Here is a 57,671-nt window from a genome sequence, read left to right on the forward strand (position 1 = left end):
TCCTGCGGCTTTTCATAACGGTTAAGGGAGAAGAAAGCTAAAGCATTGTTTCCATTGCAACTTTTGCAGCTTTTTTGCCACTCAGATATGCACCGTGAACGGTACCATGATACTTAAAATCAGTATGTTCTCCGGCAAATGTCAGGCAGTGACCGATAGGTTCGGATAAAATATTGAAATCATACGGATCACTACCAACTTTTGCGTAAGAAAAAGAGCCCTTCGTGTAAGGGTCTTGCGACCATCGGGTTGCAATGTAGTGACGAGGATCAGGTGTATCCGAGCCAAACATTGTGCGCACGGCTTTCATAGCATCTTCAAGCATATAGTCGTGATCCATGGTCTCGATCATGCGGGAGTAATTGCCAAAGCTCAGCGCGGTGAGTACGTTTGCGTTGATAAAGGGCTTATGATTGAGGAAATAATTCCAGCGGCCCTGAGTTTGCGTCATTAAGCCAAAATACTGTGTTTTTTCAGGCCAGTGGAGTTCATCGAACTTCATCGCTATTTTTGTGACATCGCCCATACCAACGCGTTCAATTGCGTTCCTATGTATTTTGGGCAAAGGGGGGATGAACTCGATGTCCTTTGCCTTGAGCACGCCGAGTGGTACTGTGACAATCACAAAATCACTTTCAAAGATCTCTTTGTCGGTCTGTACGAACACGCCAACTCGGTCATGATAAGCGATGCGTTGGACCGGTTTGCGGTTGAGGATTGGGATACCGTGGGTGAGAGGTTCCAGAAGCCGATCGTACCCGTCTACCAAAACCACGTCTTCACCTTCGAACATGTCATTTTGGCTGAAATACATGGCGGAAAGTTCGCTCACCGGACTGCCTGTATCAAATTCAGTATAAGCGGATGTCATCCACCTGAATATTGGGTTTCGAGTCATTCTGGGCGCCATATGCTCCAGAACCTCCGAAAGAGCCATATCTTTGTTCATGCCAGAGCCGATCAGGCCCAGCATCTGTTCATGTTCTTGACCCATTTTAGAGATTTTCTGATTGGAAACTTGTTTGCCCATATGGTTGTAAACGGTGAAATTGGAATCTTTCGTGACGAAGGTTTTTTGGCCAGACTGTTCAGCCAGTTTCATGATGGGGTTGTTTTTAGGGCCATGTATCCAGCCCGCACCTTCTTCAATTGGGACACCCAGTGCGCGGTTGGTGCGAATGCGCCCGCCAATCTTGTTGCTTGCCTCTAGCACCAGCACACTATAGCCCGTGTCCATCAAATCGCGGGCGGCGGCGAGGCCTGCAATACCAGCTCCGATAATGATCACACGTTTGCCTCTGGCCGACACATTGGGCTGGGTCTGGTTCAGATCAAACAGACCGGCAAAGACGACGGAAGAGGCTGAAGTTTTAAGGAAATTCCTGCGGTTTAGGCTGCTATTGCGGGGGCGAAAGACCATTGGAAACACTTTGGTTTGAAAGAGGTGCGCCTGCAACCTTGAGGTGTTTTATCGCAACCCACAAGGGAAACTCAGGGACAGCCCTAACAAACCGAGAAAGCGTTTTGAGACATTCAAGCAGCTAAAAACACACTGCGTTCATACGAATACGCGCAGCATGCATAAAATATTGAACACACTGGAGGCCTCTCACCGAATGATCTCTGGCAGGCTGTTTTTCTCGAAAGAGTTAGGCACTGAAGTAGTCCTTCATTTCCAAGCAACCTTCATGCATAATTCCTAAGTGAATCTGTACTGATGAATCGGAGTCATGTTGCCTAAGGCGCGTCTTGTAGACCCTCTTTCCATTCCAGTGCCTGAACAGGTGCTGACTAACCGGTTGCAGATGTTAAAACCCACTCTGCACGTAGCCGCACAGCTCGCTGAAGCACGAACAGAAAGCTTTAGCGATCTATTGCCGTGGTTCCATGAGGTGATGGGAGATAGGGATCAGGAAGCCAGTCAGAGTTGGCAGACTGCTCAACTGGCTGAACAAGTCCGATCATTCGAACTTAGAGAGCGGCTGCCTTTCTACATCTTTGATGAAGGTAAATTCATTGGCTACATAGAGCTCTTGCCAATTTAGCGTCGTGGATAGTTCAGGCTTACCTACTGGATACGTTCTCAATGGGTACGGCGTGGTTACGGTTCTGAAGCTGTGAGCGCGATGATAATGGTCGCCTTCGATGCCTTGTCTGCACGCTTGGTTACCACTGGACACGCTGAGCCGAATGAAGGTAGCGCCCGGCTTGCTCGAAACTTGAGATTCAAGGAGTATGCCCGAACTCCGCTTGCTTGTGAGTTACCTGATGGCTCACTCGTTTCAGGGGTAGCCTACGCGCTTCAACGCGCAGACTACCTTAGAATCCCAGAGGTTCGACGGAGCTGACAAGCCGCTCTGACCGTGGACTACCGCTAGTTATGCCCGGTTAAATCGCAGCATTCCTGCCAGAGTTCTGCATTGTTCCGGACCTTCAAAATCCATGAAAGTGGAATGCCTTTGTTGGTATTCAGGCCGTGCACTGCGCCAAGAACTGCACCGATCAGAATGGAACGGCCAGCGCTGTCTCCACCTGCCAAAATGTTGGCTTCAATCGCTTCACGATAAGAACCTGTGTTCTTGAGGATGTGGAAGCTCAGCGGAACGCCCATGCCAAGGTGACAAGCACGGCCCGTGCTCTCACTGTATGCCACGGGGTCCGCTTCTGATGCGGAAAGAGCAGCCAAAAGCTTTTCTTGAATATCAGGATGGGCAGCATCAACTGCAGCAGACAGGGCGCTTTGCAAGTCTTCACCGTTCACAGCACGGTCCAGAAGATCGGCAAACATAAAGCCGTAAGCGACGGATTCTTCATTGTCATTTGTGGAGCGGATAATCGCTTCCACCTGATCCTGCATCTGCTCGCTCTGCTCATACGCGAACAGCACGGCCGGAATCTTGGAGAGTGCAGGAAGCTGATCATCATCTACGCCAGAAGGGGTGAGCTTCTCATTAGCAATGTTTTCCAGCGTACCCCGTGTTGGGCGGTCAATATAACCGCTATAGGTGCCACCAGCGCCAAAGTGAGCCGTAAAAGCCTGCTGAAACTCTTCCATCTTCAGGTGTTTGTCGTGAGCCAGCAAGTGCTTCAATGCCAGATGAAGGTTTTCACCGTATTGGGTGAACTGGCCGTCCTGCCGATTGGCATGAGCGAAATAAGCTGGCACGCCCTCAAAGTAAGATGGGGTCAGCGGCACGAAAGCAGCAGAGTCATCATGTTCCTGCGTGACATGATGGATGCGATCAACATCATAGAGCCAGTGCAGCCCCAGCGAGGCGGCGTCCGCAACAAATGCACCAAGAAGGCTATGGGCCTTAACAGCTTGCTGACTCATACAATTCTCCATTCCGATAGGATCGGGTTCAATCATCACTAAAATTTTGATGAGATAATAGGGAGAGGCTCGCCCGTCGAAAAGCCCCTTCAACCCATTGTGATTGATGTTGGCAATGCTCTGCTACGCTTTTGCACCAGCTGTTGGCTAGGTGGTGGAGGCCAGAGCGCTTTGGCTGGAGAAGTGGAGGAACGTCATCTCTGTTCCTTGATAGTCACCGGAGCGGGTCGTGTGGCTTGCATGGGTCAGTTCGGAGATTGTTTTTGTCCAGAATGCCAGTGCTCCAGTATTTTTGGGCAGCACGCGCACTTGCCAGTCTCCCGGATGCAGTTTCAGGCAGGCTTTCAGGGCCTCGTGTCCCAATCCTTGTCGTGTGAACTTTCCAAGCACGAAGAACTGGCCCATGTCGATCAGCGTGGTGTCATAGGGATACTGCCGCACCAGCGCAAAACCAGCGATCTCACCAGCCTGCATTATGTAATAGGGATGGTGGTCAGCCTCGCGGAAGTAAGCAAGCACGATGTTCTCATCAAACTCAAACCCACCCGATGCAGAAACCGGCCAGTGCATGTATTTGGACATGTCATAGAGGTAGAGCTGAAACATATTTTTCAGCACAGGCACATCCGCCAATACCATCGGTTTCAACTCAACAGACATAACCACCCTCACATGTCGGAGCTACTCAGCAGAGCAATGCATTAGCACTGAATGAGGACTGGCGTCGAGCGGTCGTGATGTTGGAATGCCCGCCTAAGTGCGGAGTGGTGTGACTTTGCAGACGATGGGGCGGGTGGGTTCGAGGAAGAGGACACCTTCCGGTTCTACTTTGTCGGCGTTGAGGATGTCTATGTCGAACCGGGTAACGAGGTTTGCCAGAATGAGCGTGCCTTGAAGAATGGCGGAGCTTGCGCCGGTGCACATGCGCAGGCCGCGTCCAAAGGGCAGGAAACTCTTCATGATGATGTGCTGGTCTTTGCGCATATAGCGTTCAGGATCAAAACGATCCGGATTGAACCAGTACTGTTGATGTCGGTGCACAATCCATGGGGACACAGTAATCTGCGCACCTTCCTGCAAGTCCAGTTTTCCCAGTTTGATTGGTCTGCTGGCACGACGGGTCAGGTGCGGAATAGGCGGGTAGAGCCGCAGGATCTCGCGGAAGACATTGCGGGTGTATCTGAGGCGTGAAAGCTGCTCGAACTGAATATCGTCCTGCCCACCCACTTTGCTGACCTCTTCACGGATTTTTTGCTTGGCCTCAGGGCATTGGGAGAGAACAAAGAACGCCCACATCAAAGCTGCGGCAGCCAGCTCCTGACTGTTCAGGATTGTGGTGACGTGGTCCACGATTTGCTTGCGAGTGAAGGGGATATTGGTTTCTGGAGAGCGGGCAATGAGAAACTTATGTAAGAAGCTGTGATGGGAAAAGCTGTTGTGCTGGATGTTGCCATCAATGAGCATACTCACCAGATATCGCAGTTGCTGGGCCGCATACATGGCTGTTTGCGGTAGCTTGGGCAGCTGCCAGGCAACACCTTGTTCTGCCGTCTCACGGATCACTTGCGAGATGCGCTTTTCAAAGTCACGGGCATGGGAGTTGATCTCGTTGAACACATCTGTCGGCAGCTCGTTGGAAAACAGCATTCTGTAAGCGATGTCTGCATTCAGGCGTCTGAGCAGCAAAGACAGGTCAATCACCCGGTTTTCATTTTGAATTTCTTCGCAATAATCCTCGAACCGGTTGATTGAGTTCTGGATGTGCTCGAAATTCACCTGCTGGGTGCGCATGGTGCCGATGGGCCGGATCATATCGCGCTGGTCTACACACCGGTTGTTGCTCGTCACAATCGGATGATCGCCCAGCAACGGGCGCAACAGCTCAATCATTCCCTCGGCTTTGACGAAGATCTCGGGTTTCTCTTCAAAAATAACGGAGATGAGGTCCGGGTCGTTGATCAAGTAATTGGGTTGCTCTGCCGTGGAAATGTCAACGATATCTGCTTTGTAAAGTTCTTCGGGGAGGTGCCTCAGGAGGTTTGTCTCAACGCCGTCAAAGTCCCCCGTGCCTTCGGTATATGGGTGAGGTGCCGGAGGGCGATATAAGCTGTTGTTTGTATCCATAGAGCCTGACTCGATTGCATCATGATGGTCACATCGAGGGTCCTCGCGGGAAATGACCCGATCCGCGAGTGTAGGCATTGCCGCTTTAATAATTCGCTGAATTTAATGTCGGATCATACTGAAAATACAATGCAATTACTGGTGGTTTTGGTGAGATGATGAAACCACGGCTCTGCATAACTGCCATGCACTACGGTATCTTGACAGTTTGACTTGATTTCATATAGTTTGACCTCAAACAAAAATAGAGATAAGTGCATGAATGTTTCCCCACGGACCTATGGCTACCTGCTGCGTATCAGCATTTCATTCTTCATGAGCATTATGATGTCATTTGCCATGCTGGTGCTGAACCTCGGGTTTGTCGAAAACTTTATGGTGCTGTGGTTCAAGTCGTTTTCTGTTGCCTTCGCACTTGCTGTTGTTATCAGTTCACTGGTCTTTCCCCTGGTGATCGCCCTGCTGTCGAAGCTTGTGAAAGTATGTGACGAGCCTGCCGACCTGCAGGAAGTGACAGAAGGCTGCTAAGCTCCGTTTTTCGAAAAACAAAGCACCTGACCTAACTGTGATGCAAAAAGGAGTGTCCCTTGCTTTTTGCATTTGCTTTGTGATGCATCACAGTATACGTGCAGTATTGATGTCGATTGGCATCCAAGAATTCTTTTCAGCACATTTCCTCCCACTATATTCGCTTTCTGGTTCGCCTCAGTAAGCGGATTTGTGCTGCTAACAAGGACACAAAATGGCTCAGCTCCTCGGCAAGCGAAACATGGGTATCGCGCTTACAATCCTGTCTACGCTGATCTTCGCGATGCAGGATGCGATCACCAAGCAGCTCGTATCAGACCATCCGGTCTGGTTCATCATGATGGTGCGCTTTTGGGTTTTGCTGGTGATTGCGGTTGGCTGGGCCATGATCAGTGAGCAAGGGCTTTATAATGTGGTGCGCACCAAGCGTCCGGTGCTTCAGATTATTCGTGGCCTTCTGCTGTTTGCCGAAATCTGTCTGATCACCTTCGCCTTCAGCATGCTGGGACTGGCCGATGTAACGGCAATTTTTCAGGCCCATCCATTGATCGTGACGGGACTTGCGGCTCTCTTCCTTGGCGAGACGGTTGGCTGGCGCCGCATTCTGGCAATGTTCTGCGGCATGGCAGGCTTGTTGGTGATGCTGCAGCCGGACGGCAATATCGGCGGTTGGGGCGCTGTGGTGGCGCTGGCGGCCTCGGTCAGCTTTGCGCTGTATCAGTTGTTTACCCGTGTTGCGAGCCAGGATGACAGCGCGCTCACGTCATTCCTTTATGTTGGCATCGTGGGCACTGTTCTCTCCACCATCATCGGCTCTCAACACATGATGGCGTTTGATGAGGTGGAATGGGCGTTGCTGCTCGGCATTTGCGCAACGGGGACCTCCGCACACTTCCTGCTGATGAAAGCCCTTTCGCTGGCACAGGCAAGCGACATTCAGCCGTTCAACTATCTTCAGCTGGTCTGGTCAATCCCGATCGGGTTCCTTGTGTTCTCTGACCTGCCAATCTGGAGCACCATTCTCGGTGCAATCATCGTGGTGGGCGCGGGCCTGTTCTCGCTGTCTCGCCAGCGTATCCGTGCGGCTGAGAAGGAAACGGGAGTTGAACCTGAGACCTCAGAGGAAGTGGCTGCGCGCGCTGACTAACGTGTCGCGTGCCTACCGTGCGGTTTAAAGCCGGTTGCCGCGGGCCAGAAACCTCAGAACATCGCCATTGGTGGGCCAGCTGCGATACCGCGGCGCCCGGTCATCCGGCGCTGGTGGGCAGTCGTTCTTGCCAAGAAAATGGGAGGCGACGAGCTTCCCCGTCTTGCGGAACAGGTCAAGGTTGGTGCGGAAGAGCGTTCTCTTTTCCGGCACCACAGTCGTTTCCGCCAGCACTTTACCCGCATCAATCTTTTGAATGCTCTCATGCAGGCTGAGGGTGAAAGCCTGCTCATTCTCCAAAATTGCATGAAAGACCGGATCTGGCCCTTTGTAGATCGGCAGTTTACCGGGATGGATGTTGTAGGTCTTGCCGGAAAACCGTTCGTAAAATGCCGCGTTCAAAATCTGCCCCAGATGAACCGTGAGGATCAAATCCGGCTTACAACGCTCGATAAAGTCGAGAGTCTGAGGCGCGTTGGCGTCATTCGTTGGTAAAACAGGACATTGCAGGCTATGAGCCCAGGTCCGCATGCTCTTCCATTTGGGAACATGTGGCATCCGGTAGGCCGGCTTTGTCACGGCGCCCAGGTATCCCGCATAAAGCGGACCGGAGCGGAGCATCAGGTCTTTATAAGCCCGCCAGTCATTGCGCTTGCCAGATACGGCGGTGCACTTCAAAAGGCCGCAGATCTTGATTTCCGGATATGCCAGCAAAGAATGTAAAGCAGCATCAGTGTAAACGCTGGCGTTGGAAACAAGACAGATCTGCATGCGTACTCCCCAATTGCATAAAGTGGTCGTCAACTACATAAAGTAATCGTAGGTGACGCCCATTTTCCGTGCTTTTTCCATCCTTGGCGGCTCTACCCGTTTCAGGCGTTGCTCTGCGTAGGAGGTGGAGAGGATCTTTTCTGCTGTCCCCTTTGCTGCAGCTTCCAGGCCAGCCGCATTGTAAAGCGACCCGCGCACCTGAATGGTGGTATTCAACGCATCGATAAACTTGCGGAACACATCTGGCTCCGGCGGTGTTGCTGAGCGCCAGAACGTCTCCCAATCGCCCTGATGCGTCAGGCCGTCCATATCGTAAATTGTTGGCAGAATGCAGCAGGTCGGCACACCATATTCAAGCGCTTCAATGCCGGCAGAGCTATTGATAGTCAGCATACCAAGGGATGGTTCAGCAAGTGCTTTGATCGTCTGCCCATGAATGAGCTGCGTGCGTTCTTCAACACCATGTTTCCGGCTGGCCTCAACAATTGCTCGAGACAGCTCTTTGAAGCGATATTCAAGCGGATGGCTCTTGAGCAGCAGCAATGTCCCCTTAGGCGCATTGCGGGCAAAAGAGGCGATGACCTTCTCAATGGCCTCATAAATGCTGGCAAAGGGAGAGTGATCCCGGATCTGAAAATCTCCATTCAGCTGCAAGGCAAAGAGATAATAAGGTGTGTCGCTTTGCTTCAACTGGTCCCAGATAACATCCGCTTCCTGCTTTCGGCGCTTGGCCTGAAGCCGAGCCTTGAGCCAGCCACCATAAACCTGCACACGAGATTCCGTGCGGTGATTGTGGTAATGCGGAAACTTGCGGGCATGAACTGCGTTGTAGAATGTGAAGCCGAGCTCTTGCAGCACAATCTGCTTATAGCTGCCCGGATAAAGGACGGTGGACGTGTCATCCGCCTGCTGTGTCTCCAGCGCCATCAGGTCCTGCTTGTTCTGCGGGAAATGCGAAAGCGCAGAACAGCCACCATACTCGACCGTCATCCAATCCGGACGCAGATAGCCAAGCTCGGTTGCAATTATTGTCACATCCAAACGCTTTGCAACGCCGATGGCGACTTTATGGTAGTAGCGCCGGTCCCCATGAAGCAGAATATCAGTGACCCCGTGCGCAACAATCAAGGCTTCCAGAAAAAGAGCCCAGTTCTCAGCAGGCTCAGAAAAATGGATAGTTTCAGTCTGCTCCCAGTCATGGACATCACTGCCGCAAAAATGGACCTTAAGCGTCTTCGCGCCCAGCTTCTCCAAATGGTGTGCAGTGCGGGCATAGTATTTGGAAAGTGGACCTTGCAGCAGCAAGATGCAGCGCTTGTTTTCTGAAGTCATTTGTCACTCCAGTAACAATTTTCCGGGATGGGAACGCCAGCAGCTTTGGCTTGCGCCAGACGTGGCGGTGTTTCAACAAACGCGCCATGTCCGTTGACGCCATCATCCATCATGCGTTTCGCAAACTCTTGCGCCGCGATCTTCCGACCTTCGGGATTAAAAAAGCTTCCATGAACTTGAATGGTATGCCCCATAAGCTTTTCCAGGTCGTGATAAAGGTCAGCATCCGGTAGAGCTGGTTCCCTCCAAAAGTCATCCAGAGACCGCTGGTCCGTCAATCCGGCAATATCGTAGACAGCAATACCCATGGCTTTCACCGGTACGCCGCTTTTCAGTGCTTCCATGCCAACCGTGCTGTTCACCAGCACGCACCCACGCGAATGTCTGAGCAACTGATTTAGATTGCCTCCATCAATAATGATTGTGCGCTCCAAACAACCGAATTCCGCAGCAATCTCGCGAATGACTTTCGGCCAGTTCTCAACATTGTTGTCAAACGGATGAAGCTTGAATACCAGTTTGCTCGCAGCTGAGGCGCTTTGCGAAAACGTGCTGTAAAGCTCGCGAATGAAACCGGACAGATGTTTGTAGTGGGAGTGATGCCTGATCTGATAATCGCCCTGCATTTGCATAGGGACGACAAAATACTCGGCCTGCTCTTTTATGAGCGTGTTGATTGCTTCTTCCGCTTCCTGTCCAAGCCGCTTCTGGCGCATCAGGCGCGGAATGTAGCTGAAATAGTCCCTGAACGGATGATAGTAACGATCCCGCTGATAAAACGGGAATAGATACGGGAAGAAGATCGGAATCAGGTTGCAGATGACCTCATTGGTCGCTTCTTGCAAAAACGCATGCGGAAAACGGCTTGCAGCTTTCAGCTCAGGCAAGTCAGCGGCGCTTTTCCTTATCTGTGCCGGATCATTCGGGAAGTGCGAGTACACTCCCATGCCACCGCGCTCCAGTGTGATCCAATCCGGGCGCATATAACCAAACTCATAGGCAAATGTGTTGATGCCCCGTTGCATGGCAACATCATGCGCTACCCGGTGATACGGTCGCCGATCTGCATAATAGAGAATGTCCGTGATACCATTCTCATCAATCAGCTGCTCCAACCTGCTTTGCCAGTCCTTCAACCGCCCCCAATAGGTTTTTGCACCCAACCCAACGCGAAAATACCAGTCACTGAGAGAAAAATTAACGATGGTGTACTTGATCTTGCGAGCTTCAAACTCATCAACAAGCGCCCGACAAAAGGCAGAAGGGTGGGATTGTAAAATAAGAACTGATCGAACTGTCATAACGCCTATTACTCAGCTACTTAAGCTGATTTTCCCGATGCTGAGTAAGTGCTTCATCGACAGAGTCATACATCGTCAGCTCACCTTCATGCAGCAGGCCGGCGGTATCGCAGAGTTTTTTGATCGTACGTTCTGAATGAGAAATCATGATGATATTCGCATGTTTGAGTTTATTTTCGAAAACTTCGTCGCATTTACGTTTGAAACGTCGATCTCCAACCGCTGTGACTTCATCAATAAGATAGCATTCAAAATTGATCGCCATGCTTACTCCGAAAGCCAGGCGCGCCTTCATGCCACTTGAATAGGTTTGAATTGGAAGTGTCATGGAAGGGCCAAGCTCGGAAAAATCTTCAACAAACTCTATCATACGTTCAGTGTCTTCACCGTACATCCGAGCCACGAAGCGCACATTTTCGATACCAGTCATCTTTCCTGCAAAGCCACCACTAAATCCCAGAGGCCATGATATCTTCACATTTCGCTTGATCCGACCGCTATCAGGTAGCTCTGCACCAGCAATCAAGCGCATAAGTGTAGATTTGCCAGCTCCATTGTGTCCTATGATACCAATGTTTTTTCCAGCTGGAAATCTAGTTGTGAGTTCGTTCAAAATCGTCTTAGTTACGCCTTTAAGATGATAAGTTTTATGTACCTCTTGAAATTCTATCATCTAACTGATTTCTTTCTATAGAGGCGTTCACCAAAGAATCCAACAAGCAGAAGAATGGTAGCAACCGTCATCAGGTATGTTTTATCTAGAACAATACTATCATAATTTCCGTAATATCCCTCCCGAAACCACTCAATTCCATGAAGGACAGGGTTCCATGACAACAACCTCACAATATTAGTAGGGAAATCACTAGGTACATAGAATATTCCAGAAAGAAAAAATAATGGTCTGCTTATAATAGCTTCCAGCTGTTTCCAGGTTGGCCATAACCTGAAAACAACTGCATTTGTTGCACCAGCTCCTAAACCAAGCAACGTAAGCATTAAGAAAGCAGTCCCACATTCCTCAACTCTGACCGGTATTGGCGCATCGTTAAACCAAACCAATGTAGTGAAGAAAACAATGATGATCATAAAATATGTCAAAGTAATCAAAATGTATTTGGAAAGTAAGATATCGGTTTCTTTGACCAATGGGTAGCTCAACAGGCCGCGACTAGAATTAATTGCCGTCATCAATGAGCTTGATAGTTTTGAATATGTTTGGAACGGAAAAACGCCCGTTGCAAAGAACAAAGCAAAACTCGTTCCAAATGCAGGAGCTCTACCAACTGTAGAGAAAATAAAAACCAACACGAGCGTACTGAGCGTCGGTGTGACAACTGCCCAGAGATAGCCCAACTGAGTGTCACCAAATGCAGTTCTGGTTTCTCGAAGAACCAGTGCACCAAGAACACGTGCTTGAGTGGTGATAACGCCTTCCATGTGCTCTAACTATTTAAGGTGATCGCGGATGGAATAAGCAATTACAATAGCAAGAGCCCAAATAGCGAGTAACCCAAGAAACAGAATGAGTGAATTGACCAAGCGCCTTGGGTAAATTGCATCTTGTGGTTTTGCTGGGGGATGAAAGACTGCAAGATATCGTTGTTGGCGATCTGCCTCGGCACGTGAGCGTTCCAGACCAGCAAGGGCTGCTGTGTACGCTTGCTGGGCAAATTCTTGTTCTACAACCAGTTCTTCGTAGTTTGCTAATAGTGCGGACAAAGAGGAAAGTCGGTCTGTTCCATGGGTGGCTTGCTGAAGACGTTTTAAGTTCTTTCCGCTTATTTCGTCTCGTTTGTTTAAAATTTGTTTTATTAGAACCTCTTCTTGTTTCCGTAACTGCCGAATTGTTGGAGAACTTTCATCAATAGTCCCAACAAGTGTTGCAAGACGAGATCTTGTATCCAAAAGTTGCTTCTCAAGGCCAGCAATCAATTCAATCTGGACTTCGGCATTTTTAGTTGGATCAATTGAGCTCTCGGTGCTTCGAAAGTCTTTTATACGCCGACGGATGATCTTTAGACGCAATTCTGCACGCAGGACTTCTTCTTCAGCAAACTTTACAGCATCTCGGCGCGCATTTTGAGAAAGTGTGTTCACTAGCTCTGACCCATAAGAGAGAACATGAGTAGCAATGCTCTCGGTCATCTCCGGCGTAAATGCTTGAACCTCCACCTCAATGATGCTCGAGGTATTATCGAAGCTTGTTGTGATCATACTTTGCCAATAGCTGACTAACTCTTCTATCGGTAAGTTTGGGTCGAGGCGATAGATGAAATCTACATTGTTGTTACTGAAGTGCCTAACAATACCAAGATCTTCAGAGAGTTTTTCTACTACTTCTCGACCTTCCAGATAATCCATTAAAATAAAGGAGTCGGTGGTCGTTGTCCCCACGCTTGCTAATCCAGTCAACGCTCCCAAGAAGTCGCCCCCCGCGGAGGTCCCATCCATACCGCGAACTGAAAATCCTATAGAAGATGCGTAGCGCTCAGAGGCTATGAGTAGAAAGTATGTAGCACCTAATATGCTGGGTAAAAGAACCATCAGTGCAAAGGAAAGCGCAAGTGCTCTTCGCCTTAATTGCTGTGGTCTCAAGCCACGGAAAGTGAGAAGTGTTTCAGCTTCTTTTTTCTTCGTCTTACTTGCTGTATCAATGGGCAATGCGACGATAGAGGCTGCTTTTTTTTGTGATTGCCTAGATTTTGTCGATCGCTCAACAGGTTTCGCTCCTGTTGTGTTTTGAGGTTGCGTTACCTTATCTGGAGCGAAAGCCTCTGCAGGACGAATTTTAGCAACTTTTGCGGTTGTCCCTTTTTCCATATTAGGTCTTCACCTTTTTAAATGTGCACATGTTCGTCGACGGGATGCATATTCAAACTCTCGGATTAATCACATCAAAACATAACATGACAATTTAGTTTGAGAAATATGCTTTGCTGTTGCTATCGGTGCGTGATGCAGTCTGTGTCTTATTGGTCTCAGGTTCAGAATGTACGAGCGGCTTTTCCAATCGCCAATGTTCCACTTAAAATCTTGATGAATTTGCTTAATTCTGCACCATAAGCGCTTGAGACGTAGACGACATCTTTATCTCGCAATGAGAAAAGTTGACCTTTGAAATAGGATCTCGCATCTCTCATGTTTAAGCGATAAATCACAGGAACCTTACCCGAGCTTGTTCCAGCATACTCGGACTTGAGCTGGGAGATAACTCGAGGATCTTCATAACGGAAGACAAAGAGGCCCTGAGAATTTGCTGCGTTCTGATCTAGTCCCCCGATACGACCCAATGCTTCAACGAGTGAAACATTCGACGCCTGAATAGGATATTCTCCAACTTTTGGCACAGCACCGAAGGCTGTGAAGGTTTGAGGGTCATGTGTTACGAAAATTCTATCTCCCGGACGGACATAAACATTTTCGTCGTTTTTTTGGAACACCGTACTGAGCAGCTGCTTTGCTTGGCGCCCATTGCGCGAAAGCGATACGTAACTTTCAGTGGCAGGTGAGGCGTTACCACCAGCATTTGCGACTACATCGAGCAAACGCTTGCCGCTTAGATCTAACGGATACTGACCTGGTTTTTGTACTGCACCATTCACAGTGACCAAGCTACTGGCATTTTGCTTCAGTGTTACAATAACTTGTGGGTTGGTTGCTTTACGATCAAGCGCAACCTGGAGCGCTTCTTGAAGCCGCTCAACAGATTTCCCGCGTGCATTCACCTTACCTACATATGGTATTGTTATTGAACCGCTTTGGTTTACCATGAACGGCCCAAGTTCGACACCTCCGGCTTGCCCATTCGGTGTAAACAGTCGATCATTGCCCTGTTCCCAGACAACAACTGAAACGGTGTCCCCAATGCCAACGATATGCTTTGGTGCCCATTTTCCACCAGTGAAGACTTTTGATAATCCATTCGGTTGGTAGGCTGAAAGCACTGATACCACCGAATCGTCGAGATCTATTAGATGGTAGTCAAAGGGTTCTGTACGTCGGTCAGAAGATGCAGCCCGGATTTCTGAAGATACAGGGCCAGCGGAAGGCAGTGCTGCGCAGCCGGACAAAATACTTAAGATGGGAGCAATGACAGCGAGGGATTTAGAGAAACCTGAAGATCCTTGGATCGACCGTAACTGAGTCGAATTTGGAAATAATTTCATAAAACGTCTATCCACTTTGCTGCCGGATCAAAAAAATACGCACGACAAAAATATCCAGCCTGAATAAACAGATTAATATCTCAATCTGAGATAGAATTCAAATTTAGTAGCCGAAACGAGTTCAACCGCCTGTTGTTTTCTCTGGAGAAAGTCGCACTCTGTGTGAGTGCTTAGAAAACTTAGTTGCGCGTTAACTTTCTGTTTGCCAAAACAAATGAAATACGCGTTGTTTGGAGCCCCTTTTTTATGTTTTCTCCGAGATCGATTCTCATCACAGGTGCCAGCTCCGGGTTGGGGAGAGCTTTGGCTACTTCTTATGCGGGTGAAGGCGTAACTCTTTGCTTGACTGGGAGAAATGAGGAGCGGCTGCTTGAGACTGTGCGTGAGGTTGAGCGAGCAGGGGGCATTGTACTTTGGAAAGCGCTTGATGTTTGTGATGCGGTGGCTCTTCAAAACTGGGTTGAAGAGTTAGAGCGGCACACGCCTCTCGATTTGGTCATTTCTAATGCAGGCATCACAGGGTCACATGAGGTTGATGGCGCTGTCGAGACGGCAGAGACGGCACATGCTCAGATTGCGACTAACCTTGGGGGAGCTGTCAATGTGTTGACTGCGGTCGCGCCATATATGCAGCAGCGTAAATGTGGGCGAATTGCATTAATCAGCTCGTTGGCAGGTATGCAGCCGATATCCGATGGGCCTGCCTATGGGGCCTCAAAAGCTGGCGTGATCGCATATGGTGAAGCGATGCGGGACCATCTTTATAAGTGGGGGGTGTCGGTATCTGTAATTTGTCCGGGATATATTCTGACGCCGATGGCCGATCAATTTAAAAGCTGGCGGCCTTATGAATACACGGCAGAGGAAGCTGCTTCTTCAATAATGAAAGCGATTGCACGGAAAAAGGCGTTTTACGCGTTCCCATGGCAACTGGCGCTGAGTATTCGTATCGGAAAGCTGCTGCCCTGGAAACTGCGCAGATTGGCAAATCAGCGCTTTAATTATCAGCGCTGATTTAATTTCATATCACTAATTAAGCAGACATAACCTGTTGAATTGAAATAGGATTACTATCGTAATTCGCTATTTCTTCGGTCACCAGTTCGATCGCCAGATCTAATTGCTCTTCAGTATGTTCTGACGTGATGAAGAAGCGCAGACGAGCTGATTTTTCTGGAACTGCCGGATAGATAATTGGCAATACATTGAGCCCGCGATCGAGCAGACGCGCAGCCAAAACAGTCGCCTTTAATGAATCGCCCATCATGATCGGGACAACCGCACAGCCTTGGCTGACACCTGTATCTAGACCTGCAGCCTGAGCCTTCTCAAGGAAATATTGCCCGTTTGACTGAGCTGCTTGTACCCGGTGAGGCTCTGCTTCCAGGAGGCGAATGGCTTCACAAACCGCTGCTGCGATTGGTGGGGCAATGCCGACACTGAACACGAAGCCTGAGGCTGTGAGTTTGAGGTAGTCAACCAAATCACTGCAGCCAGCGATGTAACCGCCGCACCCAGCTAATGTTTTGGAGAACGTGCCCATCCAGATATCAACATCTCTCGGGTCCACCTTGAAGTGCTCGGCGAGGCCGCGGCCTGTCTCTCCGAGAATGCCGATGGAGTGTGCCTCATCGACCATGAGCCAGGCACCGTATTTCTTTTTAATCTCAATCAGACGTGGAAGATCCGGGTAGTCCCCGTCCATTGAATAAACGCCTTCAACCACGATCAGTGTACGCGGGTGTTTATGGGCGCGCAGCTCCAGAATGTTTTCCAGTGCCTCGAAATTGTTATGGGGGAAAGATTGACGAACAGCACCAGAAAGCTTTGCGCCTGTGACGATGCTGTTGTGAATGTAGCTGTCATGAATGATCAGATCATCCGGCTGCATCAACTGGCCAATGCTGGTGACGTTTGTTGCATGGCCACTGACAAAAGCAACAGAACTTTCAACGCCGTGCATCCGAGCAATGAGCTTTTCAAGCTCGGTATGGATTACACGCTCGCCAGCAACAACTCGGCTGGCACTGGCTGAAATGCCGTAGTGGTCGACGGCCGTTTTGGCAGCTTCCTGAACCTTCTCATGCCCATTCAGTCCCAGATAATCGTAGGAGGAGAAATTAAGGTAGGTTTCTCCGTCAATCAGCGTCGTTGCCCCCGCGCGCGCGTCATGCGCACGGAAAAAAGGATTGTTGATCTGCAACAGATCCGCCGCTGCTTTTTGAAGACGAATTTCCTTAAATCCCGGAAGGTCCGCAAACTTCGGAGCTATTGCTTTATCAGCTTGAGGTTTGGCAGCCTTCTGCTTTGGAAGCGCAGACTTTGAGCGCCTGACAGCGCTCAAAGCATTCAACCGGTCGTCTTTGCTTAGTTTTTTCTTGTCTGATTTGGCCATTAATTCAAAAGTCTTGCTGTTTTGTCCTGATGAGTATCTAGGATTTCGCGCACAGTTGATTTTTGAGCGTCATCCAGATCATCGGAAAGGTGTTGGCTGGCCAGAACGCTGTGGGACCCATCCTCAGTAGAAGCCTCTCCACCTTCGCGTTTGCGAAGTTTCTGAAGGATCTGCGCAGCAAAGTCATCCAAACACGTTCCGCCTGAGATAGATACCAGCGGAATCTCCAGATTGAAGCGTTTCTGAATTCCCATTCTCAGTTCAAGCCCCATCAAGGAGTCCATTCCAAACTCCGCAAGTGGGCGTTGATGAGAAATGTCCTCTGCTGGTAGGCGCAGGATGCGGCCAATTTCACCGGCAAGAATATGAGCAACAATTTCTTTGGCCTCTGTATCCGACTTGCCTTCAATGAGAGACAGAATGTCGGTCGCACTGTCGCTGTCTCCATCCGTATCGCTGCGGCCAACGATTTCGCGGAAGAGCGGCTTGCTCAACAGTGACAAAGATTGATGAGCTGCTGCCCATGCAAAACGGCCAATATGAACCACTGCACCTGGTGCAGACCCATCATCCTGCTCCATGGCAAGCTTCAGGATATCCAAACCTTCGCGAGCCTTAATGGTTGCTTCACCCAGATGCCTGGAAAGTTTGTCGGAAACCTCAGCATTTCTGGCAAGGAAGCCCACATCGCCGATCGCACCCCAGCCGACAGCAATTGCAGGTTTGCTAGCTTTGCGGCGGGCTCTTGCAAGTCCTTCGAGATATCCGTTGGCAGCGACGTAATGAGACTGGCCAGGGTTCCCGATCAGGGTGGTTGCAGAGGAGAACAGGATAAACTGGTCCAACTCGTCTTGACGGGTCAGCTCATCCAGCAAGCTTGCGCCTTGAATTTTTGGCTCAAGCACCTTGCGGAACCGCTTCTCGTCCAGCTGTTGGATAATGCCATCATCCAACACCATCGCAGCATGGGTGATGCTCTTGAGTGGTGCGGACTGGCGCAGTTCGCTCAGCAAGCCGTGAACAGCTGTTCTATCTGTGACATCGCAGCTCACTGCGGAGACAGTTACGCCTTTTTCCGCCAAGGTCTCAAACAGCTTATCGTGTTGCTCGCTCACCTTTGCAGACCGGCTTGTGAGTGTAATGCGCCGTGCACCATTGTCAGCCAACCAGCGGCAGATTTCCAAGCCAAAGCCACCAAGACCGCCGATCACCACATGATGACCATCCTGAGCGAATTTGAGAGAGGTACGCTCCTGCGGAACTTTAACTTCTTCAGGTTTTGGTGGCGTGATCAAGATCTTGCCGATGTGCCCGGACCGTTGCATGAGCCGGAAGGCATCCTGAACATTGCGACCCTCAAACACGCGGTGAGGCAATGGCGTGAAAGTACCGTCTTTGATCAGCTCAAAGACATCTTCAATGAGCTTGCGTGCCAGATCACTGTCATGCAGCAGGATCTGATCGAGATCGATCCCAAAGTAAGAGACATTGCGACGGAACGGGCGCAAACCGATCTTGGTGTTTGCATAATAGTCTCGTTTGCCAAGCTCAAGGAAGCGGCCAAACGGGCGTACAATATTGATGCTTGCTTCCATCGCTTCGCCTGCAAGCGAATTCAAGACTGAATGTACGCCTTTTCCATCAGTAAGTTCCATGACTTTGTCTGGGAACTGCAAACTGCGGGAGTCAAGAATGTGATCAGCCCCGAGCAGACGAAGGATCTCTCGTTTTTCTTCAGACCCAGCGGTGGCAATGACCTTAGCGCCCACATGCTTTGCAATTTGTAGTGCTGCAAGACCAACGCCGCCTGCGCCACCGTGAATGAGAACCCATTGATCTTCTTTGAGTTCACCAAGATGGATGAGCGAGTAATAAGCGGTCAGGAATGCAACTGGATAAGTCGCAGCAGAGACAAGATCCTGACTTTGGTCCAGTTTCGCCACCGCAAATTTAGGACAGGTGACATAGGAAGAGTATCCACCAGACGTAAACGCAACTACTTTGTCACCAACGGACAGGTCGCCAGCATTCTCACCAGTACGTGTAACAGTACCTGAAATTTCCAAGCCAAGATTAGGCCCGCCATAACCGTCCTCAAGTGCTTCTTCTGGAAGCATGCCCAAAGTCCACATAACATCACGGAAGTTCAAACCAGTCGCGGCGACTTTAATCTCAACATGGTCCTCAGATGGCTCAATACGTTGCTGTCCACGCCAGTTTAAATGGTTGAGGGAACCTGCCTCTGAGAAGTTCAGCTCAACATTCTCTGCAGGTTTCCAGGTGGATTGGCCAAACCCGGATTTAACACGTGAAACTATTCGGCTTTTTGGCGGCTGATGGAGTTCATTCTCTATATTCTGATAGAGAACGGCCTCCAATATGTCGGAGGCAATACCTTCGACACCTTTTTCAATGCAAACATCGAGGGTAAGAGGTGTCAGTTCTGGAGCCTCATTGCCAAGAACACGTGCAAACGTCCAGGCGGCACTTTGTGCGGGAGCTTCGAGTTCAGCGTTATGGCCGCTGCCACCTGGAGCGACAAGTGCGAGTTGACCAGCTAAGCCCGGATAAGCCTTTACGAGGCCAACACAAGTTGCACAGCGCTTCATGACTTGGTCAACAGGGGCGTCACCGGCCTCTGCCAGACCATACAGATGGATGATGGTTTTGAGTTCAGCATCAAGGAAAGCAGAACCAGCAAGCGCGGACTTCCAACCGCTGGCTTCATTTAGGTCGAACTGCCCACTATCTGCATCCAGAATCTTGATATTACAGGCTGCTAATCTCTCATCACTCTGTATAGCCTTCGCAATTTCCTGCTCCAGCTTTGAGTTACCTGCCAGAATGACCATGGCCTTGCTCTCAGGCAAATCGGCCTTTGGATCAAGCTGCTGACTTACGTCTACAGGTTTTGCAGTCGCATTCAGCAAAACAATGGATGCACCTTCTTTGAGTGCCTCAATTGCGATCGGAGCATTAAATGATGTTGAGGTAAACTGATTCAGCCAGTCATTGCTTGTTTTCAGCGGACCGACTGGATACTCGTCGGAAATTGAGCTGGCAAACCAATCTTCAGACAGACCAAAGGCTACATCATGGAAGACATCTGAAAGCGGTTCGATCGCAAGGAACTGTCCGCCTTCTGTCAGTGATTGCCCGAGCTTTTCGAAAAGGTTTGCTTCGCTCTGACATGCTTCGTGAAGAAGACCTGATGATACAATTACATCGAATGGTCCCTGTTCTAACGCAGCATCCCAAGTGTGATTACTATCCAGATTGCTCGTATCAAATACAGTGATGTTAGGTTCATCCAAAACACTGGCAGACGAACGCGCGGCGCTTTTGTGATTGCTGTCAGCGATCGAAACTTTTGTTACTTGGCTAGGGAGTATCTGCTGAATATCTTTTGCCAGATTCAGCCCTGAACCGCTTAGATCCAGTACATGAAGCGGTGTGTCTGTGTCCCAGGTTGCAAGCGCGGCTCTGAGCCATTCAGAGATGCTTTGGCTGCGTATTTGTGCTTCCGGAGAGGAGTACCAGTATTGCTCGAGCATCGCACTGGAATGCTCAAAATCATTGCCCTCAAAACTATCAAGATCAAGGCTATCGAGAACGAATTTGCGTGTGGTTGCAAGAATGGTTGCAGCGGCGATGTCTTGCGGGCTTTCTTCCAGCACACTCTCAACCAGAAGATCGAAATCAGGAAGCTCAAAATCGCTATTCAATTCAAAGCGATTTACCCCGCATTCCGTCGCTGCTCCAGCTTCCTGAAGGATCGTCAAAAGAGTGACGAAATACCGACGATGATTATTTGGTAAGTCCTCAACCGAAACAGTCTGTTCGCCATCTGCAAACTTTGAGATAATATCAAAGGCTGTTCGTTGTGCCGCCGCATTTAGTAGCAGATAAGCTTCACGCTCAGCTTCATCTTCAACAGTACGGAACTTTTCAGCAACGTAGTCTTCAATTGCCGGGAAGTTATGGTTGAGTTTTGCAACTGTGGTCGCTGGGTTTCGCTGCAGCTCTGCTTCGACGCGATAGATCAGGTCAGACGGGTTGTCTTTGCGGCCCAGTTCAGTTGCACGGAAGCGGCCTCCGGAAATCGCGATAATGACGTTGTCATCTTCATCGAAAATCTGGAAGTCTGCTAAAATAGAGAGTTCAGAAGCACGTTTGACCTGAATGCGAACATAGGCTGGGGACGCGCCTGATTGATACTGGCGAACCTTATCAAAGAAAATTGGAACATACGCTTTTGGGCGACTGTTCTGGGATGTTGTCTCCCTGAACAGCGAGAGCAAGCCATGGAAACATCCATCAAGTTCAGCAGGATGAATGCCAAAGGAAGAAACCTGCTCGTCATGTTCAAGTGCAGACAGGTGGACGATGAATGTACCCTCATCTACCTGAGAGACATTTTGGGTGCGTTGGAAACGTGGCCCAAATTCAAGTCCGTATGTGAGTGCCGCTTTGTAAATCTCCTCACCTGTATTGATGAGTTGGGCCGCTTCAAAGTTGAGTTGAATGTTTGGTGCAGGGGTCTCCAGTTTTGCAACCCTGCCGACGGCATGCAGCGTCCAGTCATCTCCGCTCAGGCGCATGCGGCTGGAAATTTTAACAGTCCCTGTTTCCTCGGAGATTTCGGTTTGAACTTCGGTCAGATATTCGTCGCTCAATACGAGCGCCTGCAAAATATCCATAGATCGCAGTTCTACAGCGACACTTCCATAAAGAGCGGAACCGGCAGCAAGAGCCATTTCAACATAGCCAGCCCCAGGGAAAATCATTTGTCCGTTAATGACGTGATCTTCTAGAAATGGAACCGTGAAGCGGTCTAGATGAGTGGTCCAGACGTTATAGGTGGCATTCGGACGCCAACCTAAAAGCGGATGATCTCCACCCCTGAAAATGCCCATATTGGCCTCACCACTGTTTTCAAAGCGGAAGCTTTTATTTTGCCAGGGGAGAGGGAGCAGATTAACGGGTTCATCCGGGTTCTTGCTGAAGAGTTTATCCGTATCAACATTGATGCCTGCAACAAAAGCACGGGCGACGAGATTGATAATTGGGTCTGTTCCACCAAGTTGCTCGTTCGAAAGGCTGGAAAGTACAGATCCTTTTCCGCCTTTTTCAGCAGCGACCTGGCGTAGATAACTTTGCAGGATTGGTTTTGGACCAATCTCGATGATCGTTTCAGCGCCAAGATCAAGAGCGGTTGCAACGGCCTTGGAGAACAATACTGGCTTGCGAAGGTTCCGCCACCAATAGTCCGCATTGAGGTCCTTGCCATCTGAGACTGCCCCAGAAACGGTCGAGATAAATGGCACCTGCGCAGACTTGGCAGTCACAGTCCCGACTGCATTACGGAATGGATGTTCAACGGGCTCAATTAGCTGGCTGTGGAAGGGGTAATTCAGCGCGACTTTTCTAAAGGCGACATGGTTGGCCCGTGCAAACTTCGCAAACCCGTCTATGTCTTCTTTTGTGCCAGATAAGCTGACGGATTTCGGACTGTTCTCCGCGGCAACTTCAAGGGAGTCAAATCCACTTTTGGAGATGAGTTGACGAGCCTCATCAGCAGGGAGAACAAGTGCTGCCATGGTTCCGTGGCCCGCGACGACTTCCTGTTCTGCTGAACGGTGATAGACCAGCGCTACAGCAGCGTCCAGCGTGAGGGCGCCCGCGACATGTGCTGCAGCAACTTCGCCGATACTGTGACCTAGAACCATGTCTGGTTTTAATGCGTAGTCCTCAAGCGCCTGACAAAGAGCAACCTGAACCGCAAACAGCAATGGCTGTGCAATGCTCGTTTTTTTCAGCGCATCGTCAAGTGTCTCGCTGAGCAGTTCGGTTTTTAGAGACCAGCCAGAAAGGTTTGTGAAGAGCTCATCAACCTTCTCAAAAGCAATCTTGAAGGTCTGGTTGGCAGCATAGGCGTCGCGACCCATACCAGCCCACTGTGCTCCGTTGCCAGAAAACGCGAAAGCGCACTTGCCTGGGCTTGTCGCTTTATTGGAGTAAATGACGTTTGCATTCTTCTGACCTGATGCAAAGTCTGACAAGGTATTTTTAAGAGCCTCGACATCAGTCCCAGAAAACACTGCTTTTTCCGGAAAAATCCGTTTGCGATGAAAGGCCGCCGCACAAATCTTCTGGTTGCTTTGCTCTGTCAGAACCCCATCACGCGCATAACCACTTGCAAGCTCAACCAGTGCTTCCTTTGTCGGTGCTGATAAGAACAATGAGCTTACGGTTTTTGGCTGAGTGAGTTGCTCGACATTATCTGTCTTTAACTCCGGATCTTTGAGAATGACGTGTGCGTTCGTTCCGCCAAAGCCAAACGAGTTCACTCCGGCATATCTCGGGCTCTCACTCCGTGGTAGCTCTACACCTTCGCTCGCGACATGAATGTTGAGAGCATCAAAGTCAATGTCTGGGTTTGGCTCGTTAAAGTGAAGACTTGCCGGGAAATGATCGTTCTGAAGTGCCAGTACAGACTTCGCTAGACCTACAAGTCCTGAAGCCGGTTCCAGATGGCCTACATTGGTTTTAACTGAGCCGATAGGAAGCGGTGCGCGTCGCTTCTGCGCAATCGTACGACCGATTGATCCGGCTTCTGCCGGATCACCAACGCGGGTTCCTGTGCCATGAGCTTCGACAAATGCAAGCTGATTGGGATCAATTCCGTGTGCCTTGTAGACACGGTCGAGAAGATTTGCCTGCTCGACATCCGATGGAAGCGACATACCCACGGTACGACCATCAGAGTTTACGTCAACTGCGACGATATCCGCATGAGACCGTTGACCTTTCCAGCGCGGCGCGTCTTTTCTTTTGATGACAAGTGCAACGCCACCTTCAGAGCGTACATAACCATTACCACCCGCATCGAAAGCTTTGCATTGCCCATCAGGAGACAGCATAGTTGCCTGCGCGAAACCTACGAAAGGAAAAGGGCTGGCAAGCACGTTGACACCTGCGACAATGGCACAGTCAATTCTGCCGGAGTTCAACGCACGGTAGGCTTCGTGGAGCGCGACCAGAGAAGACGAGCAAGCGGTGTCGACAGTAAAACTTGGACCTTTAAGGTCGAATATATAAGAGAGGCGGTTTGAGATAATAGAAAGCGTATTGCCAGTCATAAAATGACCGGTTGCTACATTAGGGTCGAACAGGCTTTCGTTGGCATAATCAAGCGCAGATGCCCCAACATAGACGCCCACATGATCACCAGCTATGGTATCTGGCGATATGCCTGCGTCCTCAATCGCTTCCCAGGTGAGCTGCAGCAAAATACGCTGCTGAGGATCCATTTGCTCTGCTTCTCGGGGAGAAATGCCAAAAGCTGTAGGATCAAAGTCCCACAAATTATCTAGGACACCCGCTTTAAAAGTATACGCTTTGCCGGGTTCTGAAATTCGTGGATGCAGATATCTGAAGTGCGACCAACGATCAGCAGGGATTTCGGAAATGCTATTCTGTCCTGATTTCAGCAAATGCCATAGTGCTTCTTTATTTGAAGCTCCGGGTACACGAACTGAAAGGCCTACAATTTCCAACACGCAGCAAAACTCACTCAAACAGGGGATAGCATCTAGATTTGTGATGCCTGCATTTAAACTTAAAGTTCCATATATAACCTAGACGCGAATGTACTTTCAAAAAAGAACGCATCAACAGATATTTTGATATCACTTGATGTAGGGGAGGAGATTTCTTTTCTCCAAACTAAGTGGTTAGTTTAATTATGTTGAATTTTATAAAAATATGAACTTCTATGTTGCTTAAGGAGTGCATGGTATGTGTTTGTTTTAAATGTTTTTTGATGTAGTTTTATTTTTTTAATTTCTTTTCTTGTGTCAGGATAACTGTTCTGACTTCAGTTATACTTTTGAATGCGAAGTCGAGAAGTTTTTTTCTCTAAGTTTCTGATGAGGTTTAAGGTGTTTCTATTCAAAAAACCGTTCATAAATCTCTTCAATTCTCTTTGTCTCTTCATCTGTAAGCGCTGCGAATTCTTTGGCCTTGGCTCGGTGTGAGAGTTTTCCGTTATTTTGATTCAGGAATCGGAAGAGTAAATCTGCAAGGCGGGTAGGCATGTCTACGACTTGGTTTAGTTCGCGTTGAAAGTGGTCATGGTTCTGCAAGAAGCGCGCTTCCTCCGGTAAATCGTGTTCAACCGTACGTTTTACACAGGCGTAGAGGAATTCTGCGTGGGCGGTGGCGTCAAAGAATCGGTAGAAGTCGGCTGTTTCGTTTGTCACGGTCAGGTTACCATGCGCCGTGGGGTGCCAGTCAATCTTGCCAAGAAGGCGGGAGGAGTAGTCCTCCAGCACCTGTCGGTAAGTATCGATTCGCTCTAGAATAACCGAAGATACCGGGAAGACGACGCCGGGTGGATTGAAGCCGCGTTGTGCCAGTGCGTGGTGGATCAGGTAGCGGTGCAACCTTCCGTTGCCGTCTTCAAATGGGTGCACATAAACGAAACCGAAGGCGAGAACAGCAGCGGCGAGAACCGGGTCCAGATGCTTGGCGTAGTCCTGTGCAAAGTCGATCATGCCTTTCATCAGGCTTCTCAAGTCTTCCGGTTTGGCGCTGATATGGTCTGGCACTGGCATGCGGGTCTCGCGGTCATGCATACCGACGAAGCCACCTTCCTCTCGTAAGCCCATATGTACGAAACGGTCATCGCCGATCACAACGCGCTGCAGGCGGAGAAACTCTTCGATACTCAGTGGTGTTTTTCCGGCGTCAGCAATGGCGCGGCCCCAACGCTGGATACGGTCATGGGCAGGGCGCTCGCCTTCAATGGCAAAGCTGGATTTGCTGTCCTTCAAAAGCAGGAAGGCTGCAGTGCGGGCGAGCAGATCTTTAGGGACGGATGCCGCCGCATCCATAGCTTTTTCTTGCAGTTTGGCCTGCTGAAAGCCCTCCAAATCTTTATTGCGAAAGATGAGAGGGCAGAATTGAGGTGTGCCGGGCAGGTTGTTGCGTACGCGGTGACGTGGAGAAGGTACTGTGCTGCCGCCAAATTGCTTTGTTGTATCAAGCGCATCCACATATGCGCCAGTTTCAACATCTGGCAAGTCCAACAGTTCATCCAGAAGCCATTCATAGAGAAACCAGATGCGTCTTGTATAACGGCCCGTCGGGCGAGATCTTACCAACTCCTCAACAGGCTCAGGGCCGCATGCAAGGAACAGGCGCTTCAATACCGCGAGGTCCAGTCCTTCGTTTTTCAAGGCAAAAGTGAGGTGACCCAGTAATGTTGGTTCTGGTGCGTGACGAGGTGTGAAGATCCGCCAGCCGTCCTGCTCTATGATCTTGTGGCGATTGCCAATGGCGCATAGAGTGTGCGGGATCGGCACTCTCAATTCGTATGCATCAATAAGTGCTGAATAGCCCGCCGGAGTTGCGGGCACAGGAAGCCAGCTTTCGTGAAAAACTGTTACAGCCTGTGAAAAAGGCTTATTCATGCACTATCTCCGTGAAAAACTATCACCGAATATAGCGCTATAAGTAAGCTCTGTGAATACCTGTCATTTTTTAGTCTGAACCCTGAAAAACCGACAGAGCTCATGAAAAAGCGTTATTTTAGGCCAGCTGTGCCATCAAACTTGCGCTCTAAACCTGACCAGCAGTCCACATAATCGTCCTGTAGCGGAGCTTCCTTGCCTGCAAACTCAGTGAGTTGCTGCGGAAAGCGAGTTTCGAACATAAAACTCATGGTGTCTTTCAGCTTCACTGGGTCCCAGCTGTTGTGAGAAGCTTGCTCAAAAGCTTCGTGATCCGGGCCATGGGGCAGCATGCAATTGTGGAGGCTGATGCCCCCGGGAACAAAGCCATGTGGTTTAGCGTCGTACTGCCCGTAAATATTGCCCATCAGCTCTGACATGATGTTCTTGTGGTACCAGGGCGGGCGAAAGGTGTCTTCCTGCGGCAGCCAGCGAGGTGGGAAAATCACGAAGTCGATGTTGGCTGTGCCTTCTTCCGCTGTGGGAGCTGTGAGGACGGTGAAGATTGATGGATCCGGGTGGTCAAAACTGATGGCGCCTACGGGGGCGAAGTGGCGTAAGTCATATTTATAGGGGGCGTAGTTGCCATGCCATGCGACCACATCCAGCGGTGAATGATCAATAGTCGTTCGGTGGAACTCACCGCACCACTTTATAGTCACATGACATGGGCGTTCAATGTCTTCAAACTGCGCGACTGGTGTCTTGAAATCTCTTGGGTTTGCAAGGCAATTGGCGCCGATTGGTCCACGGTTGGGAAGGGTAAACTTGGCACCATAATTCTCGCAGATGAAACCTCTGGCTTGGCCGTCAGGCAAGCTCACTTTAAACACCATACCACGTGGCAAAATACAGATTTCAAGCGGTTCAAGATCAATCACGCCAAACTCGGTTGCGATCTTTAATCGCCCGATCTGAGGCACAACCAGCAGTTCTCCATCGGCGCTGTAGAAGTACTCGTCTTCCATGTCCGAATTCGCGAGATAAACATGCGCGGCCATGCCCATTTGTAGGCCCACGTCTCCGGCTGTTGTCATGGTGCGGATGCCGTCAATGAAAGTGAGGTTTTGGTCCTCAGGGAAAGGTGCTGGATCCCACCGGTACTGGCCGAGTGAAACAACACCTGGGATTTTGTTGGGTGCGGTCATCCAGTAAGGATGATTGATTTTCTGCAACCGGCCCAAGTGCTTAACCGATGGGCGAATGCGGTAAAGCCAGGATCGTTCGAGCGTTGCATGAGGGGCGGTAAAGGGTGAGCCGGAGAGCTGCTCAGCATATAATCCGTATTCAACGCGCTGTGGAGAATTGCGTCCCTGAGGCAGGGCGCCTTTTAAAGCCTCGGTCTCAAAATCATTTCCGAACCCAACCATATATCCTGGCTGAGTTCCGTAGCGACTGTCATGGGTGGTTGCTGTGTTTTGATCTGTCGGATTTTCCATGTTTCACTCCAAAACGTCACCAACGAGTTTTAAAGAGGGCTGCGCCGCAGTATCTCTGGACCTGGGTTGGGTGGAGGCATCAGACCATAGAACCGGATCGGCGCAATCAACGCGATCTGAGGGAGGTAATTCATCTCCTGAAAACTACGTGACGATAATGGCAGGGCCATGAGCCTTTACTGATTTACCTGCTAACAATCCTGACCCTTCAAACTGCGGCACCCATGATCCGTGGATTGGCTAAATCCTCAGTGGCAGTAGGGTGATAGCCAGCAACCGGGCAGCTTGTCTGATGAAGCTGACAGCAGGATGTCATTCACCTCGTAAGGAGCAGGTGTGCCTTTTATCGCCTGTTTTTATGCAAAGGGTGTGGATCCTGCAGCTGGATCGGCTTCGGCTTTTTGGAGATCAGGGTTTCCCGGTTGTTTCAGATAAAGGAGGCGATGCTTCCGTTTAGGTCCGTTTTCAGGTTGAGTTGGGCGCGTAAAAACGTTGGTGAGTGGGGGCTTGCCATCGTGGTTGTCAGCCTGAAGACGGGCCTTCCACCTCTCAAAGCTTTCAGGCAGTGGCAGTACACTTTGCCAAGGTAAATTGCCGTGGCTCATGTGAAAATAGCGATGTTTCAGGCCTGTCTATATTCAATCTTCTTTTCATCATTACTGAGCTGATCGTCAGCCCAAAAGGCTGTAATTGGAGCATCTTATTTTAGGTGCGGATGGTGTTTTTTCAGCAAAATAAAAGTTGAAACCTTTCTAATTAGAACTGATTTAAGTTGCTAATATCATCAAGAATACGAGTCAGATTCTGCGGCTGATTAGTCGAAAAGTACATTTATCCAAAATTTATGTATGAGAAATTTTGATCATCACAAATGGCAATAACGTCTTATAAAAATTGCTAATTCGACGTAGCAAGCATTAACCTCTCATCAAAAATACGTAAATTTTTCTAGACAACTCTCATGAAATCTAACTAAGTTGACAACGTTTCATATTTGGGAGCTTGTTATGAAAATATTGAATTCGGCATCCGCCCTTGCGATTGCCGCCATGACATTTGCGGGGGGGACCGCATTTGCAGCTGAAAAAGAGCTGGTGATCTTCAACTGGTTGGGTGGTTCAGAGCGTGATCTGATCACCGCACTCGAAGAGGGTTTCACAGCTAAATATCCGGATTATGAGATCAAGGACATCAACCCGGCAGCAGGTGGGGATGATCCGCGGTCTGGCATTCGTTCAGCGATGTTGTCTGGAGAAGAGTTTGATCTGCTGCTCAACACATGGCCTTCCTTTGAGAAGGAACTGGTTGCCGCCGACCTGATCAGCCCAATTGATGCTGCATGGGAGCAGTATGGCTGGTCTCAAGCGCTGAATGACAGCTGGCGTAATCTGGCGAAGCATGACGGAAAAACCTATGGCGCTTACTTCATCGCGGGCAACCGTTCCGGCGTCTGGTACCGTCCAGATACGCTGGCAAAGGCGGGCATCGCTGGTGAGCCTACTCAGTGGAAAGACTTCCTGAGTTCCTTCAGTGCCCTGAAAGAAATCGGCATGTTGCCTGTTTCCATCGGTGCGAGAAGCTGGGCGCAGACTGAATGGTTTGAAAACGCACTTTTGCGCACGGCTGGCCCTGCATTTGCGAAAGAGCTGTCTGAACACAAGGTGGCCTGGACCGATGACCGGGTGAAGGAAACCTTCCGCAATCTGCGTGACATGCTGGAAGCTGACTGCTGTGCTGAGCCGGGAGCGATGCTTAGCTCTCACTGGACGGATGCTGCGGATGCCGTGTTGAAAAACAAAAAGGCAGGCTTCATGCTGATTGGCTCCTGGGCAAACCAGCGCGCCAAGAATGAGTATGGGCTGACGCCAATCAAAGACTACTCATACATGCAGTTCCCGGTGATCAAGCCGGAATACGGCAATGCAATGAGTGTTGATGGCAAGAACTTCCTTGTGATGAAGCAAGCGAAGAACCCGGAAGGGGCAGAACTGTTTATCGACTTCGTTCTGAGCAAGGAAGGCTCTGCAATTATCGCGGCGCAGAACCTTGCAACCCCGAGTGCAAATGTGGATCCCTCGTCCTATGATCCGATTGTGCGCAAATACGCTCAGATTTTGCCGCTCGTCGATGTTTTCTTTGTTCTTGATGACCTTTTGCCAGCTGAGTTGAGCGGTGAATTCCGTATTAGCTTGCAAAAGTTCCTTCGCGACCCAAGCGATGCGAGCATTGATAGTGTCACAGCAGCACTCGAAGCAAAAGCGAGTGAGCTTTATCAATGAGTGTACAACATGGGTCTATCTTAACCTCCCAGACCCAGGCGGGGCCCTTTGCGGGCCTCGCCACCCGGCTCTTCGGAGGTAACCTGCGCCGCGCTGACTGGATTGCATTTGCTCTGTTGGCGCCAACATTGATCTTCTTCAGCATCGGCGTGCTCTATCCGCTTTTTGAGACGATCCGTGTGAGTTTTCTGGACTGGACCGGATTGAGCCAGCCCAAGCCTGCGGGTTTTTCTAACTATACCAAGCTGTTCAGTGATGCGAACTTTTGGAATGCCTTGCGTGTGACACTCACCTGGACGTTGGCGTGTACGGGCATCTCCGTTGCTATTGGCTGGAGTGTTGCGTTGATCTCTGGTCTGGCTCCCAAGCAGACCGCGCCGTTCCGTGTGGCAATCTTTGCAGCCTATGGCATTTCAGAGACTGCTAGTGGCTTGATGTGGCTGGGTATTTTGCAACCGGACTTTGGCCTCCTCAACGGCATTCTGCGCCTTGTTGGGCTGGAAGGCTGGGCCTCGCCATGGTTGGGTGAACCATCTACCGCAATCTGGGGCGTTGTTGCTGCCTATGTCTGGACGCAAGCTGGTCTGCCATTGCTCACCTGCTATGCGGCTATTCAGGCGATCCCGAAAAGCCAGCTTGAAGCGGCTCATATGGATGGTGCCTCTCACTTCCAGATCCTGCGGTACATCATGGCGCCTCTTAGCCTTCCCGGTGTGCGCATTGCGATTTTCATCAACCTGCTCAACAGCCTCAAAGCGTTTGATATGATCCATATTCTAACGGCTGGAGGTCCGATTAGGGCAACGGAAACAGTAGGTTACTTTATGTATCAGGAGTCCGTCATCTACTTTAAGCAGGGCTATGGCGCTGCAAGTACGGTGGTGCTTCTGCTTGCGGTTATCGTCTGTTCCATCCCACTCATTCTGGACAAGGCATCGGAGAGCAAATGATCACTCAAACTCCAAAATGGCCTGTGTATGTGCTGGGGGCCGTGGCACTTGTCTGGATCATTCCGCTGGTTGGCATCATCGCCATGTCCATTCGCCCCGAAGGGGAAATCACCAGCGGATGGTGGACGATCGAACCGTTTACGTTCACGCTTGATGCCTGGCGTGAGGTTTGGGTCAACTACCCGATTGGCCGTGCGTTTCTCAACTCTCTGGCCGTTGCCAGCTTCGCAACCGTCCTTCCAGTTCTGTTTGCACCAGCTGCGGCCTATGCGTTTCACTACCTCAAGTTCCCGTTTCGCCGGATCTTGCTGCTCATCCTTGTGAATGCATTTGTTGTTCCAAATCAGGTGGTTATCATCCCACTCTTCAAGCTGTGGCGAGAGACTGGGCTCATTGATACCTACTGGTCTGTGGTCATTCCGTTTGTTGGGCTGTCGTTTGCCTGGGCTGTTTTGCTGGTCAAAAACTTCCTCTCCAACTTCCCGCGGTCGCTGATTGATGCGGCGCAGGTGGATGGGTGTGGGCACTTACGGACCTACTTTTTTATCGTGCTACCAAACACGATTACGGCGATGGCAGCAGTTGGCATTCTGCAGTTTATGTGGACCTGGAATTCCCTTCTGCTGCCAATGTTGTTCCTGCGGGAAAATGCAACGCTGCCGGTGATGCTCTCCACGATCTCTGGCGCCTATGAACCCAACTGGGATCAGCGCGCTGTTGCGACCATTATTACCTCCATCCTTCCACTCGTTATCTTCTTGTTCTTCCAGAAGTATTTCTCCGCTGACGGCAAAAATAACAGCGGTTCCAAGGGCTAAATCATGTGCCATAAAAAAGAAGTAAAAGACTTCCGATACCGCCAGATTCATCTGGATTTTCATAGTTCTGAACATATTCCGGGGATTGGGTCCAAGTTTGATCCGGCGCAGTTTGTTGAAACACTGAAGCATGGCGAGGTGGACTCCGTCACGCTGTTCGCCCGTTGTCATCACGGCTGGAGTTATTACCCCACCAACGTGGGCAAGCCGCACCCGGAGTTGCAGAACCCGGACCTGCTGGGGGACATGATCACAGCCTGTCATGAGGCCGACATTGCGACCCCGATTTACCTGACAGTTCAATGGGATGAGCTGACAGCTCGGGAGCATCCGGAATGGCGTGTGATGCAGTCGCAAAACACGGCAGCCAATTATCCGGGCACAGAGCCGTCCGCGATGAACCAACTTACGCCCACCTGGCACACCATCTGTCTGAACCACGAAGGTGCAATTCAGCGACAGATCGACATCGCTCTGGAAGTTTGCGCTCGTTATAATCCGCCTGCGTTGTTTATGGACATCCTCGCCTCATGGGAATGCACCTGTAACGCTTGCCTTTCCTCAATGAAATCAAAGGGTTTGGACCCGCTGAGCGCAGATGATCGCAAGAGCAACGATAAACGCGTTCTTTTGCGTTTTTTTGAAAGGTTTTCGCAAGCGGTCAACGGCGAGTTCCCGGATACACGAATTTTCTTCAACTCTGGTCACATCTATAAAGGGCAAGATGAGCGCTACCAGTATTACGGTCATCTGGAGCTGGAGAGCCTGCCGACCGGCGGTTGGGGCTATGACCATTTTCCCGTCTCAGCACGGTACGCTGATACACTGAACCTGCCGTTCCTTGGTATGACGGGACGGTTTCACACGCATTGGGGTGAGTTCGGCGGCTTCAAGCGGGCTGATGCGCTGTCCTATGAGTGCTGTTTGATGGTGTCTCTGGGTGCGCGCTGTTCCATCGGCGATCAGTTGCACCCGAATGGGCATATGGATTTTGCCACCTATGACCTGATCCGCCCGGCATATTCCCGTGTCAAAGCGCTGGAGCCTTATGCCAGCAACGCGACCTATCAGCGCGAAGTGGCGATCCTTTCTGTCGAGGCGCAGGTCTCCCAGCTTGGTAGCCACCTTGGGCACCGCAGCGAGCCGAGCGATTCCGCCTCTGCCCGCATGCTGCTGGAAATGCAGATCCCGTTTGATCTCATCTCCTCATCCAGCAGCTTTGATGACTACAAACTGATTATTTTGCCGGACAGCATTCGCCTGAGTGATGATCTTGCGGTTCGCCTCAAAGCGTTTACAGACGTTGGCGGCGCCATTCTGGCGACTGGCGAGTCCGGTCTTGATGTTGAGGGCAAGCGATACCTCCTCGACATCGGAGCAGAACTGTCTGACACACCAATGGAGTATGACCCGAGCTATCTGTCTTGTCGGGGAAAGCTGGACGATGATCTGGTCGATTCTTCTGTTGTTATGTACGAGAAGGGGGCATCTCTGCGTGCAACTGATGGTGATGTGCTGGCTGATGTTCGTCCATCCTATTTCAACCGCACATGGGACAAGTTCTGCTCACATCTTCACACGCCGGAAGATCCGGATGCCGAGCCAATTGGCGCGGCGATCGTGCAAAAAGACAATGTGGCTTATGTGGCGTATCCACTGTTCCGCCTTTATGGCGCAACGGGTCAGACGCTTTACAAGTATCTGGTGCGCGGGCTCATCAACCGCCTTATGCCAAGCCAGCTGATTGGCACAGAGTTGCCATCAGCCACACGCATGTCGCTGATGAAGCAGGCGGACGAGCAGCGTCAGGTGCTGCACGTGCTTTATGCGCCAACTCAGCTGCGTGGCAGCGGTGTGCCGTATAATGACGGTCAGACCCGTGCGGTTGAGATCATCGAGGATGCGCCGGAGTTGAAAGAGGCCAAGGCGTGGGTGCGTATGGACGAAGAGCCTGCCGATGTAACCTGCGCTTATTCGGGTAAAACACTGCCATGGCAGTATGACAGCCTCGACAAAAAGCTGCACATCGTCTTTCCTAGCCTCCATATCCATGGGGCCGCCGTCATCTCACAGGCAGATGACGCAGTGGCTGCGGAATAAAGGGCAGTGCAGTGAAAAAACCAACCATCCTCGATGTAGCAGATTCCGCAGGCGTCGCTGTCGGCACAGTCTCGCGTTATTTGAACGATCAACGCATCAGGAAGGACAACCGGACCCGGATCGAACAAGCGATTGCCGATCTGGGATACCGGGCCAATACACTTGCCCGCGCCATGAAAACAGAGCGCACCAACACAGTCGGGTATCTGGTTCCCAAGTTTGACGAGTTCAACTCGGGGATTTTGACCCAACTGGTGCGTTCTCTGCGTGCCCGTGGGTATTCCATTGTAACCTTTCACCATTCTGATGAAGCGGATGCCATCAACGAGGCGCTGGAATCAGCCTCCTCGCGGCGCATCGATGCCATCATCTTGTCCGGCACCCACGAGGTGACGGAGAAGGTGCAGGAGCTGTTGACCGGAGAACAACCGGTCATCATCTTCAACAACGATGTGCCCGGCGTGGAAACGGATAAGGTGCTGGTGAATGATGAGGCAGCTGCGCAAGACGCAGTGAACCGCATGATTGACTTTGGCCACACCCGCATTGGTGTGGTGACAGGGGACCTGAATGGAAGCACAGGGCAAAACCGGTTGCAGGGCTACAGAAAAGCCCATGAGCAAGCTGGCCTGAGTGTTGATGAGGAGTTGGTTTACGTTGGCAATTGGGGCCAGCTGGATGGATACACCGCCATGGACAGGTTCCTTGGTATGGAAAATCCGCCAAGTGCTGTGTTTTTCTCCAATTACCTGATGACCATTGGTGGTCTGGATTGCTTGTCCAGCAACGGCAAACAGGTGGGCAAAGACATTGATCTTGTCACCTTTGATGACCCGGACATGTTCCGACTGATCCCTCCGGGCATCACTGCTATTGAACAGCCCATTGAGCAGATTGCCCGTCATCTGACGGAAATCGTGCTGAGCCGGCTGGATGGAACAGCACCTGACCACCCCCGCAATATTCGCGTCAATTGCGCGCTTAAGCTGCGCGGCTCCTTAGGAGTTGCACGGAAAGCCTCCGGAAAAACCCATGAAGATAGTTAGCTACAACATTCAATACGGAACTGGCATCGACGGAAAAGTCGATCTGGAAAGAATTGCAGGAGAACTAGAAGGGGCCGACATTATCGGCCTGCAGGAAGTTGACCGCTTCTGGAAACGAAATGGCAATGTAGATCAGGCCGCTGAACTGGCAGATCTGCTTGGCGGATATCGCTGGGTCTACGGTCCGGGGCTTGATATGGACGCCTCGTTTCACGATGAAAACGGCAAGCTGGTCAACCGTCGCCGTCAGCATGGGGAAATGATCCTTTCTAAATACCCGATCATTTCTACCCGCACCTATCCTCTGCCCAAGATGGGCTCCATCACCCGTCACGCCATTCAGGCCGCTCTTCTGGAGGCCGTCATCGACGCACCGGGTGGGCCACTGCGTGTTTACAACACCCACCTGTTTTACTGGTCGCCGGACTTTGCACTGGTACAGGCGAAGTTTGTGAGAGATCGCATCAGGAAAGCACCGTCTGAAGGCGGGGCATGGTGCGGTGGGCCGGGTATCGACGCCCATTGGCTCAATGACGAACCTCAGCCAACCATGCCAACCGACTGCATTTTGCTGGGCGACATGAACAACGGGCCGGGCACGCCCGTCTACGAGGTGTTTACCGGTCCGCCATCAGAAGAAGGTGGCCGTGTGCAAACGCTCGATGGTTTTGTCGACCCGTGGGTGTGGCTGGGCAATGAAGAGACAAGCGGCAAGACCGCTCACTTCGACACGCGCCGCATCGACCACCTGTTTGTGAGTGCCTCTCTGCGGCATCGCATTGCGGGCATGCGGGTTGATGAAGAGGCGAAGGGCTCTGACCATCTGCCGGTCTGGCTGGAACTGAAAGACGCCTGAGGGGGAAAGCATGGCACAAGTTACTCTGAAGAATCTCGAGAAGTCTTATGGTCCAACCAAGGTCATTCATGGCATTGATCTGGAAATCAAAGACAAGGAATTTGTTGTTTTCGTTGGCCCATCCGGCTGCGGAAAATCCACCACGCTGCGGATGATCGCTGGCCTTGAAACGATTTCTGGCGGGGAGTTGGTGATTGGTGATCGTGTGGTGAATGACATGCCACCGCGCCAGCGCAACATCTCCATGGTGTTTCAGGATTATGCGCTCTACCCGCATATGACTGTGGCCAAAAACCTCGGGTTCTCGCTCAAGATTGCAGGCGTATCTCCAAGTGAGATTGAGACGCGTGTGGCAGATGCAGCGGCTATTCTGGGGTTGGAGCCTTACCTGAAGCGCAAGCCGGGACAGCTTTCTGGCGGTCAGCGTCAGCGTGTTGCTATGGGCCGCGCCATCGTGCGCCATCCTGATGTGTATCTGTTTGACGAGCCGCTTTCCAATCTGGATGCCAAGCTGCGCACCCAGATGCGCATTGAGATCAAAAAACTGCACCAGCGCGTGGGCAACACCATCATCTACGTCACCCATGATCAGGTGGAAGCCATGACATTGGCGGACCGCATTGTGATCATGCGTGATGGCATCATTGAACAGGTGGGCAGTCCGCGCGAAGTCTTTGAAAAGCCGAACAACACTTTTGTGGCGACATTCATTGGCTCTCCGCCGATGAACCTGATCGACGCGCATGTCGCCAGCAGCAATGGTGACCCTGTGCTGAAACTGGGCGACGGCAGCGAGCTGAGCGCTCCGGCGCGCCTGCGTAACACATTGGAAGCAGGCAAAGCGGTGAAGCTGGGTGTGCGGCCAGAGGATATTTCGCCAGAAGGCAATGCGTTGCCAACAGCGGGCGAAATTGTGCAGCTGCAGCTGCCTGTGTTGCTCTCAGAAGACCTGGGTTCAGAGGCAACTTTGTTTACGGAGCTGGCAGGTTCTCCGGTTCAGTCCATCATGTATAATCCGCGCACAGTGCATGCTGGGGAAACGCTGAGCTTCAACATGGCGCTTGATAAATGCCATGTGTTTGATGGTGAAAGCCTGCGCAATCTGGCCGCTTAAGAACTTTTGGGGCGTTTCCCGAGGACTTGATACCTCCTCGAGAGACGCGCTTGATCGATCAGATTGACGTAAACAAAGAAAAGCCCTGAGCGGATGTGCTCAGGGCTTTTGCTGTTATCGCGTACTCTCGAAAAATGGCTCCGGCTTTCAGGAGTACGTTTGCTTTTTTAGTCTTTTGGAGGCTGGCTTAAGCCATTTCTTCCATTTCAAAACCCGGAACCAGCTCAAGCGGTATGTCCTGATAACAAACCGGACGCAGGAAGCGGCGGATCGCCATGGTGCCGACTGAAGTTGCGCCGAAGTTTGTGGAGGCTGGGTAAGGTCCGCCGTGAACCATGGCATCACACACTTCCACGCCAGTTGGAAACCCATTGGCCAGTACACGGCCTGCCTTGCGCTCCAGCAATGGCATCAGCTTGCGGGCTTCTGCATGATCTGCTGCATCAATGTGGATGGTGCAGGTCAGCTGACCTTCAATGGCGCGCGCCACATCCTGCATCTGCTCGATGTTTTTCAGCTTGACGACGATACCGAGCGGACCAAACACTTCTTCCTGCAACTCTTTGTTTGCAAGCCAGTTTTCAGCGTCTGTCACGAACATGTACGGCTTGGCACCGCGGGTTGCGCAGGCCGTGCCCACCAGCTCATCAACACCCGCTTCGCCAGCGATTTTCTCAGCGCCGGAACGGTAAGCCGCTGCAATGCCATCTGTCAGCATTGGCTGCTCCCCGGCAGCGCCCAAAGCTTCCTGAGCTTTGGCGATAAAAGAATCCGCCTCAGCACCTTCCACCAGCAGAACCACGCCCGGATTGGTGCAGAACTGGCCAGCGCCCATGCAGAGGGAACCAGCCCAACCCGCCGCAATGGCCTCACCACGATTGGTGAGTGCGTTCGGGAAGATGAAGTTTGGATTGATGGAGCCCAGCTCGCCGAAGAACGGGATCGGCTCAGGGCGGGAAGCACACAGATCAAACAGCGCACGGCCACCGCCAAGGGAACCAGTGAAGCCAACGGCTTTGATAAGTGGATGCTGCACCAGCGCCGTACCAACCTCACGACTGCCGCCCTGTACCAGTGAGAACACACCTGGATGCATGCCGCAGGATTTGATCGCCGCATCAATGGCTTGTGCCACGATCTCAGCAGTACCCGGATGAGCTTCATGGCCCTTCACAACCACCGGACACCCAGCTGCCAGCGCAGAGGCGGTGTCGCCGCCTGCTGTGGAGAACGCGAGCGGGAAGTTGGAGGCGCCAAACACGGCAATCGGACCAACCGGACGCTGGCTCAAACGCAGGTCAGAACGCGGTAGAGGAGCACGGTTTGGCAGAGCTTCATCGTGGGTGAGGTCCAGATACTCGCCTTTCTCAATATGGTCGGCGAACAGACGCAGCTGGCCAACTGTCCGGCCACGCTCACCGTTGAGGCGCATTTCCGGCAGGCCGGTTTCTGCGCAGCCAACTTCCGTGATTTCTGCACCGCGTGCGTCGATCTCGTCGGCGACCGAGCGCAGGAATTTGGCGCGTTCTGCGCGGGTGGTCCAGCCGAAGGCCATGAAGGCGTCTTCAGCGGCCTGAACAGCGCGGTCGATCAGTTCGCTAGTGCCGCAGGCATAGTTTTTTGCAGGGCCCGAGAACGGGGATGACTGGAATTTCTGGGCGTTATCGACCCATTCTCCGGCAATGAGATGGCAACCTGTTAGCATCGTTTCCTCGGCACATGAAGTTATCTGGCAGGCGCTGCAGTCTTGTTGTGCAGCCCTCAGCTTAAATTTGACAGTGATATATCACTATCTTCTGTCAGGTTCAAGCCGATAACTTCATATTGTGCAAAGGTCTTTTCTATCGCAACTCCGTAAGGGCCTCATCTTCCACGCGAATTCGCAGGGCAAGAAGAGCGCCGTTAAAGCCTGAGAACAGGAAGGCGATTGGAAACAGGCCGAGGACCATAGGGGCGGTGAAAATCTCCAGAGCCACCAGCAAGTAGTTGGGATGACGCACAAACGCAAACGGTCCCTTCGTCACCAGCGGGGTTTTGGCCACAATAATGCGGGTGGTCCAGCGGCGACCCATGCTCAGCAATATCCAGAGGCGGAACACCTGCAGCACCACAAAGACGAGTAACCACGGCATGGAGACTGGTTTGTCGTAGCCCAGCACAACGAGTGCGATGATCCATGCCACATGCACGCTGACGATCAGTGGATAATGCGAGGCACCAACCTCATAGGCTCCAGCAGCCAGCAAGCGCCTTGTATTGCTGCGGGCAATAACGAGCTCAGACAGGCGCTGAATGACAATGAACGCCAGAAAGATTACGGCAGGCAGGGACGCCTCAGGCATTGATCACCCCCTCTGGTCTTTGGAAGCCGGTGGTCTCCCAGCGCCCACTTGCCTCATTGGCAACAACGGACACTGGCTGGAAAGAAGCTGTGAAGCCAGGGCCAAGTGCGCATAAGACCATGTTACCTTGTGGGGAGCGCTCCAGAACCCGCTCCAGTACAAACAGGGCGGTTGGGGCGGACATGTTGCCGAATTCCTGCAGGATTTCACGCTCTACATCCAGTGTATTGGCAGGTAGATCCAGCGCACCTTCCAGCGCCTGAACCACTTTCGCGCCGCCCGGATGGCAAACGAAACGATCAACACCATCCATGCCCATGGCAAGTGCATTCAAACTGCGCTCGGTGACATCACGAAAATGCTCGGTTGCGAAATCGGGAATAGACCGGTCAAACACCACGCCAAGGCCATGCTCTTCCACATTCCAACCCATAATGTTGAGTGTGTCTGGCCACATCTCCTGATGACCTGTGCCCAGTACAAACAACTGTTTTGAACTCTCGGGCTTGCTGGTGGAAAGGCAGGCCGCTGCTGCACCGTCGCCAAAAAGAACCGTGGCGATGATATCCGCTTTCGTGAGCCGGTCACTGCGGAAGGAAAGCGTGCAGCCCTCCAACGCGACCACGAGCACGTTGCTGCCCGGTTTCGCCTGCGCCAGTTGCTGGGCGATGGAAAGGCCGGAGACGCCGCCCGCACAACCAAGGCCAAACACGGGCACACGCAGGATGTCAGTGCGAAAGCCCATCTGTTTCCAGGCCTGAGCTTCCAGTGTTGGTGTTGCAATGCCGGTTGAGGACACCGTCACCACGCAGTCGATTTCATCTGCGCGCAGACCTGCTTTAATCAGCGCTTTGCGGGCAGCAACAATAAACAGATCCGTTGCACCGCGCAGATAGGTTTCATTTCGGGTTTTCCAGTCTTGCGGCTCTAAAAACCACTCCAACGGGGCGAAGGAATAACGTCTCTTCACGCCAGCGGACAGGAAGGTGCCAGCCATGCGCTCAAACTGCGCGAACTTTGGCCCGAGGATCCGGCGGGCGTAGTCCAACACCAGCGTCTGGGGCAATTCATAGGGCGGCACCGCTGTCGCAAGGCCGGTCAGGTAAACGGGCATCGGCTCTCCAACCCTGCTTTCATTGTTGCCAGATAATGCATCATCAACTTTATAGGCCTTGACCAAGCCGCTGAAAATCCGGCGTTTTTTGGGGTTGTTTTGGTGGGGTGAGATTGAGTGCTATGGAATGTCAGAGTGAAGCGGTTTGGGCCTCCCGTTCATTTGCGGTTTTCATACGATAAATCGTGAAAGCAAGCAGGGTGGCGTTGGTGATATCGTTCAGAGATCCGCCCCAGGAGCCCACGATCAGGGCGTTGACCATCCATGTAAGAGCGCAAATGAGCATGGCGAAGCGCATCTGGATTCCACTCAGGCAAAACAGCGCAAAGCCGCTCATGAGAGAGGCGGACCATGGTAATAGGTCGATGAGCCCTTCATACACCATCACACTCATTATGGTTTGGATGACGGCAAAGAGGCTAAACCATGTGTAGCCCTTAAAACGCAGAGAAACGAAGGATCGCACACCATTGATGCCAAGGTTTGCCCCTGCAACATAAGCGCCCATCAGCACATAATGGATACAGAACAGGGAGCAGCTGACAAAAAGCAGGCTGCGAAACAGCTGATCATGTCTGGTGGAAAAGCCAACTATGTTGACAGCATAGGCCGCCAGCCCAAAACCCTGTATGACGAGTGGATCCATCTTCCGTTTTCTTTCTTATTGGAAGAGGAGTGTAGGCGTGATTGGCGCTCAGATCGTCTGTAATTGCGCGGGTCAGAGATACTACGGGCTGGATAAGTCCAATCTCAGAGCGTCAGAGCAAAGCGGTGCAACGTCAATGGGTTGCCGTTAAGTTGCACGGTTTTGGTGCCTGTTTTGTCCCAGCGGAAGCCACAGGCCAATAGTACGTTGGAGGAGGCTGGGTTGTTGTCTGCTGCAAAGGCCTCCAGATGCTTCATCGCGCCATCAGCTCGCATTTGCTCCACAACGGCAAGAACAGCGGCTTTGGCATAGCCTTTGCCCAGATGATTTTCGCCAACTCTGTAGCCCAGCTCAACAGTGTCCAGAGGCTCTTTGTCCAACTTGCGCAGGTTGATGCGGCCCACCAGCTCGCCATTGCCAGAGCGGACCAGATAAAACCGGTCAGGATCAGCCATCAGGTCTTTGATAACCTGTCGGAGCGATATCTCCTCAAAGTGCTCGGGCCCGCGGGCGGGTACCCACTTTTCAAAGAAAGTGCTGTTGCTGCTTTCAAACTCCAGGACTTCGAGCGCATCGGCCTCACTGATTTCGTGAAGGGAAACGGACGGTATGGCAAGTTGTGTGGGTGTATTCATAAAACATGCACTTTTGAAAATGACCCCTGAACATTAACGGGTAATCTCAAAAGAGAAAACCCCTCACGCGGGCAGGCGCAAGGGGTTCTCATTTGTAAGCTTCAGCAGAGTCTACAGATCTTCGCGAGAAAGTGCGTGGTCCGGAATGCTGGCGCAATCCATTTTCACCATGCCCTGACCATCCAGATACACCCAGTTGCGGTTGACGCTGGTTGCCAGATACTTCTCATCATCTGCATGCACCAGTTCATCCTGCTTGAACTTTGGCAGGATCCAGAGTTTCATCAGCACCCAGTAGAGCGCAAAAGCGGAGAAGAAGCCAACGAAGTAGGAGAGGTCGATCACGTAGATCGCCAGCGCACCGCCCACAGCCCATGCAATCAGACCTGCCGGGTTGCAGCCTGCAATGTACTTGAACTGACCGTCTTCTTCATAAAGCTCAGGTACATTGAGGCGGCGTTTGCGGATCACAAAGTAATCGCAGATCATGATGCCACCCAGCGCTGCCAGCATGGCGCCGTAAAGGCCAAGGTATGTGAAGAGGTGATCAAGGATCAGCCAAGGCATCGCCAGCGTACCCACAATGGCCGCCAGAACCAGACCCATGGCGTAAGTGATCCATGGAGCGCCTGCATTCACGAAGGTCAGTGCTGCCGGGATGAGGTTGGCGCTTGTGTTGGTGGACCATTGGGCCAGCACCACCATGACCAGCAGAACCACCAGCGTGATGCCAGTGCCCTGACCTTGAATAACGGTGATCGGGTTCCAGTCACCAGCTGCGATGAAGGACACTGCACCGATCAGTGCGATCCAGCTTTGTACGACTGGCAGGGCAACGAACTGCGCCAGAAACACATTCTTGTTGCGCTTGAAGAAACTCTTGGTGCCCGCTTCAACATGCAGGAAGCGGGTGATGTTTGGAATGTCCACCGCCAGTGAGGACCAAAAGGCCATGTTGGCAACGAAGAGGGCAACGATGGAGATTTCTGCATCGCCAGCAAAGGACCAGATGTCTTTTCCGCTTGCTGTGGCAAGGTTATCGAGCGTGAAGTACATCCAAACAGAGATTGCCATGATGGCTGGAGCGGCGATTTTCGCAAGACGCTCAACAGCGCGAATGCCCATGGCGGTGTTGGCCACCTGCAGCACGGCAAACCCGATGTACCAGACCACCCAGTTATCGAACCCGGTGAGGTAAGAGAAGATACCGTTTAGCGCCAGCGCTCCGAGGTAGGTTTGAATACCGAACCAGATGGCCGCGACTACACCACGTGTGATGGAGGGAATGTGCGTGCCCACAGTGCCAAACGGGGCGCGGAGGTAAACTGCAAAGGAAATGCCGTGCTCGGTGCCGATGTCGGCGGTCATCGCCATGACGATGCCAAGCAGCAGGTTGGCAAAGAAGATTGTTGCAATAACGATTGGGAGAGGGAGACCTGCTACACCGCCAGCACCCAGCTGGAAGGTTGCGATGATCACCGCCATCGAGATCCAAAGTCCAATGTAACCACGGTTGGAGATGGCACGTTGATTAAGCCAGACGGGAAGGATGGCTGGCTCCATGAGGCGGGATTGGCCGCGTGAAGTCTCATCCATAACTTGGGTTTGTGCCATGTTCTAGATCCTGATGTATATTAACTTTTTTGAGACAGTAAATCTTAGCAGGGCGCAAGTATGCGCGTGCAAAAGCAGCGCTCACAGCAAGAAGTAGAAATAACACTACCGTTTGCCGGTAGTTGCACTACATGCACTGCGAGGCTGAATACAGCCTGATGAGATTGTTCTGCTAAAGTCGGCTAACTAACCTGAAAATATGTATTGCGCAAGTAGGTCAGAGCAAATTTTACTAGATTTTCGCAAAAGTATTAGCGTGAAAATATTTATCAGGTGCGAATAAAACTTCAAAATTAAGTTTTTTGATCAATTGGTAAAAGTATTGATTGATGTAATTCTTGTGGGACGTGCCCCTAAACCTCAGCAGGAATAGAGACACGCTGTCAGATGGATAACTTACTTTGGTTTTACGCAACTGGCCTGATACGGACCATCCAGTTTAGTTTGAAAAGAGTAGGCATGGCAGGTTTTGACATACTCATTATTTTTGTAGACTTGGACCGTGACGTGCTCAAACGTACTGTCGAATGGCAAATTGCCGCCTTTGTGCCAGCCCTTGGTGATCTCCAGGTCTGTGTTGCCGATGGAGTTGTAGCCGTTCGTGATAGACTCTTGAACGGAATTGGAAAGCGTTTCTGCGATCGTGGTTTTATCGCTGTCGGAAGATTTAGAAGCCAGTTGCTCCGCTGTCGCTAGTTTGTCTCCAATGTAGACCGCCGCTTGCGCGCCAGAAACTACCATTGTTGAGGCGAGAAACGCGCTCAGAATCATTCGTGAAAGCTTCATTTGGTTCTCCTGTTCTTATTGGCCCAACCTTGGGCATTCAGGAGACGCAGACAGAATGGTTTTGTGAAGGGGACGAGATGGCGGGGTAAACCTTAACTCTCCGCTGAAGGGCAGGCTCCACAAGTACCGTCAATCATGGACTTTTGCTTCAGCACGTCGAAGATCTTCTCAAAATCTTCCTGCTCAAGACCGGATTGCTCTTCAATGACCTTGGAAATGTGTTTGATGGTCTGAGTGCGTAGCGCCTGGCCTTTGCTCGTCAGTGCGACCTCAATGGCGCGGCGGTCTTCTGCGGAACGTTGACGCTGCAGCAAACCGAGTTTCTCGAACTTATCAACCAGCACAGTCACGTTAGATGGCAGGCAGAACAACAGGTCTGCGAGCTTGCCCATGCGCACCGGTTCACCCAGATGCAGCAGCATATTGGTTTCTGTCGGTGTGAGCTTATCAGCGTATTCCGAGTAGGATTTATGGATACGTCCCAAAATTTCCTGAAACTGGAAAAGCACAAGCATGCTTGCCGGTAAGTCTTTCATTTCATTCACGTCCTCAAATCTGCAGGTGGCGTCATATCAGGTTTGCTTTAATAAAGTAATATTTATAATATTGAACTATTAAATCATTGTAGTATATAAAGCGCAACAGAACGGAGTAAAGACATGTCCAAGTCAGTTGTGATTTATGGCGGTGGAATCGCCGGAGCGACCCTTGCAACCCAGCTTTCAAAGCATGCCAATGTGAAGCTTGTCAGCTCGCTTGATTATTTTGAGGTGCCAATGGCCATGCCCCGTGTGGCGGTACAGCCAGACTATGCGCATCAGGCGGTTATGCCATTTCATTCGTTTTTGAAGGGCGTGGACTTCATTCACGGCAAGCTGGAGCGGTTTACCGGAGAAGTCGGGCACGTCATCGGTGTTGATGGTGCTGAGCATATGTTGGAGGCTGATATCTCCATTCTGGCAACAGGTAGCCGGTTTCCCTCAGAGCTGATCCGCCCGACCTCTGGCTCAACGAAGGAGCGACACGCCGCGTTCAAGTCGACCCATAGTGCGATTGAGTCTGCGCAGAAAATCTTGCTCGTTGGCGGTGGCCCGGTTGGCGTTGAGATGGCAGGTGAGATTACCGAGCGGTTCCTGCAAAAATCTGTTGTCTTGGTGGAATCCAGCGGTGAAGTCCTCAAAGGCACCTCCCGCAAGACGGCAAACCATGCCGTGAAAGTGCTGCAGCAGCGCGGGGTGACGTTTATGCTGGGCGAACGCGTGCTTTCACCTGCGCCATCTAGCTCACTGAAGGCTGAGGCCGGGCAAGCCAAGCTCTCTAGCGGCGAGGTGGTAGATTACGACCTGATTATATGGTGTGTAGGCGGCAAGCCGAACACGGATTACATGCAGCAGGATCTTGCTCATCTGCTTGATACACGCGGCTATATTGCGGTTGAAGACACGTTCCAGATGAAAGGCAAAAGCAGCGTCTTTGTGCTGGGTGACATCGCTGGGATTGATGAAGTGAAGAAGGCACTGTATGTGCGCGGTCATGTGAAAACTGTGACCCATAACGTGTTGCAAATTTTGAAGAACCCGCAGGCCAAACTGAAGAGCTACAAGCCGAAAACCAACGATAATATGATGGTCGTGACCCTTGGCAGTCAAACCGGTGTTTCTGATGTGCCACCAATCGGCACAGTGAAAGCCAGCTGGTTCACACGTATGGCAAAGGCAAAAACCATGCTGGTGCCCATGTATCGCAAAGCGCTCGGTGCTGCTGCCAAGGCGTAGACGCTCAGCTTGTGGTGTGTTGCTTGAGCAGAGCTGCTTCCTGATCAGCTGTCAAACCGCATTTGAGAGCTGTATCGCGCCGGGTGCGGTCCCACGCCAGCAACGGACTGAGCGTTTCGTTCAACGGGCGACAGGTTAATCCGGCTGCCTCTGCACGGGTGGTGTCCACGTTCATGAAGTGCGCATAATCTAGAAGGGAGGGCATCATGACGGGCAGATCGGTCCACGGCTGAATGCCTGCATCAATGATATGTTCTTCCTCCACCCAGTGTAGGCGAGCAGGGGAGTTCGCTTCTGATATAATTGCCTGTAGAAGATCACCGAGTTGAAGCGGAGGGCTGGTGACATTCCAGATGCCTCCGAGTTTGGTCTGCGCACAGGCCAGCGCGAAATCAGCCACATCCCGCACGTCAATCATCTGCACTTGTCTTGAGGCCGGAGCAGGGGCTGGGACCGCAGGGTCTTGCCGTGTGGCCCGGTCGATGCGGCGAACCCACCAGGTCAAGCGATCCGTGTAATCTCCAGCGCCAACCAGCAGGCCCACGCGCAAGGAGGTTGCCCGCTCACCAAGTACTTCTTCTGCAGCAAGCTCACATGCCCGTTTGAGGGCACCATAAGACGCGCCGTAAGAAGCCGCTGAACTACGCTCTGCAGATGAAAGGCCTTGAGCAACGGTCAGATCATCCTCAGTCGCAGTGGGTACAGGGTCTTGTTCATTCAGGTGCGGTTTTGCAAATGTGCCATAGGCTGAAATTGAGGAGATGAACACATAGCGCTGCAGTTGGTCTCCGAGCGCACCAAGCAAGCTGCGCACAGCATCAGGTGAGAAGGCGCAGGTGTCAAAGACCCAGTCAAACGTATGTTGTTTCAAAGCGCTAAGATCACCGTACCGATCAGCTGTGATTGCTTCAACGCCCTCTGGTATTGATCGTTTGGTGCTACCGCGCATCAGCACGGCAACCTGATGGCCTGCACTGACAAGCGCATCCGTAATTGCGCTGCCCAAAAAACCGGTGCCTCCAACGACCAAAACCCGCATGACTGTCTCCCCCTGTTTGCAAAGTACCCTAGACGTCCTGATGTGGTTGTCCAGCCACGGTGCTCGGATTGACGAGGATAGCCACATTGACGTTGCGGCTTCCCTCTGCTATTCCCCCAGCCCTCAGCTGCAGCAATTGGTGCGCAGCACAGTTTGGAGCGAACCATGTCTTTCCGCGTTTCGCCCTTCAAAGGGCACTGATCCTTCTCAGAGCCAGCGCTAGCGGCCTTTAGGATCTTCTTTCGAGCCATTGCTCGGAAATACTTTCAAGAACTATAGGCCATTCTTATGGGCAATTTACGCTTGGATTGCGCGACCCGCGCTGCCAGTGCGCCTGCGCCAATCCATAAATTCTATGGGACTTCCGCCTGGATCCTTGGGGATGCAGAAGTCCAACTTAACAAACTCGCTGAGCTTGAAGCCGTCAAACAGATCGCCGCGTTTCCTGACCTTCACCCCGGTCCGGTCGGTGTCGCTATCCTGTCTGACCGCGTGCATCCGCACATGATCGGTAATGACATCGGCTGCGGCATGACCGTGTTCCGCACCTCTCTCAGTGCTCACAAATTAAAACCGCAAAAACTGGCGGACCGTTTGCGTATGCTTCAGGATTATTCTGATCTGGAAGAGGGGCAAGCACATCTGCGGTCTGCTGGTTTGCCAGAGGATCTGGCTCCCCATGCCATCGGTACAATCGGTGGCGGCAATCATTTCTGTGAGATACAGGTTCTGGCAGAGACGCCGGATCCGGATCTTGCCTCGAGAGCTGGTATTGCAAAAGGCGACGTTCTGCTCTTCGTGCATTCCGGTTCCCGCTCCTTGGGAGCCAGCATCTTTGAAGAATATGCAGCGCTTGGCCCGGAAGGGATGCCAGCTGGGGACGAGCGCACTCACGCTTATCTCCAGTGGCATGACCTTGCTGTGCGATGGGCCAGCCTGAACCGCAAAGTGATTGCGGAGAGGGCAGCAGCTGCTCTGCGCTACGATGTGGAGCTGGTGGTGGATAGCAGCCATAACCTCATTGAGTGTTATGGTGATGCGTTTCTTCACCGCAAAGGAGCAGCCAAAGCCGATGTGGATCTGGTCCCGCTGGCAGGCTCTCGCGATGCAAAGAGCTTTTTGCTGAAACCAACCGGCAACATTCCAGAGGCACTGTCCTCACTGGCACATGGAGCAGGGCGCAAATATGACCGCGCGTCTATGCATGGGCGTATCGCAAAGCAGAAGTCTGTTCGCAATGCTTTGGCGCACACGTCTTACGGCGGGCGCGTCGTCTGTGAGGATAAACAGCTCCTCGTGGAAGAAGCTCCGCAGGCCTACAAAAACTCTCAGGATGTTCTGAGCCAACTAGTTGAAGCACAGCTTGCCACGTGTGTTGGAGTGATGACACCTGTCGTCACGTTCAAGACAGCACGTGGTGCGGATGAGCGGAGGGGCAAACGATGACAAAGAATGCATCTTTGCGCTTGCTGATAACATCCGGTGACGGGCCTGCGGAATGCAGGCTCGCCATTCGGCACACACTTGGTGCCATGGAAAAAGCGGCGAAAAAGCTTGGGCTTTCTATGGTGTGTGATCCTGAAATCTCCGGTATGTCTTTAGACGCGGCGTCTGTTGAAGTCACGCTCTCAGGCAGCGGCAACGAGGCCTTCGCCAAGTCATGGCATGGCACAATCAAGTGGATATGCCAGAGCCCGTTTCGCCCCAACCACAAGCGCCAGAACTGGTTCATCGGTGTGTTTGAGTTGCCGCCCCTCTCAGAGGAACGCGGTGAGCTGAAACCAGATGAGCTTCGGTTTGAGACGTTGCGCGTTGGTGGGCCGGGTGGCCAACATCAAAACAAGACCGAAAGCGCGGTGCGTGCGACCCACGTGCCGACTGGTCTCACTGTCGTGGCTCGGGATGAACGCTCGCAACACCGCAACAAGCAACTCGCTGTGCAGCGCTTGCAGGAAAAACTTGCGGGTCTTTCTGTGACAGAGGAGGACCGCCTGCGGAGATCACAACGACAACTCCATCACGAACTGGAACGCGGAAATCCTGTGCGTTGCTTTAAAGGTGCACGCTTTAAGGAAATCTGATTTGAACAACCACGGAGTGCCTCTTTAAACTGGCACTTCGTGGCTCAGATTCGCCTTGGGGGAAATCCGAAAATGACTGATATTGTGAATGGGCTGCTGCTGCAGAACAACCATGTTCTCATGGGGTTCCGGTCGCCAGCACGGCGGAATTCCCCGAATGTCTGGAGTTTCCCCGGCGGTCATGTTGAAGCCGGGGAGAAACTGGAGGCGGCTCTTTTACGTGAACTGAAAGAGGAAACTGGCATTCAGGCAGAAGCCTTTGCAAAAATCACTGAATTCAGAACACAAGCTGACGATCCGCAGGACGCAATTGTCTTTCACCTGTTCACTGTGACCCAATGGCAGGGTGAGACAGAGAACCTTGGTGATGAGCATACCGAACTGCGGTGGGTGGGTTTTGAGGAAGCTGTCAGCCTGCCTGACCTTGCATTTCCTGAGTATCGGGAAGTCTTTGACGTGCTGAGAGAAAGAGGAGAGCTGTGAGGACAGCTTAGTGAAGTCAGTTCTGGGTATCCTGCTGTGCGTTTGTCTCGGTGATTTTGCGGCCCCACTGGATGTTGGACCAAACCATCTCATGCAGGAAGTAGAAGATGAAGCCGAGGATGGAGCTGACGATAGCAATGCCGCCGCCGAGCGTGACGGAGCCCGTAAAAACAAATCCGATCAACGTCATAGAGAAAAGCCCCATGACTTGCCAGGTAACTGATTTTGTAAAAATGCGTGATGCAGTGTCCATATAAGATGTCCAGGTAAGAATGTAATTCCTACTCTTGTTGCTACCGGAGAAAATGCAGATTGGACATTTGGTAAATTAGCTGCAATAAATTCATTTTGTTGATTATAATCTGCAATGGTGATTTTGATGGACAAGCGCGACAGAGCGACTTTGTTTCGAAACAGGTTGTTTGAAGCGATGGCTGAGGCCGATGTGACGCGCAGCCAACTGGCTCGTAATGCGGGTGTTGATCGCTCTACCGTTGGTCAGTTGCTGAACAATGAAAACCCGCGGTTGCCCAACAGCCAGTTGCTGGCCGATCTGGCAGCCTCGCTCAGGGTGAGTGCGGATTGGTTGCTAGGGCTCACCAACAGGCCAGAGCGTCCGGGTGACATCATTGCAGCTGCAATGGCCCTGAGCCCGGCGGAGCGATCCTCCGTTGATGAGCAAATCCTCAACTGGCACAAGGAAGCAACCGGACTGAAAGTGCGCCATGTGCCAGCTACACTGCCTGACATTTTAAAGACAGATCGAATGCTGGCGTGGGAGTATGCCTCATTTCGCGGGTTGGACCCTGAAGAGGTGGTTGGGTCTATCAGCGGACAGCTGGACTGGCTGCGCTCGCGCCAGTCTGATTATGAAATCGCCATCCCGCTTCATGAGATACAAGCCTGCGCGCAAGGCATTGGCTATTATGCCCATCTGAATAAGGAAACGCGGGTTGAGCAGCTGAAATTTGTGGCAGATACCTGCCGCCAAATGTTCCCTCGCTTGCGCCTGTTTCTCTTTGATGCGCACAAAGTCTTCAGCGCGCCGATCACCATCTTCGGGCCAAATCTGGCGGTGGTCTATGTGGGGCAGTGCTATCTGGCCTTTCGTGAAGCGGAAAGGGTCAGCTCGCTCACTGATCATTTCGACTGGCTTGTCCGCGAGGCCTCTGTGGATGCCAGAGACGTCGCAGATTATGTGGAGACCCTGATCGCGTAGATTAGCGGCTCAAGTCACTTCGGTTCTCTCAATTTCGGTCTCCCATGCAGGCTCGGGCAGGTTGTGCTCTTTCAAGCAAGAAAAGATCTTGACTGTGAACAGCAGGCCGAGCCCCAGCTCGAATGTGCTTAGGGAGATCCAGATGAGTTGAAGCGCACCCTCCTCAATACTCCAGTTGTAAGCAATCAGATAGGAGGCCGGGACGCTGCCAAACCACATGGTGAGGATGCGGGTTTTGAAAACATATGTGTTTTGGTGAAAGCTCTGCAACATGCCGCTGGCGATGAAAGAAACAGCAAAAGCCACCGCATAATACCAGATGTGCGAGGTGACGGAGACTGACAGCTCGAAAATGTCCTGCCCATAATTGCCAAGCGAGAATAGAGAGGTGATCTCCCGATCAAAGCTCTGCAACAGCACTGTCACGACTGCCACGTAGGAAAATGCCACGAACAGGGAGGCACTGGCAATTTTGGGAATTCGCTCAAACTGATTGCGGCCAATGGCTTGTGAGGACAGGATCGTCGCGCCATTGGCAATGCCGATCACCGGAATGATGCCGACATAATTGAGAATGACGTTGAAGTTGTTGGCCGCCAGTGCGGTGGCCCCCACCATGGACACAGCCCAGATAATGGCGGTGTTGCCAATCTCATCTGTACTGTCATGTGCGCCCAAAGGGACACCGCGTTTGAAGAGCGCAATCACCTCAAAAGCCCGGCGTGATTTACTGATCAACGCCTTCGCCTCATTCAACGCTGCAACCCGCAAAGCGCGAGGTGTTTGAGTGAGATAGACAACCAACACAGCGAGGGACCCAAGCACCGTGCCGATGGCGGAACCCGCCATGCCAAGCTCGGGAAATCCATAGAGCCCGAACACCAGAACATAGGTCATGGGCATGGACACCAACTGGCCTGCAATACTGGCCTTAAAAATAAGGCGTGTGTTTCCAACAGCGCCAAAATAGCAACTCGCTGCGCCATCAAGGATCATGATGGACCCGAACAGCATGGCCCAACTGAGATAAATATTCTCCAGTGCAATGATTTCACCCGGTCTGGAGCTGAACTGCGACAGGTTCATCAGCAAAGGCAGTGTGAGGATGAGGCCTAATACGCACAGGATTGCGACGGCGAACAGTCTGCCACCCATCTTGTGTGCCGCTTCTATTCCGCTGCGGGCATAAGCTTCTGCAATGACTGATCGGCCAATCTGGGTAACGCCGGAGAAGAAGGAGATTGCGGACATGCCCATGAAGACCGCCGGGCCAGAGGCCGTGAGGGTCTGTTCGGAATAGGCGGCGAGACACAGTCGGTCTACGATCATCATCAGAGTTCTGCCGGACATGGCCAGCATCAAAGGACCTGAAATGCGCAGAACCCGCGTCAGTTCATGATGGAACAGCGGAAATCTAAGCAACTAAGAAATGTACCTTACGGAAATAAAACTAAAAATCGTAACCAGTATATATAGCTCTTTCTAGTTGTAGATACACTTTTACGCAATGCACATGGCTATACACATGAATGAGAGTATGTGTTGCTGCTCCGCCACAAACGGTGTAGGCCGCTACGTTTTCAGGCCTCGCCGGCGAATGAGGCGAGGCCTGTTTTTTATGGCTTTATAAGCACTTGCTCAGCATGAGAGTGCGTTTGAGGCCTTAAGCTTTTGCCGTCTGTTCTTTTTCATTTACTGGTTCGCCAAAGTAAGCGCGATACATGAACATGACGATTGAAAAGATACCCCAGCTAAAGACAATGTCTCCGGGCACGCGTGCCCAGACCAATGCAGTCATAACCGGACCATGGATCGTTTCTGGTGCACGGGCGAGCCAGTAACTCTCAGTAAAGCTGATGTAGGCCTGGTAAATCCCCTGCGGGATCAGCGAGAGCCCGAGCATCATAGCAAGGCCTATATTGAGCCCCCAGAACGCTTGCTGCAGCCACTTGTCACTCCAGCGATTGTCTGGAATGAGCGAGCGCAGGCAGAACAACATGAGGCCAATACCCAGCAGGCCATACACACCAAACATGGCGGCGTGGCCGTGGGCTGGTGTGGAATTGAGCCCTTGCATGTAATAGAGCGCCAATGGCGGATTGATGAAGAAGCCGAGCAAACCGGCACCAACCAGATTCCAGAACAGAACCGAGGCGAAGAAGTTAAGCGGCCACTTGTAGTGGTTGATCCATTGAGTGTTCTGTTCCAGCTTGTGGGTCTGATAGGCCTCAAAGCCGATAACCAATAGCGGAACAACCTCCAGCGCCGAGAACACTGCCCCAAGCGCCAGCACCCCGATTGGAGTACCGCTCCAGTATAGGTGGTGGAATGTGCCCAGCACACCGCCGGCCATAAAGATGATGGTGGCGAAAATGACGGCGACAGCTGCGGTTGAGGCGCGAAGCAGTTTCAGATTCACAAAAATGAGTGCAATGATGGCTGTCGCGAACACCTCAAAGACGCCCTCAACCCACAAGTGAACCACCCACCAGCGCCAATATTCCATGACGCTGATATGAGTGTTCTGGCCCCAAAGCAGGCCTGCGCCGTAAAGCAAACCAATGGCGACCGCGGACAACAATGTGAGAGCAATGAGACTGCGATTATGACCGCCCTTCAACGCGGGATAGAGAGCACGCAGGACCAGACCAGTCCACAGCAGCAGGCCGATGAAGAGGAAGATCTGCCAGAAGCGTCCCAGATCTACATATTCGTAGCCCTGATGACCGAACCAGAAGTTCATGGTGCGGGAGAAGAACTGATTGACCCCGAGCCATTCGCCAGCAAATGAACCTACGACGATAATGATGAGACAGAGCCAAAGGAAATTGACGCCAAGCGTCTGATAGGCTGGGTCTTTGCCGGAAAGTAACGGCGCCATGAACAGGCCTGTGCCCAGCCAGGCCGTGGCAATCCAGAACACTGCCAACTGTGTGTGCCAAGTGCGTGAGATGGAATAAGGGATGAACTCCGCCAGCGGGATGCCATAGAGATCCTGCCCTTCAACGGCGTAGTGAGCGGTGAGAATTCCCAGAGCCACCTGAGCAACCATCAAGGCTACAACCACCCAGAAGTATTTGGCTGTCGCGCGCATGGATGGTGTCAGTTTGGCATTCGCCAGCGGGTTCTTTGTTGCTGCACCACCTTCCGGCACAATGCGCTCGCGCCATAAATCATACTGGCGCACGTAATAGAAGCACAGCGCACCTGCACAGCCGAGCAGCAGAAGGATGCTGACAATGGTCCAGATGAAAGCTGCTCCGGTGGGCTGATTGCCGACCAGTGGTTCATGAGGCCAGTTGCTGGTGTAGGAGATTGTATCATCTGGCCGGTTGGTGACGGAGCTCCAGGAGGTCCAGAAGAAAAAGGCGGAGAGTTTTTGAGCTTGGTCTGGTGTGATCAGGATGTTAGGAGGGAAGGCGTAATCGTCTCGAAGGTTTTGCCCGTCGATGTTGTCATAGGATGAAAACAACCTTGTGAAGTGATCTTCCACCTGACTGACGGCAATTGCCCTGTCATCTGAAATTGTGATGGTTTCGTTGGCAGGGTTGTAGCGGTTGCGCCGCATTTCGTCTTCTATGAGGACCTGAAGGAAGGCCCGTTGCTCATCGCTTGGTGGGGTGTAGCCGGAACCAACCCGATCGCGGTGGTAAACATCCAGAAGAGCCAGTGCTTCACGGTGCAGCCAGTCGGTGGACCAATCCGGCGCTACATAGCTGCCATGCCCCCAGACGCTGCCCTGCTGCATACCGCCCAGAGACTGCCAGACATTCTGGCCTTCTTCGATGTCATCCTTAGTGTAGATGATATCGCCATTGTCCGAGACCACCATGTCCGGGATCGGCGGTTTCAAGCGATAGATTTCGGCGCCAAAAAAAAGCAGAACACCAAATGAGAGGACCATGCCAACGGCGAGGAATATCCAAAGCCGTTTGAGTGAAAAGGTTACATCATAGTCCTTGTCAAACATGCTTGTAGCTCCTGACCTCGGGGGAAACACTGGCTTGCGTTTCAAATCAGAGTATCAATCTGACTTCGGCCGTGCCTCCCTCAAAGTTAGGAGAGGCGCTTATGTGCCCACTGGTACGGCGCTAACCGGGTTTTTCTGTGGCTCGTTGGTGAGCCTGCTGCGTAACAGTTCGCCTTCCCCCTCAACAATCGGGTAAGCGACAGTGGTCAAAAGCGCGTTCAGGTACTTCAGATCACTGATGGTTTCCAGATGAATGGAGCTTGTTGTCCGGCTGGATTGACGGTTCTGGCTCAGGCGGCGCAGGTGTGCATCGCGGCTCTTGTACTCCAGTTCACGCACAAGAACCTTGCGAGCGACCAGATCCCTCGCAAGCTCAGCATCGCGAGTGATGAGCACACGCAGAGAGAGTTGCAGGTTTTGCAACACAGCGGCGTGGAGGTCTTTGATCTCCTTCCAGCCTTCCTGCGAGAACTCCTTGTTGAGGCCGGACTTTTTCTCCGCCAGTACCAGCAGGTTGCGCTGAACGACATCGCCCATCTGTTCCAGACAAACGCAATAGTTCATCAGTTCCGTATACTTCTGATAGTCCTCGTCGCTCATGGACTTGGTGGTCACATCAGTCAGATACTCTTTGATGGAGCGGTGCAGATCGTCGATCTCGTCATCCATCTTCATCAACCGTCTGGCTGTGTTTGCATCATCGCCACGAAACACCACCATCACACCGCGCAGCATGGCTTCCACCTTTTCGCTCATATGCAGCATTTCACGGGTAGCGGCGTTAAAGGCGAGGTCGGGGGTTTCCAGCAGCTTGCGGTCAAGCAGGCTGAGGCGCTCCATAACAGCATCTTCGTCAAACTGGCCTGCGCTATCCGAGATGATGAGTTTGGTCAGGCGAGCGACAAGGCCAATGGTTGGAATGCCCAGCAGAACAACAGCAAGATTGAACCCACTGTGGAAGTTAGCGATTGCACGTGCCGGGTCATCGCCCAGCATGTCGATGGTGAACACATCAAAGCGCATCAGCAGCAATGTGATCAACACACCTGCCACGCGGAAGATCATATTGCCAAGCGGTACACGGCGTACATCTGCACTATCGCTCATGGTAAGGACCAGAGGGATAATGCTGGAACCGATGTTTGCGCCTAAAATGAAAAGCAGAGCACCTTCCATCGGCAGCACGCCGGTGCTTGCCAGTGTCATGATCATGAGCACCACTGCAACGGATGAATGCAGTAGCCAGGTCAAAGCAGCTGCAGTGATGATCGCAACGAATGGGTCACCGATCAGCAGGTTCAGGATGACAGGCAGAGCTCCACTTTCACGCAGGGGCTCGGAGGCCATGCCGATGAAAGACAGTGCGATCAGCATCTGCCCCACGCCAATGATGATGCGGCCCGTCTGGCGCATGGTGCGTGTGCTGCCGCGCGAGAAGAGGGCGCCACCAACAACAAGACAAACCGGTAGCAACCAGCTGAGGTCCAATGAGAGCACCTGAACGACCATGGTGGAGCCAAGGTCTGCGCCAAGCATGATGGCAAGACCAGCTGCCAGCGTAATGGAGCCTTTACTGATGAACCCGCGCGCAAGAATGGCTGTGGCCGTTGCACTCTGCAAGATGATGGAGACTAAAAAGCCGGTTGTGAAGCTGGTGTAGCGGTTTTTAGAAGCTTGCTGCATCCAACCTTGGAATTTTTGACCAACTGCTCGCTCAACGCCTGTCCGGATCATTCTGGTTGCCCAAAATAATAGGGAAATGCCGGCAGCAAGGTGTAGAAGTATTTCAAAACTGCCCATCACAGCCTCCGGATTCAGCTCTCGCGGTTATTAATAGGAGGCTCACTTAAACGCAGTTGTCGTGATGCACGGCAAAGGTCTTTAAGCAGGAGTTGTCGGACTATCAGAATATGCGAGATCTCTCGCTTCCCCGTTTGGACGAGAAGGGAAGCAAGGGATCGCTCGCGTGCCTTGGGAGCTTTAGCGGATTCTTGAAATCGATCCGGCAACCAAATTAGCCACCTCAATGATTTAATAAATAACTTAAGACACTTATGCCAATAACTCAATATGCTTAGCTCAATTATGACGAGAAATTTGCGCAATAATTGCGTTTTTTGAGATGTTGCGTGATCACAGCAAACTTATGAGGTTGAATTTTATGAACTCTCGCAAGACTATGAAATAATTGAATATTTATTAGTTGGCAAACCAATGGGAAGCAGCGCTTGCAAAATGCGCACAGCGTGCGTTTTCCCCAGCCCCTCACAAAAGCGTAATATGGCGCCTTTCGATCTGCACTTCCTGTAATTGACTCGGTTTCGCCCAGTTTTGAGGACCGACCGCAAAGGCGCATCAAGTTGAATGACCCGCTTCGATCTTGTGTGGCGTTTCAAACCAAACGCGTTTGTCATGTAACTATGATAGGAAATCTGCAAGATATTGCGGAGAATGACTAGGCTATTCTCAGAGAGTTGGTTTAGTAATTTCTCATAGTGGATCACCTATCACATTTTATAGAGAAAATTACTTTGAGGTTTCTATGAGTTTTATGCGCACGTCTCTGTTCTCGCTCTCGTTGGTTCTTTCACTCTGTTCTCTCGCTCAGGCTGCTGATGAGCCAACGGAGGAACAGGCCGCGACTATCGCAAAGTGTGTAGAAGAGAAGGGCGGTGGCTATCCGGCTATGGCTTGCTTTGGGGAGGTGATGGAGCAGTGCATCGGCAGTCAGTACCAAAACAGCCACATG

General features: G+C 51.7%; 45 protein-coding genes and 1 pseudogene (1 of these 46 cut by a window edge). 18 read left to right on the forward strand and 28 right to left on the reverse strand.

Going from position 1 to position 57,671, the window contains the following annotated elements:
* Positions 1-37 precede the first annotated feature (37 nt).
* Positions 38-1,420 carry an FAD-dependent oxidoreductase gene (locus PsAD13_RS26840; RefSeq protein WP_063320090.1) on the reverse strand — a complete coding sequence of 461 codons (1,383 nt, stop codon included), beginning with the start codon at positions 1,418-1,420 and terminating at the stop codon, positions 38-40.
* A gap of 310 nt (positions 1,421-1,730) precedes the next feature.
* Between PsAD13_RS26840 and PsAD13_RS28235 the strand changes: the two genes are divergently transcribed.
* Together PsAD13_RS28235 and PsAD13_RS28240 are read left to right on the forward strand one after the other, a co-directional pair.
* Positions 1,731-2,045, forward strand: coding sequence for a hypothetical protein (locus PsAD13_RS28235; protein ID WP_208986964.1), 315 nt, complete (start codon positions 1,731-1,733; stop codon positions 2,043-2,045).
* A gap of 27 nt (positions 2,046-2,072) precedes the next feature.
* Positions 2,073-2,348, forward strand: a pseudogene (locus PsAD13_RS28240) (GNAT family N-acetyltransferase); the annotation flags it as partial.
* Between the two features lie 26 nt (positions 2,349-2,374).
* Here the strand turns inward: PsAD13_RS28240 and PsAD13_RS26850 are convergent.
* From PsAD13_RS26850 to PsAD13_RS26860, 3 genes are all read right to left on the reverse strand, one after another.
* Positions 2,375-3,334: an ADP-ribosylglycohydrolase family protein gene (locus PsAD13_RS26850; RefSeq protein WP_063320091.1), complete on the reverse strand. Its 960-nt coding sequence runs from the start codon at positions 3,332-3,334 to the stop codon at positions 2,375-2,377.
* Between the two features lie 147 nt (positions 3,335-3,481).
* Positions 3,482-3,994, reverse strand: coding sequence for a GNAT family N-acetyltransferase (locus tag PsAD13_RS26855; protein WP_063320041.1), 513 nt, complete (start codon positions 3,992-3,994; stop codon positions 3,482-3,484).
* Between the two features lie 93 nt (positions 3,995-4,087).
* On the reverse strand, positions 4,088-5,458 hold the full coding sequence (locus PsAD13_RS26860; protein ID WP_063307046.1) for a cytochrome P450: 1,371 nt from the start codon (positions 5,456-5,458) through the stop codon (positions 4,088-4,090).
* 258 nt (positions 5,459-5,716) lie between these two features.
* On the opposite strand from PsAD13_RS26860, the gene PsAD13_RS26865 reads away from it, so the two are divergent.
* Positions 5,717-5,986, forward strand: a complete 270-nt coding sequence (locus PsAD13_RS26865; protein WP_063296746.1) for a DUF2798 domain-containing protein — start codon at positions 5,717-5,719, stop codon at positions 5,984-5,986.
* A gap of 214 nt (positions 5,987-6,200) precedes the next feature.
* Complete coding sequence (locus PsAD13_RS26870; protein ID WP_063293512.1) at positions 6,201-7,133, forward strand: DMT family transporter; 933 nt, start codon at positions 6,201-6,203, stop codon at positions 7,131-7,133.
* 24 nt (positions 7,134-7,157) lie between these two features.
* Here PsAD13_RS26870 and PsAD13_RS26875 read toward each other — a convergent pair whose 3' ends face one another.
* The 7 genes from PsAD13_RS26875 to PsAD13_RS26905 all read right to left on the reverse strand — a co-directional run bounded on the left by PsAD13_RS26875 (position 7,158) and on the right by PsAD13_RS26905 (position 14,706).
* Positions 7,158-7,904: a formyltransferase family protein gene (locus PsAD13_RS26875; protein ID WP_063320042.1), complete on the reverse strand. Its 747-nt coding sequence runs from the start codon at positions 7,902-7,904 to the stop codon at positions 7,158-7,160.
* Positions 7,905-7,937: 33 nt separating this feature from the next.
* Positions 7,938-9,236, reverse strand: a complete 1,299-nt coding sequence (locus PsAD13_RS26880) for a capsular biosynthesis protein (protein ID WP_063320043.1) — start codon at positions 9,234-9,236, stop codon at positions 7,938-7,940.
* A complete protein-coding gene (locus tag PsAD13_RS26885) occupies positions 9,233-10,537 on the reverse strand; it encodes a capsular biosynthesis protein (RefSeq protein ID WP_063320044.1) in 1,305 nt (434 codons plus the stop codon). Before PsAD13_RS26885 ends, PsAD13_RS26880 begins: the two co-directional genes overlap by 4 nt.
* Positions 10,538-10,553: 16 nt before the next feature.
* Positions 10,554-11,210: an ABC transporter ATP-binding protein gene (locus PsAD13_RS26890; protein ID WP_063320045.1), complete on the reverse strand. Its 657-nt coding sequence runs from the start codon at positions 11,208-11,210 to the stop codon at positions 10,554-10,556.
* Positions 11,207-11,977 carry an ABC transporter permease gene (locus PsAD13_RS26895; RefSeq protein WP_063320046.1) on the reverse strand — a complete coding sequence of 257 codons (771 nt, stop codon included), beginning with the start codon at positions 11,975-11,977 and terminating at the stop codon, positions 11,207-11,209. The genes PsAD13_RS26890 and PsAD13_RS26895 overlap by 4 nt, the downstream gene beginning before the upstream one ends.
* 9 nt (positions 11,978-11,986) lie before the next feature.
* Entirely contained in the window at positions 11,987-13,360 is a 1,374-nt protein-coding gene (locus PsAD13_RS26900) for a hypothetical protein (RefSeq protein WP_063320047.1), read from the reverse strand.
* Positions 13,361-13,524: 164 nt separating this feature from the next.
* Positions 13,525-14,706, reverse strand: a complete 1,182-nt coding sequence (locus tag PsAD13_RS26905) for a polysaccharide biosynthesis/export family protein (RefSeq protein ID WP_084404845.1) — start codon at positions 14,704-14,706, stop codon at positions 13,525-13,527.
* Positions 14,707-14,952: 246 nt separating this feature from the next.
* On the opposite strand from PsAD13_RS26905, the gene PsAD13_RS26910 reads away from it, so the two are divergent.
* Complete coding sequence (locus PsAD13_RS26910; protein WP_063320092.1) at positions 14,953-15,720, forward strand: SDR family NAD(P)-dependent oxidoreductase; 768 nt, start codon at positions 14,953-14,955, stop codon at positions 15,718-15,720.
* A gap of 19 nt (positions 15,721-15,739) precedes the next feature.
* Here the strand turns inward: PsAD13_RS26910 and PsAD13_RS26915 are convergent, their stop codons facing one another.
* From PsAD13_RS26915 to hmgA, 4 genes are all read right to left on the reverse strand, one after another.
* The gene (locus PsAD13_RS26915) at positions 15,740-17,101 is read right to left on the reverse strand and encodes an aminotransferase class I/II-fold pyridoxal phosphate-dependent enzyme (protein ID WP_063320049.1); all 1,362 of its coding nucleotides are present in this window, start codon (positions 17,099-17,101) and stop codon (positions 15,740-15,742) included.
* A complete protein-coding gene (locus tag PsAD13_RS26920; RefSeq protein WP_084404846.1) occupies positions 17,101-24,663 on the reverse strand; it encodes a type I polyketide synthase in 7,563 nt (2,520 codons plus the stop codon). The genes PsAD13_RS26915 and PsAD13_RS26920 overlap by 1 nt, the downstream gene beginning before the upstream one ends.
* 387 nt (positions 24,664-25,050) lie before the next feature.
* The gene (locus PsAD13_RS26925; protein ID WP_063303044.1) at positions 25,051-26,577 is read right to left on the reverse strand and encodes a Fic family protein; all 1,527 of its coding nucleotides are present in this window, start codon (positions 26,575-26,577) and stop codon (positions 25,051-25,053) included.
* 113 nt (positions 26,578-26,690) lie between these two features.
* Positions 26,691-28,055 carry a homogentisate 1,2-dioxygenase gene (gene hmgA, locus PsAD13_RS26930; protein ID WP_063303045.1) on the reverse strand — a complete coding sequence of 455 codons (1,365 nt, stop codon included), beginning with the start codon at positions 28,053-28,055 and terminating at the stop codon, positions 26,691-26,693.
* A 1,007-nt stretch (positions 28,056-29,062) separates the two neighbouring features.
* Between hmgA and PsAD13_RS26940 the strand changes: the two genes are divergently transcribed.
* Genes PsAD13_RS26940 through ugpC form a run of 7 tightly spaced genes read left to right on the forward strand, consistent with a single transcriptional unit; the run spans position 29,063 to position 37,218 of the window.
* Complete coding sequence (locus PsAD13_RS26940; protein WP_063320050.1) at positions 29,063-30,334, forward strand: ABC transporter substrate-binding protein; 1,272 nt, start codon at positions 29,063-29,065, stop codon at positions 30,332-30,334.
* Positions 30,331-31,284, forward strand: a complete 954-nt coding sequence (locus tag PsAD13_RS26945; protein ID WP_063293524.1) for a sugar ABC transporter permease — start codon at positions 30,331-30,333, stop codon at positions 31,282-31,284. The genes PsAD13_RS26940 and PsAD13_RS26945 overlap by 4 nt, the downstream gene beginning before the upstream one ends.
* Positions 31,281-32,102 (forward strand): carbohydrate ABC transporter permease, encoded by an 822-nt coding sequence (locus tag PsAD13_RS26950; RefSeq protein WP_063303048.1) that lies wholly within the window; start codon positions 31,281-31,283, stop codon positions 32,100-32,102. Before PsAD13_RS26945 ends, PsAD13_RS26950 begins: the two co-directional genes overlap by 4 nt.
* Before the next feature lie 3 nt (positions 32,103-32,105).
* Positions 32,106-34,202, forward strand: coding sequence for an alpha-amylase family protein (locus PsAD13_RS26955; RefSeq protein WP_063320051.1), 2,097 nt, complete (start codon positions 32,106-32,108; stop codon positions 34,200-34,202).
* Between the two features lie 11 nt (positions 34,203-34,213).
* Positions 34,214-35,248 carry a LacI family DNA-binding transcriptional regulator gene (locus PsAD13_RS26960; RefSeq protein WP_063320052.1) on the forward strand — a complete coding sequence of 345 codons (1,035 nt, stop codon included), beginning with the start codon at positions 34,214-34,216 and terminating at the stop codon, positions 35,246-35,248.
* Entirely contained in the window at positions 35,235-36,104 is an 870-nt protein-coding gene (locus PsAD13_RS26965; RefSeq protein ID WP_063320053.1) for an endonuclease/exonuclease/phosphatase family protein, read from the forward strand. The genes PsAD13_RS26960 and PsAD13_RS26965 overlap by 14 nt, the downstream gene beginning before the upstream one ends.
* Positions 36,105-36,114: 10 nt before the next feature.
* A complete protein-coding gene (gene ugpC / locus PsAD13_RS26970) occupies positions 36,115-37,218 on the forward strand; it encodes a sn-glycerol-3-phosphate ABC transporter ATP-binding protein UgpC (protein WP_063320054.1) in 1,104 nt (367 codons plus the stop codon).
* Positions 37,219-37,405: 187 nt separating this feature from the next.
* Here ugpC and PsAD13_RS26975 read toward each other — a convergent pair whose 3' ends face one another.
* The 8 genes from PsAD13_RS26975 to PsAD13_RS27010 form a co-directional block, all read right to left on the reverse strand.
* A complete protein-coding gene (locus tag PsAD13_RS26975; protein ID WP_063320055.1) occupies positions 37,406-38,923 on the reverse strand; it encodes an aldehyde dehydrogenase (NADP(+)) in 1,518 nt (505 codons plus the stop codon).
* 136 nt (positions 38,924-39,059) lie between these two features.
* Positions 39,060-39,560, reverse strand: coding sequence for an isoprenylcysteine carboxylmethyltransferase family protein (locus tag PsAD13_RS26980; protein WP_063298952.1), 501 nt, complete (start codon positions 39,558-39,560; stop codon positions 39,060-39,062).
* Complete coding sequence (locus PsAD13_RS26985) at positions 39,553-40,674, reverse strand: type III polyketide synthase (RefSeq protein WP_084404852.1); 1,122 nt, start codon at positions 40,672-40,674, stop codon at positions 39,553-39,555. Before PsAD13_RS26985 ends, PsAD13_RS26980 begins: the two co-directional genes overlap by 8 nt.
* 130 nt (positions 40,675-40,804) lie before the next feature.
* Complete coding sequence (locus PsAD13_RS26990; protein WP_063287700.1) at positions 40,805-41,320, reverse strand: YgjV family protein; 516 nt, start codon at positions 41,318-41,320, stop codon at positions 40,805-40,807.
* A gap of 104 nt (positions 41,321-41,424) precedes the next feature.
* Positions 41,425-41,955, reverse strand: coding sequence for a GNAT family protein (locus PsAD13_RS26995; protein WP_063287701.1), 531 nt, complete (start codon positions 41,953-41,955; stop codon positions 41,425-41,427).
* Positions 41,956-42,066: 111 nt separating this feature from the next.
* On the reverse strand, positions 42,067-43,569 hold the full coding sequence (locus PsAD13_RS27000; protein WP_082596461.1) for an NCS1 family transporter: 1,503 nt from the start codon (positions 43,567-43,569) through the stop codon (positions 42,067-42,069).
* A 396-nt stretch (positions 43,570-43,965) separates the two neighbouring features.
* Positions 43,966-44,355, reverse strand: a complete 390-nt coding sequence (locus PsAD13_RS27005; RefSeq protein WP_153039884.1) for a hypothetical protein — start codon at positions 44,353-44,355, stop codon at positions 43,966-43,968.
* A 92-nt stretch (positions 44,356-44,447) separates the two neighbouring features.
* On the reverse strand, positions 44,448-44,891 hold the full coding sequence (locus tag PsAD13_RS27010) for a MarR family winged helix-turn-helix transcriptional regulator (protein WP_063320057.1): 444 nt from the start codon (positions 44,889-44,891) through the stop codon (positions 44,448-44,450).
* Between the two features lie 123 nt (positions 44,892-45,014).
* Here PsAD13_RS27010 and PsAD13_RS27015 point away from each other — a divergent pair, with 123 nt between their 5' ends.
* Positions 45,015-46,130, forward strand: coding sequence for an FAD-dependent oxidoreductase (locus PsAD13_RS27015; RefSeq protein WP_063320058.1), 1,116 nt, complete (start codon positions 45,015-45,017; stop codon positions 46,128-46,130).
* Positions 46,131-46,134: 4 nt separating this feature from the next.
* Here PsAD13_RS27015 and PsAD13_RS27020 read toward each other — a convergent pair whose 3' ends face one another.
* Entirely contained in the window at positions 46,135-47,169 is a 1,035-nt protein-coding gene (locus PsAD13_RS27020; RefSeq protein ID WP_063320059.1) for an NAD-dependent epimerase/dehydratase family protein, read from the reverse strand.
* Positions 47,170-47,457: 288 nt separating this feature from the next.
* On the opposite strand from PsAD13_RS27020, the gene PsAD13_RS27025 reads away from it, so the two are divergent.
* From PsAD13_RS27025 to PsAD13_RS27035, 3 genes are all read left to right on the forward strand, one after another.
* On the forward strand, positions 47,458-48,615 hold the full coding sequence (locus PsAD13_RS27025; protein WP_193777109.1) for an RNA ligase RtcB family protein: 1,158 nt from the start codon (positions 47,458-47,460) through the stop codon (positions 48,613-48,615).
* Entirely contained in the window at positions 48,612-49,250 is a 639-nt protein-coding gene (prfH, locus tag PsAD13_RS27030; RefSeq protein WP_063320060.1) for a peptide chain release factor H, read from the forward strand. Before PsAD13_RS27025 ends, prfH begins: the two co-directional genes overlap by 4 nt.
* A 72-nt stretch (positions 49,251-49,322) precedes the next feature.
* Positions 49,323-49,733 carry an NUDIX domain-containing protein gene (locus PsAD13_RS27035; protein WP_063320061.1) on the forward strand — a complete coding sequence of 137 codons (411 nt, stop codon included), beginning with the start codon at positions 49,323-49,325 and terminating at the stop codon, positions 49,731-49,733.
* Positions 49,734-49,749: 16 nt separating this feature from the next.
* On the opposite strand, the gene PsAD13_RS27040 is transcribed toward PsAD13_RS27035, so the two are convergent.
* The gene (locus PsAD13_RS27040) at positions 49,750-49,986 is read right to left on the reverse strand and encodes a DUF2061 domain-containing protein (protein WP_063287708.1); all 237 of its coding nucleotides are present in this window, start codon (positions 49,984-49,986) and stop codon (positions 49,750-49,752) included.
* Positions 49,987-50,112: 126 nt separating this feature from the next.
* Here PsAD13_RS27040 and PsAD13_RS27045 point away from each other — a divergent pair, with 126 nt between their 5' ends.
* Positions 50,113-50,952, forward strand: a complete 840-nt coding sequence (locus PsAD13_RS27045; protein WP_063287741.1) for a helix-turn-helix transcriptional regulator — start codon at positions 50,113-50,115, stop codon at positions 50,950-50,952.
* A gap of 9 nt (positions 50,953-50,961) precedes the next feature.
* On the opposite strand, the gene PsAD13_RS27050 is transcribed toward PsAD13_RS27045, so the two are convergent.
* The 3 genes from PsAD13_RS27050 to PsAD13_RS27060 form a co-directional block, all read right to left on the reverse strand.
* Positions 50,962-52,374, reverse strand: a complete 1,413-nt coding sequence (locus PsAD13_RS27050) for an MATE family efflux transporter (protein ID WP_063287709.1) — start codon at positions 52,372-52,374, stop codon at positions 50,962-50,964.
* Positions 52,375-52,615: 241 nt separating this feature from the next.
* Positions 52,616-54,922, reverse strand: a complete 2,307-nt coding sequence (locus tag PsAD13_RS27055; RefSeq protein WP_057461093.1) for a nitric-oxide reductase large subunit — start codon at positions 54,920-54,922, stop codon at positions 52,616-52,618.
* A 99-nt stretch (positions 54,923-55,021) separates the two neighbouring features.
* The gene (locus PsAD13_RS27060) at positions 55,022-56,722 is read right to left on the reverse strand and encodes a Na/Pi cotransporter family protein (protein ID WP_063320062.1); all 1,701 of its coding nucleotides are present in this window, start codon (positions 56,720-56,722) and stop codon (positions 55,022-55,024) included.
* Between the two features lie 742 nt (positions 56,723-57,464).
* On the opposite strand from PsAD13_RS27060, the gene PsAD13_RS27065 reads away from it, so the two are divergent.
* On the forward strand, positions 57,465-57,671 hold the start of the coding sequence (locus PsAD13_RS27065) for a lysozyme inhibitor LprI family protein (protein ID WP_063320063.1). Its footprint extends 276 nt past the window's final position; 207 of the gene's 483 nt are visible here — the first part of the coding sequence; the start codon lies at positions 57,465-57,467; its stop codon lies beyond the right edge, outside the window.

This window comes from Pseudovibrio sp. Ad13, assembly GCF_001623225.1.
GTDB lineage: Bacteria > Pseudomonadota > Alphaproteobacteria > Rhizobiales > Stappiaceae > Pseudovibrio.

What these genes read in the sequence shown, in the direction of transcription:
- PsAD13_RS26840 (WP_063320090.1), bottom strand. Translation starts at nt 1,420, where the DNA reads ATGGTCTTTCGCCCCCGCAATAGCAGCCTAAACCGCAGGAATTTCCTT.
- PsAD13_RS28235 (WP_208986964.1), top strand. Translation starts at nt 1,731, where the DNA reads ATGTTGCCTAAGGCGCGTCTTGTAGACCCTCTTTCCATTCCAGTGCCT.
- PsAD13_RS26850 (WP_063320091.1), bottom strand. Translation starts at nt 3,334, where the DNA reads ATGAGTCAGCAAGCTGTTAAGGCCCATAGCCTTCTTGGTGCATTTGTT.
- PsAD13_RS26855 (WP_063320041.1), bottom strand. Translation starts at nt 3,994, where the DNA reads ATGTCTGTTGAGTTGAAACCGATGGTATTGGCGGATGTGCCTGTGCTG.
- PsAD13_RS26860 (WP_063307046.1), bottom strand. Translation starts at nt 5,458, where the DNA reads ATGGATACAAACAACAGCTTATATCGCCCTCCGGCACCTCACCCATAT.
- PsAD13_RS26865 (WP_063296746.1), top strand. Translation starts at nt 5,717, where the DNA reads ATGAATGTTTCCCCACGGACCTATGGCTACCTGCTGCGTATCAGCATT.
- PsAD13_RS26870 (WP_063293512.1), top strand. Translation starts at nt 6,201, where the DNA reads ATGGCTCAGCTCCTCGGCAAGCGAAACATGGGTATCGCGCTTACAATC.
- PsAD13_RS26875 (WP_063320042.1), bottom strand. Translation starts at nt 7,904, where the DNA reads ATGCAGATCTGTCTTGTTTCCAACGCCAGCGTTTACACTGATGCTGCT.
- PsAD13_RS26880 (WP_063320043.1), bottom strand. Translation starts at nt 9,236, where the DNA reads ATGACTTCAGAAAACAAGCGCTGCATCTTGCTGCTGCAAGGTCCACTT.
- PsAD13_RS26885 (WP_063320044.1), bottom strand. Translation starts at nt 10,537, where the DNA reads ATGACAGTTCGATCAGTTCTTATTTTACAATCCCACCCTTCTGCCTTT.
- PsAD13_RS26890 (WP_063320045.1), bottom strand. Translation starts at nt 11,210, where the DNA reads ATGATAGAATTTCAAGAGGTACATAAAACTTATCATCTTAAAGGCGTA.
- PsAD13_RS26895 (WP_063320046.1), bottom strand. Translation starts at nt 11,977, where the DNA reads ATGGAAGGCGTTATCACCACTCAAGCACGTGTTCTTGGTGCACTGGTT.
- PsAD13_RS26900 (WP_063320047.1), bottom strand. Translation starts at nt 13,360, where the DNA reads ATGGAAAAAGGGACAACCGCAAAAGTTGCTAAAATTCGTCCTGCAGAG.
- PsAD13_RS26905 (WP_084404845.1), bottom strand. Translation starts at nt 14,706, where the DNA reads ATGAAATTATTTCCAAATTCGACTCAGTTACGGTCGATCCAAGGATCT.
- PsAD13_RS26910 (WP_063320092.1), top strand. Translation starts at nt 14,953, where the DNA reads ATGTTTTCTCCGAGATCGATTCTCATCACAGGTGCCAGCTCCGGGTTG.
- PsAD13_RS26915 (WP_063320049.1), bottom strand. Translation starts at nt 17,101, where the DNA reads ATGGCCAAATCAGACAAGAAAAAACTAAGCAAAGACGACCGGTTGAAT.
- PsAD13_RS26925 (WP_063303044.1), bottom strand. Translation starts at nt 26,577, where the DNA reads ATGAATAAGCCTTTTTCACAGGCTGTAACAGTTTTTCACGAAAGCTGG.
- hmgA (WP_063303045.1), bottom strand. Translation starts at nt 28,055, where the DNA reads ATGGAAAATCCGACAGATCAAAACACAGCAACCACCCATGACAGTCGC.
- PsAD13_RS26940 (WP_063320050.1), top strand. Translation starts at nt 29,063, where the DNA reads ATGAAAATATTGAATTCGGCATCCGCCCTTGCGATTGCCGCCATGACA.
- PsAD13_RS26945 (WP_063293524.1), top strand. Translation starts at nt 30,331, where the DNA reads ATGAGTGTACAACATGGGTCTATCTTAACCTCCCAGACCCAGGCGGGG.
- PsAD13_RS26950 (WP_063303048.1), top strand. Translation starts at nt 31,281, where the DNA reads ATGATCACTCAAACTCCAAAATGGCCTGTGTATGTGCTGGGGGCCGTG.
- PsAD13_RS26955 (WP_063320051.1), top strand. Translation starts at nt 32,106, where the DNA reads ATGTGCCATAAAAAAGAAGTAAAAGACTTCCGATACCGCCAGATTCAT.
- PsAD13_RS26965 (WP_063320053.1), top strand. Translation starts at nt 35,235, where the DNA reads ATGAAGATAGTTAGCTACAACATTCAATACGGAACTGGCATCGACGGA.
- ugpC (WP_063320054.1), top strand. Translation starts at nt 36,115, where the DNA reads ATGGCACAAGTTACTCTGAAGAATCTCGAGAAGTCTTATGGTCCAACC.
- PsAD13_RS26975 (WP_063320055.1), bottom strand. Translation starts at nt 38,923, where the DNA reads ATGCTAACAGGTTGCCATCTCATTGCCGGAGAATGGGTCGATAACGCC.
- PsAD13_RS26980 (WP_063298952.1), bottom strand. Translation starts at nt 39,560, where the DNA reads ATGCCTGAGGCGTCCCTGCCTGCCGTAATCTTTCTGGCGTTCATTGTC.
- PsAD13_RS26985 (WP_084404852.1), bottom strand. Translation starts at nt 40,674, where the DNA reads ATGCCCGTTTACCTGACCGGCCTTGCGACAGCGGTGCCGCCCTATGAA.
- PsAD13_RS26990 (WP_063287700.1), bottom strand. Translation starts at nt 41,320, where the DNA reads ATGGATCCACTCGTCATACAGGGTTTTGGGCTGGCGGCCTATGCTGTC.
- PsAD13_RS26995 (WP_063287701.1), bottom strand. Translation starts at nt 41,955, where the DNA reads ATGAATACACCCACACAACTTGCCATACCGTCCGTTTCCCTTCACGAA.
- PsAD13_RS27000 (WP_082596461.1), bottom strand. Translation starts at nt 43,569, where the DNA reads ATGGCACAAACCCAAGTTATGGATGAGACTTCACGCGGCCAATCCCGC.
- PsAD13_RS27005 (WP_153039884.1), bottom strand. Translation starts at nt 44,355, where the DNA reads ATGAAGCTTTCACGAATGATTCTGAGCGCGTTTCTCGCCTCAACAATG.
- PsAD13_RS27010 (WP_063320057.1), bottom strand. Translation starts at nt 44,891, where the DNA reads ATGAAAGACTTACCGGCAAGCATGCTTGTGCTTTTCCAGTTTCAGGAA.
- PsAD13_RS27015 (WP_063320058.1), top strand. Translation starts at nt 45,015, where the DNA reads ATGTCCAAGTCAGTTGTGATTTATGGCGGTGGAATCGCCGGAGCGACC.
- PsAD13_RS27020 (WP_063320059.1), bottom strand. Translation starts at nt 47,169, where the DNA reads ATGCGGGTTTTGGTCGTTGGAGGCACCGGTTTTTTGGGCAGCGCAATT.
- PsAD13_RS27025 (WP_193777109.1), top strand. Translation starts at nt 47,458, where the DNA reads ATGGGCAATTTACGCTTGGATTGCGCGACCCGCGCTGCCAGTGCGCCT.
- prfH (WP_063320060.1), top strand. Translation starts at nt 48,612, where the DNA reads ATGACAAAGAATGCATCTTTGCGCTTGCTGATAACATCCGGTGACGGG.
- PsAD13_RS27035 (WP_063320061.1), top strand. Translation starts at nt 49,323, where the DNA reads ATGACTGATATTGTGAATGGGCTGCTGCTGCAGAACAACCATGTTCTC.
- PsAD13_RS27040 (WP_063287708.1), bottom strand. Translation starts at nt 49,986, where the DNA reads ATGGACACTGCATCACGCATTTTTACAAAATCAGTTACCTGGCAAGTC.
- PsAD13_RS27045 (WP_063287741.1), top strand. Translation starts at nt 50,113, where the DNA reads ATGGACAAGCGCGACAGAGCGACTTTGTTTCGAAACAGGTTGTTTGAA.
- PsAD13_RS27055 (WP_057461093.1), bottom strand. Translation starts at nt 54,922, where the DNA reads ATGTTTGACAAGGACTATGATGTAACCTTTTCACTCAAACGGCTTTGG.
- PsAD13_RS27060 (WP_063320062.1), bottom strand. Translation starts at nt 56,722, where the DNA reads ATGGGCAGTTTTGAAATACTTCTACACCTTGCTGCCGGCATTTCCCTA.